A 57,507-nucleotide genomic window follows, 5' to 3' on the forward strand; every position below is an offset into this window, starting at 1 on the left:
GGTTGCCTCCGAGAGCAGCACGATCGAGGCCTGTGTCGAGATGATGAGATCGGTGATCAGCTGAATGCCATTGGAGATTTTGCTGCCGCTGTGCCACGTGTTCAATGCGAGCACCCGGATCTCTCGTGCCGCGGGTGCAGCAGCGGCAACGGACATCGCCGCACCGGCCGCGACCGCTCCGCCCGCCCCTGCCGACCCCACGTCATCATCGCTTCGCGTCATCAACCCATCATGACCTCCATCGAAATGCCAACGATTGCGCGCAGTACTGCTGCAGCACATCCGGGCTCAGGTGAGGGCCTACCGGCGGTCAGGCCCGTCTCCGACGCGCCGGAGGGATGGTCGGGCTGTTCGGCGGCTCGCTAGAACCCGCGAAGCGGCATCTCTGGACGGCCGCGAACGCATGGCCGTACCGGCTGACCCGGCGGTCCTGGGCGGGGTCCGGCAGACCAGCACGCCTCCTGCGGCCTCGGCGCAATGCGCGTACTCTTATGTACCTATCAGTGAGGTGTGCCACCGGTTCGCCGGGAGATGGAGATGCTAAGCGCCACCGAGCAGTTCAGCAGGGAGCGCGCCCCGTGCGGGAAACTGAGGGGCGGGGCTCGCCACCGCGAAGACGACGAGGCGGGCTTGGTCATTGACGATCTGCGTTACGACTGTGGCTGCCGCCGGATTCGGCGCGAATTCCACGACGGCAGCATTCGGATCAGAATCGTCCGCCATGACGGCAAGGTCCTGATGGACGAGCACAGCGCCGACTTCGAGGCCTGACGGACGACACCCGGGTGGTGCCACCATGACCGCTTCTCACGACGTCGTGATCGTTGGCGGGGGCGGCGCGGGCCTGCGTTCGGCCATCGCCATCGCGGAACACAACCCGCGGTTGAGTATCGCGATCGTTTCCAAGGTTTATCCGATGCGCAGCCACACCGTCTCCGCTGAGGGTGGCGCCGCCGGAGTCGCCGGTCCCGGCGACAGCTTGCAGGAGCATGCATACGACACGGTCTCCGGCAGCGATTGGCTCTGTGACCAAGACGCTGTCGAGGCCTTCGTCGAGGAAGCACCGCGGGAGCTGCTCCAGCTAGAACATTGGGGCTGCCCATGGAGCCGCCGGCCGGACGGGCACATCGCGGTGCGGGCGTTCGGCGGTATGACGAACAATCGCACCTGGTTCGCAGCCGACAAGACCGGTTTTCACTTGCTGCACACCCTGTTCCAGACCGCACTGTCCTATCAGGACATCGTCAGGTACGACGAGTGGTTCGCCACAACATTGCTCGTCGACGACGGCAAGGTATGCGGCATCGTAGCCATAGAACTAGCCACCGGACGCGTCGAAACCATTCTCGCCAGCGCTGTCATCGTGTGCACTGGTGGCTGCGGCCGGGTGTATCCGTTCACCACCAACGCCAATATCAACACCGGCGACGGTATGGCGTTGGCCTACCGGGCAGGCGCGCCGCTCAAGGACATGGAGTTCGTCCAGTACCACCCGACCGGCCTTCCGTTCACGGGCATCTTGATCACCGAGGCAACGCGCGCGGAAGGCGGCTGGCTGCTCAACAAGGACGGTTACCGCTACTTACAGGATTACGACCTCGGGACGCCCTCATCGGTTCCGGTCATGCGAAGCATGGAACTCGGGCCACGCGACCGGCTGTCGCAGGCCTTCGTGCATGAACTCGACAAGGGCCGAACCATCCGCACACCGTACGGACACGTCGTCCACCTCGACATACGCCACCTGGGTGCGGATCTCATCGACACGAAACTTCCGTTCGTGCGCGAGCTGTGCTCGAAGTACCAGAACATCGACCCGGTCCGGGAGCTGATCCCGGTACGCCCCGTCGTCCACTACATGATGGGCGGCATCCATACCGACATCCATGGCGCGACACCCCTGGCGGGCTTGTACGCCGTCGGAGAGGTCGCGTGCGTCAGTATCAACGGCGCCAACCGGCTCGGGTCGAACTCCCTCCCCGAGTTGCTGGTCTTCGGTGCGCGAGCCGGTCGTGCCGCTGCCGAGTACGCGAGCTCGGCCACGACCGTCCCGACGTCGGCGGTCTTGGCGCGCGGCCGCGCCGAACAGGACCGGCTGGAACGGGACCTCACGCGACACACCGAGGGATCCGAACGCATCGCGCAGGTCCGCACCGAGATGCAGAAGACGATGGAGACCAGTGCCGGGATCTACCGGGACGGCGACTCCCTCGCCGAGGCGGGCGACAAGTTGCACGAGCTTCGCGATCGGTTCGGCAGCGCGTGCCTCGATGACCACAGCCGGGCGTTCAACACCGAACTGGTGGCGGTGCTGGAGCTGTCGTGCATGCTCGATGTGGCGGAATGCATCATCGCCTGCGCGCTGGCGCGAGAGGAATCCCGGGGCGCGCACCAACGGACCGATTTTCCCGCCAGGAACGACCAGCGATTCCTGGCACATTCGGTGATCCATCGGCAGCCGGACGGCTCGGGGCTGGTCTCGTACCTCCCGGTAACGATTACTCGCTGGCCTCCCGGCGAACGCGTATATGGGAGGTGATGACGATGGTGGACCGGATAACCCTGCAGGTTGCGCGCTACCGACCGGATCAAGAGGACGAACCAGTACTGCAGTCCTACGAGGTCCCGCTGCGCAAGGAATGGACGGTGCTCGACGGCCTCAACTACATCAAGGACTACCTCGACGGAACGGTGTCCTACCGGTGGTCCTGCCGGATGGGCATCTGTGGTAGCTGCGGCATGACCGTCAACGGCGAGCCACAACTGAGCTGCGCCACTTTCCTGACCGACTACGCGCCGGGGCCGGTGCGAATCGAGCCATTGCGCAACTTCCCGGTGATCCGGGATCTCGTCATAGAGATCAGCGACTTCATGCACAAGCTGACCGAGGTCAAGCCATGGCTGATCAGGGAGGAACACCGGCCACTCGAAGACGGCGAGTACCTGCAAACACCGTCCGAAATGGACGACTACACGAAGTACAGCATGTGTATCAACTGCATGCTCTGTTACTCGGCCTGTCCCGTCTACGCGCTCGAGCCCGAGTTCCTCGGTCCGGCGGCGATCGCGCTGGCCCAACGCTACAACCTCGACTCGCGCGATGAGGGAGCCGGAGATCGGCGGGACGTTCTCGCGTCCGCCGAGGGAGTATGGTCCTGCACCCTTGTCGGCGAGTGCACCACCGCCTGCCCCAAGGGGGTCGACCCGGCCGGCGCAATCCAACGCTACAAGCTGACCGCGGCCACGCAATCGCTGCGAGATTTCCTCATGCCTTGGCGGGCACGATGACCACGACACCCCGGTTGTACCGAAAACCGATCTCCACGTTCTGGTGGGCGCAACGCCGCTCATACCTGATCTTCGTCCTGCGCGAACTCAGCAGCGTGTTCGTCGCCTGGTTCGTGGTATATCTCCTGCTTCTGGTCAACGCGGTCAGTTCCGGAAGCGAGGAGTACCAGCGGTTTCTGAGCTGGAGCGCCGGCCCGTGGGTGCTCGCACTGAACATGATCGCCCTGCTGTTTGTGCTTCTGCACACGGTCACCTGGTTCAACCTCGCGCCCAAGGCGATGGTGGTGCGTGTGCGGAACCGGCGCGTCGCACCGGTCGTGATCCTTGGGCTGCACTACCTGCTGTGGGGTCTGCTGACGACGATCGTGCTGTTGGTGGTGCTGCGATGAAAAGCAGGAGGTCCCTGGAACCGTTGGCGTGGCTGCTGTTCGGCGTCGGCGGGATGGTGGCCGCGCTGCTCATACCGGTGCTGCTGTTCCTGTTCGGCCTCGCCTTCCCGCTGGGCTGGCTTCCCGCGCCGGACCACGCATACCTGCTCTCGGTGTTGCGTCATCCTGTCACCCGGCTGGTCCTTTTCGGGCTCTGTGTGCTGGCTCTATTCCATTGGGCACACCGCTTCCGGTACACGCTGTACCACGGCTTGCGGCTCGAGCAGTTCAGCGCGTTGATCATCCTGGTCTGCTACGGCGGCGCCGTCATCGGCTCGGGAACCGCCGCTTACTTCCTGCTGCGCGTCTAACACGCGGGATATTCGGGAAGGAGACAGCTAAGTGGTTGCGCATCAAACGCACCCGCCACGTCATTGACTGCCCGTCAGCCGTGCATCAACGAATTCGTCAGTCACAGGCTGGTCCCACCGCGGGCAGCGCAACGCTGCCCGACCCACCGCACCGGCCGAATCCGTGCAGACCAGCAACGAATGACAGCCGATGCAACCTCGCCGAACGAGCACGTTTGCACACGCCGCATCAACACACGCGACGAACAGTCCGCCAAACAGGATCTGACCTGCGACCACTCGACCCAGGGAACTGGATTTCGCCCGCGGGTGCCCACCTGATCCTCTCCCGTCCAGGTCAGAGGATTTTCAACGTCCGGCTCGTATTGCCCGATCTGCCTTGTTTCCGCCCTTGATGAACCCAGGCCGACGTCGACTTCGGAGAACTAGTTGCATTGCAACTAGTGTCTATGACACTATTGATTCGGTGGTCGACCGGGCACCGATCGCGAGGATCGAAGAGATGGAACGATCATGGGAATCAAGACCGCGTTGATCATCGGTGGCGGCATTGCCGGACCCGTGACGGCACTGGCACTGCGGAAAGTCGGCATCGCAGCGACGGTGTTCGAGACGTACGACAGCGCAGCCCGCGACGTAGGCGGCGCGCTGACTGTCGCCCCGAATGGACTGGCCGCACTGAAAACGGTCGGCGCCGACGAACTGGTGCGGGCCGCCGGACACCCGCTGCACAGCATGGTCATGGAGACAGGACGAGGCCGCAAGCTCATGCGCGTCGACGCCCTACCAAGCCTGCCGCCGAGCTGCGTGATGCTGCGCGCGGACTTGTTCGGTGTGCTGCACGACCACGCCTTGGCGAACGGGATCGCGATCGAGCACGGAAAACGACTGGTCGACGTCACGGAGACCGCGCACGGGGTCGTCGCGACATTCGCCGATGGCACCAGCGCCGAGGGCGACATCCTCATCGGCGCCGACGGCATCCACTCGACTGTCCGCACCCTGATCGACCCCGAGGCTCCCGGCCCCGAATACACCGGACTGATGAGCTTCGGCTTCGGTGACTTCACACCCGACGGCAGGCGCTGCGACGGTGGCGTCGGCGATATCGACGCCATGCACTTCGCATTCGGCAAACGAGCGTTCTACGGCTACTGGCGGCAACCCGACGGCAGCGACATGTTCTTCAGCAACCTCCCACAGCAGGAGGCGATGACGATGGCCGAGGCCAAGGCCGTCTCCGCCGAGAAGTGGCTGGCCGAGCTGCGCGCCGCACACGTCGGCGACACCCCGGGCCAGCAGCTGTTCCAGCGAACCAGCGTTGAGAAGATGATCGTCGCGGGCCCGATGGAACGGATGCCGCACCTACCACATTGGTTCCGCGATCGGATGGTGCTCGTCGGCGACTCGGCGCACGCCCCCTCCTCCAGCTCCGGTCAGGGCGCGTCGCTGGCCATCGAGTCCGCGGTCGAGCTTGCCCGCTGCCTGCGCGACATCACCGACCCGACCGCCGCGTTCGCCGCCTACGAGCGGCTGCGCCGCCCCCGCGTGGAGGACATCTCGAACAATGCCGCCAAGACCAATAGCGGCAAGACCTCCGGCCCCATCGCCAAGGCCCTCTTCGGCCTCACCATGCCGCTGGCCACCCGCACATTCCTGAAGCCGGAGAAGATGTTCGGCCCGGTTCACCGGTTCGTCATCGACTGGAACCAGAAGGTCGCGACCTGACGAGTCCCACTTGCACGACCAAGGCCCGGCCCCGCGTGGGCCGGGTATTTCGAGTGACCATGGCGGGAACTCGGCAGGCGGATCCGGGCCGCGGGTCGCCCACAATCGGCACTCCGATACGCCGGGCCTGAGCCAGTGACGCAGTGGAGTCGACGCTCCGCGCGACGGTCTGCGGAATGGCGGGCGGCTCCGCGGTCCTGGGTAGGTCCGCAGGCAGTCGGTAGTGGGCGACTGTTGCAGTGCCCCGTACATAGGGGTCCGCCTGCGCGCTACCGAACGGCGACCAGGCCAGGCGGGTTCGGCCGATCTTGTCGCAGTAGTGCGGCACCATGGCTGCCTGGCTCCGCATCAGTGACGACATTAAGCCGTGCGGCGGACTCATCGCTCCCGCACCGAAGATCTCTCGGTTCCGAACCCAGATCAAGCATTCCGGCTGAATATAAAGCAGAAGTACGGAGCAATGTCAGAATTTTCCGCAGCAGTATAGGTATATCGGTGACGAATACTCATAATTGGAAATCGGTCAACTGGCGATGCACCTCACATTGGCATCAACTGCGGCGCTGTCGCTCAAACCTCGATACGCACGTTCAGGAGCTTTTTGCCTGTGAAAATCGGAATCCCCCGCGAAATCAAGAACCCGGAGTACCGCGTAGCGATAACCCCGGCCCGGGCCTACCAACTGATCTCCCCCGGGCATGAGGTATTCGTCGAATTCGGCACCTGCCGCGGGTCATCGTGCGATGGCGCGGACTACCTGCGGTCGGGGGCGACGATGGCCGCGCAGATTTCTGCCCGGTACCCAAGGAGGCTCGAGCCTGACATGGATAGCCAGATGTCTCCGCATCCGGAGGAAGCGGACGTGCACCTTGCAGTGCAACTCGGTCATGTGCGCCTCGATTTCACCGCGTGCGTCACTGCGGCTTTGTTGTTCATACAAGATTGCCGTGACCGCTGCTATCCGAAACATCTCGCTGTGATACCTGATGACAGCCGTCGGTACCCACGCTTGCCCAATGAACGCCTGTACCTGGAGCCTTGAAGGACACTCATGGGCCGAACAACTCACACCGACCCGACGGATGTCGACGGCACGGAAAAGATGGATCTGGCACAGTCTGCGTGATTGACCCGGCTCGGAATGCGAACGGGTGCTTGATGATCGATCGTGTTGTCGGTGTTCTGATCTTGGGCCGATGGCGGTTCTGTTTCCGCATCTTAACGGGCTGCGGATCGATGGTGGGGACTCGGTAGGGCTGCGGGTGCGACTGGACGTGAGCACCCGAGACGAGCCGGCAGCCTGCCCAGGCTGCGGAGTTTTGTCTCGTCGAGTTCACAGTCGCTGGCCGCCGCATCCCAACTCGCCAAGTCATGAACCCGCGACGACGTTCCGTTCAGGTTGTCGATTCGAGGGGTGCTCGCGCGTCGGATAGCTAAATGGTCCAAACGGTGGGCCGTGCCAACAAATCGGAGGAATGCCATGACCATGACCCGAACGGACGACTGTGCGGCCATCAACCAAGTCTTGGCCGACCAGTACAAAGCATGGGCAGCCGGTGACGCGGACACTTTTGTCGCGGACTACACCGAGCACGCCACCGTGATCATGCCCGGGGCCTACCGGCGGAACAGGGAGGAAGTCCGGCAGAGCATGGCTGCAAGTTTCGCTACCTACCTCCAGAACTCGACCGTGACCGACGAGATCCAAGACATCCGGTTCCTCGGTCAGGACTACGCAATCGTCGTCAGCAAGGCCGGCATCCTGTTCGCCGGCGAAACCGAAGTGCCTGCCGACCGGCTCGTCAATGCGACCTGGGTCCTCCAGAGGTGTGACGACAGGTGGTTGGTCGCCGCCTACCACAACAGCCCTGTCGACCCGAGCTAGCGAACCCCCGAGGCTGGGCCACCAAGCACATCAGCTGGGTGGCCCAGCTGTCGAGACTCGAGTCCAGGCTGTCGCTGGATCGCGAGGGCCTGTTCACCGGTGAGTCACCGTAGGGCAACGTCTTTCGTCCATGCACACTGACCGGAAATAGCGACTCCTGAATCCAACCGCTCACCCTTGCGACTCACCCACACGCCCTTCCGCGGAAGATCGCCTTGCCCCGCATCGTCGAACGGGCGACTCGACACCTCACCGGCCGCGTTGCACACCACGCAGCCGAAACCCGCCAGCCGCCGGCACCAAATATCGAGATCGACCCGCCGATACGACGACACGTACCCCTCTGCTGGCAAATTCCTCGCGCGTGTCCTCGAGCCTTCGTTTCCTGGAATCAGAAGGTGAACTGGCTGCCGTAGGCAGTGGTCTGCACCGTCCCCACCGCGGTACTCACCGTGGCGGTGATGAAGGGGACGGCCGATACCGGTGAGGCACACTGGCCGACGTTCAACGCGGCGTTGTTGAAAATGAAGTGGTACGGGAACACCGTCTTGTCGTCCAGGTCGGCCGTCACTGTCGTGACGGTGGTGATCTGGCCCGGTGCCAAGGTGGCTTCCAGGATCTCGGTCAAGCCCAGGGCGCCGCCGACGGTCGGTCCGAGGCTCGCGGAGGACGGGCTGGTCGAGGCACTCGGGGAAGTGGTGGCGGCGCTCTCGGAGGTGGAGGCGGCACTCCGGGAGATGGGGGCGGCACTCCGGGAGATCGGTGCGGCACTCCGGGAGATCGGTGCGGCACTCCGGGAGATCGGTGCGGCACTCCGGGAGATCGGTGCGGCACTCCGGGAGATCGGTGCGGCACTCCGGGAGATCGGTGCGGCACTCCGGGAGATGGTGGGGGCACTCGGCGTTGTGGGCCCCGGCGCGAGCGTCACACTCGGCAGGGTGGCGGCAACGTTCGACTGGCCGAAGTCGGGGGAAATACTCGCCAACAGCCCTTGATTGGGATCGATTCCGATGGAGAAGCCGTTGTCCAGACTGATCGCGCAGCCGAGGAGGAACCCCGCGACGGCCTGGCCGGACGTTATTCCATTGCCCTCCACGGTCAGCGAGTAGTCGCCTGATAGCTGCGCGGCATGCGCGAACGTCATGAGAAAGCTCGGCATCCGGTCGCCCGGTGGGTCCACTTTGACGTTGTCCACCGATGTCGTCAGATGAATCCCGGCACCGGAGACGTCCGCACCGGGCGGTTGGGCTTGGCTCGGCTCGGCGCCCTGCCACAGAACCACAGCCAGAACAGCCGCGACCACAGCGGTCGCGATAACGACGAATCGAGGTCGCATATTTGATCCCGTTTCGAATCGGATGTACATCAGCGGTGGCGAAATTGTCCGAATAGACCCACATGGCTAATACACGGCAAGCATAGTGGGATACCAGCCCGACGCATCGAGGTTGCAGGGTGTGTCGCGCATCGACTGGGCACGGCCACAGATTTGCCGGGCGCACACAGGATTCGAAAATTCGCCCCGTCCCGGCCGCGTCGTCGGCTTAATACTGCAACTGCACTCAGGTGAGTGGGTGCACTCGCCGCCGGTAGTGCGACAGCCGGGCTTGGTGTTGTCGGCGTCGTCGCCAGCGTGACCAGGCCCAGATGTGGTCGGCGGCATGCAGCGGAGTGAGCACGAACGCGATGAGTAAGCGGCGGATCTCCGGTAGCGTGAGAGCGATCATGCCTTCTTCGCTTCTGGCGAGTCCCCCTTTGCGGCAAGGGTTTTTGTGGCGGCAAGCCAGGCCAGGGCGAGCATCGACAGGGTGATGTGGGCATACCAGGCGCGCCATTTGCGGACCTGATAATGGTCGAGCCCGGCCTCGCCTTTGGCCTGCTGAAACGCTTCTTCCACATGCCAGCGCGACCCGGCGGTCCAGGCCAGATCGACCAGCCGCGACGAGGCCGGGCCGTAGCAGATGTAGTAGGCGATCTCGGTGGGGTCACTGATCGAGCGCCGTGCCAGCAGCCAGTGCCCGCGCCCGGTCTTCCAGGTGCCCTCGATCTGGCGGCGTGCCCAGTCGTATTCGCGGGGTCCGTGTGCGCCGGCACCGACCGACAACCGTTGCCAGGTGCGGTCGCCGAACTCCGCGACCAGCTCGTCGGCACGAGCGATGCGGTCGGCGCGGGTGGCCAGCTGGTGATCGCAGCGGGTGGCCATCACATAGAACACGTCGTGGTCCCCACACCAAGCCCGCAGGTAGCCGGCCTGACCGTAGGCCTCATCAGCGGTGAACCACACGAACGGCACCTTCGCGGCCAGCGCACGCTCGAGCATGGCGATCATCTGCCGGGGCTTGGTGGCGAACTCGATTTCGTCGGGAATCCCGGCGTCACGGCACCACTGCCGATCACCGATCCACGACTGCGGGACGTAGAGCTCCCGGTCGATCAGGGCGTGCCCGTGTTTGGACGCATACGCCAGGAATACCCCGATCTGACAGTTCTCCGTACGTCCGGCCGTGCCCGAGTACTGCCGTTGCACGCCAGCGTATTTGGTTCCCTTCTTCAGGAAACCGGTCTCATCACCGGCCAGCACGGCGGCCGGGTCACCGAGGTGTTCGACCACATAATCGCGCACATCGTCACGCACCCCGTCGACGTCCCAGTCGGCAGCGCGCAGCAGCCGCTGCATCCCGTCCGGAGCGCTCTCACAAGCGCGTTCGGCCAACGTCCACCCGTTCTTGCGTTCCAGGCCCGCGACCAGCCCCGACACATACTCACCCGCCCGCCCCCGCGGTTCAGCGCGGGTGAACCGTTCCCCGATCCTCGCCATCAACGAATCCAGTTCGGCCACAGCATGATCCAACACCACGCAACAGGTCTACCAGGAACGAACTACACGAGTGCAGTTGCAGTACTAACAGGTTCTGCTGGTTGGCGTTGAGTGTCGTTGCAGTGCAGGATGTTTCGCTGTGGCAGCACCATGGATCGTAGACGACCAGTTGTGGGCAGTAATCGAACCGCTACTACCGACGAAGGCGCCGGGAACACCGGGACCCGCCCAGATGGACAACCGGCTGGTGCTGCAAGGAATCCTGTTCGTGCTGATCACCGGGATCGGGTGGGAAGACCTACCCCAAGAACTGGGCTTCGGGTCAGGGATGACCTGCTGGCGGCGGTTGCGGGACTGGCAGGCCGCCGGGGTGTTCGAGCAGATGCATCAAGCGATCCTGGCCCGCTGCCACAGCGCGGGGTTGATCGACTTCGACCGGGTCATCGTCGACGGCTCGCACCTGCGGGCCAAAAAGGGGGCGCTGCAACCGGACCGGGCATCGTCGTCGAGGGAGAAGCGCTCGGACGATCTCGCGGTGGGCTGAGCACCAAAGTCCATCTGGCCGTCGACGGCCGCGGCCTACCGATGCGGGTACTGCTCACACCGGGCCAAGCCGGAGACAACCCGCAGATGCTGGCGCTGCTCGACGGCATCAGCGTGGCCAGGGTCGGGCCGGGTCGGCCGCGCGTCCGTCCCGACGCGGTGATCGCCGACAGGGCGTATTCGCATCCGTCGACCCGGCGCGCTACGCGAGCGCCGGGTCCGGTTCATCAGTCCCGAACGTCACGATCAGATCGGTGGTCGCAAAGCCAAGGGATCACGCGGCGGCCGACCGCCCTCGTTCGATGCCGAAACCTACAAGCAGCGCAATGTCGTCGAGCGATGCTTCAACAGACTCAAACAATTCCGCGACCTGGCCACCCGCTACACCAAACGCGCCGCCTACTACCAGGCCGAACTCACCATCGCCGCCATCATCCTAGGTAGTTTCATTCGACTTACCTGACGGTGCTCGCCGAAATCGACTTCGACGCAATCTTGGTGATCGACCAACCGCTCAGCGCGTGCCGAAGCGTAGACGCGAGTAGAAGCTTGCCGGTGGGCATGCTCCCGAGACTGGAGAAGGATCGCGGCGGAATCAGAGAGTTTCCGGTCCGGTGGGGAGGACCACTGTCGGGCTATGTCGGTCGCGCGGGAAGGCCGCGGCGTTCGTGTGTCGGCGGCGGACGGATTCGTCGGTCGTAGGCCGAGCTGGACAAGATCGTCACCCTGCTGCTTGTCGACGCGGAACGCAGCCTCCGGCGGCGGATACCTGACGGCGGCCATTGACGTGGCAAGCCATGCCATCACCTGCCCCGACAACTGCCCGCGCCGGAAGTCCTCCTCGCCGGGATCGGACACCAGCCGGTGCTCCACCATCCACCGCGGCATCCGTTCCTCGAGCTCGTTGGCATCGGGATACAGGCACGCCAACGGGAACATGATCACCGGCTCGGGCCGGCAACGGTAGAAGGCCGACGCGCGAAGACGAAGAGTAGGATGATGCGCTGTGGCGACCAGAGGTTGGGATCGCGTCGGTGGGCTACCCGCAGCCACCGCGAACTTCGTTGGTCGTGACCGTGAGCTGGAGACGATCAGCACCCTGCTGTTGAGTTCGGCCCGGTTGATCACGTTGACCGGGCCGGGAGGGATCGGTAAAACCCGGTTGGCGGCCGAGGCCGTGCGGCGTTACCACAAAGCCAGAAGCGTACCGGTGTATTGGGCGCGGTTGGCCCGGCTGGTCAAAGGCTGCGACCGTGCCGCTGTCGAGGAAGAAGTCGCCAAGGCGGTGCTGGATGTCGACTTCTCCGGTCGGTCGGTGTTCGACGCGTTGGTCGAGACGTTCGCCGTCGCCGATGCGGCGGGGCGGGACCGGCAGATCGTGTTGGTGCTGGACAACTGCGAGCACGTCGTCGTCGGTGCCGGTGAGTTGATCGCCGAACTGCTGGAGGCGGTGCCGGGGCTGAGCGTCGTGGCGACCAGCCGCGAGGCGATCGGCTGGATCGACGAGCGACTGGTCGAGGTGCCCCCGCTGACCCGCGAGCAGGCGTTGGCATTGTTCCGGCAACGGGCCGAACAGGCTGGCCACCCGATCGCCGAGCGCGAGCAGATCACCACGGTCGAGTCGATCTGTCGCCACGTGCACAACCATCCGCTCTACATCCAGCTGGCCGCTGCCCGAATGCGTCTGCAACCACTGGCGAGCATCCTCGACGAGTTGAGCGGCCGGGCCGCCGACGGACGGATGCGCTGGTCGCCCGGACCACGGTTCGGAGTTGACCCCCGTCACCGGGCGGTCGGCGACGTCATCGCCTGGTCGTACGAGCTGTGCACCGACACCGAACGTCTGTTGCTGGACCGCATGTCGGTGTTCGCCGCGGGCTATGACCCCAACCCGCAAGACAACATCGGTGACAGAGTCCTCGACGTCGGGGCCGACCTGGAAGCCATCCAGGCTGTCTGCGCCGACGACCCCGGCACCGATGCGGTCGTGAGGGTGATGATCGATGAGGTCGAGGGGTTGCTGGAGCGTCTGGTCGACCAGTCGCTGGTGTCGGTACACATGACGGCGACGACCGTGCGATATTCGCTATTGGAAAGTATCCGAGTATTCGCCCAGCAGCGACTAATCGAACGCTCCACCGGCGAGATGAACGACGAACCAGCCCGGCTGGCTGCGCGCCACCGCCGTTACTATCGCGACAAAGTCTTGTACGCGGCGTCCCACTGGTTCGGTCCCACAGAGAGGGACCTGCTGGATTGGGCCCGCGCCGAATGGGACAACCTGCTGACCGCGATCGAGTCCAGTCTCGCCACACCGGGCGAATCCGTACTCGGCCTGGAGATCTGCGTCGGGCTGATGGTCCTGCGCGTCCCGTTCTTCGCGGGCTCGCTGCGAGAGACCCGCCGCTGGACCGAACGCACCCTGGCGGCCACTCGTGTCCTGCGCCCGCAGCCGGTCGAACTCCAAACAGACGCTGTGGCCCAGCTCGTGCTGATCTTGCTGTGTCAGGGCCAGCTCGAAGACGCCGAACGAATGCTCGAAGACTGCATCCTCCTCTGTCTGCCCGAGGCCAGGGCCGACTGGCGACAAAACCCCGAAACCGATATCGGCCTGCCCGCCGCTGTCGAATTCGCGTGGGGCGCTGAACTGTTGCTGGCCCGCAGTGATCGGCGAGCCATCACAGTCTTGACTCGCGCCGCCGACAAAGCCCACCGTCTGGGCAGCGAAGGCCCCGCCTCGATGTGCGAAATGTTCGCCGCGCTGGCCGCTAGTATGCTCGGATCACCGCAACAAGCCCGCGAGATCCCCCGACGCAACCTCGATAACGCCACCGCATCGGGGGCGTGGTGGACGAAATCCTGGGCCGAACTGGCCTGGGCGATTACGCTCACCCAACACGGCAACCCCACCGAGGCGCTCGCCGTCGGACGCGCCGCGCTGGCACAGCAACTCCCAACGGGCGACCAATGGGGTGCGTTGTGGGCGGTGGAAATCCGAATATGGTCGCTTGCCCAGATCATCACCGACACGATCGCCGCCGCAAACCCCGACCGAGCCACCCTCACCGCCCTGGCCACCGAAGCCGCTCAACTTGCCGGAGGGACCAAAACACTCCGCGCCCGAATCGGCGTCGGCATCGAGAACATGGGTCCCTTCGGCGCTGAAACCGCCAAGGCGATCGGCATCGTGCGCCGCGTGCTCGGGGACAACACCTTCACCGTCGCCGAAACCCGAGGCTCTCGGCTGCGCCCCGAACTGACCGAGGTCCAACAGCTCGCTCTGGGCACACTGCACATCGAACAACCCGCCCGCAACGACACCCGATCGCCTTGGAACGAACTATCCACCGCGGAACGGCAGGTCGCGATCCTGGCAGCGGCCGGATGGACCAACACCGCCATCGCCGCACGCCGAGGAAACTCCTCCAGAACCATCGACGCCCAGGTCAGTGCCATCTTCCAGAAACTGGTCATCACCTCACGCGCCGACATCATCGGATTCGTCCCCAAAAACCACATCGACCACGTCCAAACCGAAGCCACCCGACGACCGCACCTGCACCGCCACCAACCCCACCGATAACCGGGAGTATCTCGTTAACGGTGTTTCCGGCGTTGTTCCTCAGTAAGTTTGGGCGTCGGGCCAGCGGTCGGCGAAGGTGATCGCGAACGCGTTGACCGCAGGTTTCCAGCGCATCGTCCATCGTGCCCGACCGGCGCCGGTCGAGTCGAGTGAACGGGTGACCAGCTACAGGCATTTCAGGGCGGCCTGCTCGCTGGGGAAATGTCCTCGGGCCTTGATGACTCGTTACCCGACTTCGTGGACGACGGCCTCGACGCGCACTTGCAGGACCGCCTGCAGGACCATCCGCGACATCGACATGTTCGACATGTGCCCCGCCAGTGTGATCACCGCGTGCGCCGCGGCGCGGCGGCATTCCTGGATCAGATCGACGAACGCTGGTGGCAGCATTCCGGTCTCCGGTGGCGGTTCATGGAACACGGTACCCAGCTCGTAGCCGAGCGAGCGGGCAGCAGCCCGTAACGTGTCTTCACCCGACTCGCCGTCGCGATCACCGATCAAGTCATCACGCAAGTACCCGTAGGCAAGAGGTAATAGTGCAGTCATCATAGAAGCCAATTCCGCATCGACCGACCACCGCAGACAACCACCTGCGCCAGCCGGATGGATATGTTCGCCGCAGCCCGCTCGCAAAGCCAAGCCCGGCACTCGTAGCCACTCGTATCCAGTTGATGACCGCGACCCCACCGAGCGTCGTTGCCCGACTCGGCTCCACGTCGTTGTGCACCGCAGGGGTCGCCATCGTCGCTGACGGGCATCAACCGCGCGGTGGAACGCACCCAACCGACACCTGTGCCCGCCGACACCTCTTACCCTCGTCGCATAGGTAGCCAACCCACATCGGCAAGGTACGCAACTACCTACCTAGATGGGTCGGGCGGGTCACCATCGCGTGACTTAGTGAGCGTCCGGGAACTGTCGTCAGCTGTCGGTGGTGGTGAGTTATCGGTGGATTCGGCCATGCCGGGTTCGGTGGTGCCGGGTCGGCGATGTGGTTGCGGGTGAACGGTGTTCGGTCCGGCGTGGTGTAGTTCGGACATGAAGAACTCCTGGTAGATCACCGGTTGTCGAGACCATGTTCTGCCAGGAGTTCGTGTGTCAGTATTGCCGAGTCTGTGTTCGTCCTGCCCAGCCCATGGCCAGTCGCCGTTGCGGTGTCCGGCGTATCCGTCCTCGTGCAGTGACAAGCAGTGGGACCCACTCGGCACGAAGACACGGGTGGTGTGCGAGCGCGAGGACGAGTCACCGCTCGGGCCGGGCGGGGGTCAGGCGGACCGTGGTTGATCCACGCGTCGACGTTCGGCAGCGCTCCGGCGTCAATCGGCTCAACCTGGGCACCGACCCGACACCGGGGTAACCGCCCCAGACCGGCGGCACCTCGAGATCAGCGTCCCTGCCAGCACCGATGCCGTCGGCCATCGCCATTCGGGACCTTAGTCCCTCGCGGCGCGTCTCGTACTCCGGCCAGACTCGAAACCGGACGGCTACACCCGACCGAGCAGAGGCCTTGATAATGCCCAATGACAGTATGGTCATCGATCGCGTTGGTCTGGATCGCCTGGTGGATGTGCTGCGTGAGCACGGATACCGGGTCATCGGTCCGCAAGTGCGCGACGGGGCGATCGTGCTCGGCGAACTGGAGTCGGGCGCGCGGCTTCCCGCGGGGTGGGGCGTGGAGACCGCGCCCGGACGGTATCGGTTACATCGCCGAACCGACGAGGCGGTGTTCGCGCATTCGGCTGGCCCCGGGTCCTGGAAGCAGTTCTTGCATCCGCCGCGCCGCAAAGTTCTCGATATCGGACCAGACCTGCAGACCGAACCCGTCGAGGATGTTCCGGCGCGCTCCGCGTTTCTCGGCGTCCGCGGCTGCGATTTGGCCTCGATCGCGATCCTGGGGCGGGTACTCGGTGGCGGGGCGCATCCCGACTCCTCGTTCACCGCCCGCCGGAAAGATCTCTTCGTCGTCGCCGTGAACTGCACCGAGCCGGGCGGGGTGTGCTTCTGCGCGTCGATGGGCACCGGCCCCGGAGTGTCGGCCGGATACGATCTCGCTCTCACCGAGCGCGTCGACGCCGAGGGGCACCGATTCCTCGTCGACGTGGGTAGCGAAGACGGCGCCGAGATCCTCGCCGAACTCACGGCGCGTTCGGCCGACGCAGCGGAGGTTATGCAGGCCCGTGCGGCGGTGTCCGCGGCATCCGACAGGATGGGCCGGGCGATGCCCGAGGTCGACATTCGCGCACTGCTTCGCGACTCCCGTGAGTCCCCACACTGGCAGGACGTCGCCAGCCGCTGCCTCACCTGCGGAAACTGCACCATGGTGTGCCCCACCTGTTTCTGCACCACTACCGAGGACGTCACCGACCTCACCGGCGATCATGCCGAGCGCTGGGAGCACTGGTCGTCGTGCTTCGAACTGGACTTCTCCAACCTGCATGGCGGCAGCGTGCGACAATCCGGCGAAAGCCGCTACCGGCAATGGATCAGTCACAAACTCAGCACCTGGTATGACCAATTCGGCAGCTCGGGATGCGTCGGCTGCGGACGGTGCATCGCCTGGTGCCCAGCCGAGATAGACCTGACGGCTGAGGTGACCCGGCTCGCCGAGCTCGCCGAGGAATCCGATCATGCCCACCAGTGATGAGTTGTCCGCCTTCGCGCGCTTGGACAGACTGAGCCGCAGAGACCTGAGCACGCTAGCCCAGGCCGGGCGTTATGTGTCGTTCCCCGCCGGGCATCGCATCATCGTGGAAGGTCAAGTGGCACAGCGGTGCTGGCTGATCCGTGACGGGCAGATACTGCTGGACGCGCAGGTGCCGGGGCAAGGTGAGGTCGTCGTCCAGACCCTCGGCAGCGGAGACTTGCTCGGTTGGTCGTGGCTGGTGCCGCCATACCGGTGGCATTTCGGGGCCGTGACCACTGAACCGGTGGACGCGGTCGAATTCGATGCCGAGACGCTGGCCGAGTTCGCTGCCGCAGATCCGCGTTTCGGCCATGCGCTGACTCTGACGCTGTTCGAGGCGCTCCTTGACAGACTGCAAGCCACCCGGGCCAGGCTGCTCGACCTCTACCGGAACCCCGCCGAAACGTGCACCGCCGGTCCACCCCGCATCGCGGTGGGGCGAGGTGGCCGATGAGCGTCGGCACGCAGGTCCGCACGGCACCGTCCGGGGACACCATGCTGCCCTATCGAGTCGTCGGCCGCACCCCGCAAACTCCCGACACCGTGACACTGCACCTGGAACCGGTACGAGATGCGGCGCAACGGTTTCGGGCCGGGCAGTTCATGATGCTCTACAGCTTCGGGGTGGGTGAGGTCGCGATCTCGATCAGCGGGAACCCTGCGGCCGGCGACGATCGCTTGGAGCACACGATCCGGGTGGTCGGCGCGGTCAGCGGCGCACTGCACGACACCGATATCGGCGGCGTGATCGGTGTGCGTGGACCGTTCGGCACCGGATGGGATCTGGCGTCGGCGGTCGGAGGAGACCTCGTCATCGTCGGCGGAGGCATCGGGCTGGCACCGCTGCGGCCGGTTGTGCTCGCCGCGATCGCGGCACGCGGCGACTACCGGCGGATCGTGGTGATCAGTGGAGCCCGCACCCCGGCGGACATTTTGTTCCGCCGTGAGCAAGATCTGTGGACGACGACCGGTTCCATCGAACTACATCAGACCGTCGACCACCCCGCGCCGAACTGGGGAGGCCGAGTCGGCTTCGTCACCGAGCCACTGGCCCACCTGACATTCGAACCCGGCCGCGCCACAGCGTTCCTGTGCGGTCCGGAACCGATGATGCGCTTTTGCGCGCAGACCCTGCTGCGCAAGGGGATTCCCGCCACCGATATCCAAGTGTCGCTGGAGCGCAATATGCAGTGCGGTGTCGCGCGATGTGGGCACTGCCAGCTCGGCACGCTGCTGCTGTGTCGCGACGGCCCCATCGTCGACTACGCAGTGGCCGAACCACTACTGGCGGTGCGAGAACTATGACGAAGCCACCGACGCTCGCCGTCTGGAAGTTCACTTCCTGTGACGGTTGCCAGCTCACTCTGCTCGACTGCGAGGACGAGCTACTCACCCTCGCGGGCCGCCTCCGCATCACTCACTTCGTGGAAGCTTCCAGCGTCATGGAGCCGGGACCGTACGATGTTTCACTGGTCGAAGGCTCGATCACCACGCAGGAAGAGCTGCACCGGATCACCGAGATCCGCGAGCAATCCAGGATTCTGGTAGCGATCGGGGCATGTGCAACGCACGGCGGCATCCAGGCGCTGCGCAATTTCGCCGACGTCACCGAATTCACGTCTGTGGTCTACGCCAGCCCGGAGCACATCGCCACACTCGCCACCTCCACCCCGATTTCGGCGCACGTACCCGTGGACTTCGAGCTGCGTGGCTGTCCGATCGACCGCCGCCAACTGCTCGACACCCTGTGTGCGTTCCTGGCCGGCCGGTCGCCGGACATACCGAACACCAGCGTCTGTACCGAGTGCAAACGCCGCGGTACAACCTGTGTGACCGTCGCCGAGGGAATCCCCTGCCTGGGGCCGGTCACACAGGCTGGATGTGGCGCCTTGTGCCCGGCATACCATCGTGGCTGCTTCGGTTGTTTCGGCCCGATGGCCAATCCCAACATCCACGCGCTGCTTCCTATCCTGCGCGTCAACGGCATGGACACCGGTGACATCGACCGCGTTTTCGCCACATACGCCGCGGCCGCGCCAGGCTTCGCGAACAGGGGCGGCGATGAGTCATCGTAGGGAGCTGAAGGTCGGCTCGCTAGCTCGCGTCGAAGGCGAGGGCGCGCTGCGCGTGGTCGTCACGGATGGGCACGTCGAAAGCGCGGAACTGAGCATCTACGAGCCACCGCGATTCTTCGAGGCATTCCTTCGCGGCCGCGCCTACACCGAACCGCCCGATATCACCTCGAGAGTCTGCGGGATCTGTCCGGTGGCCTACCAGACCAGCGCGTGCAACGCACTGGAACAACTCTGTGGTGCGGAGTTGGACCGGCCACTGGCCGACCTGCGGCGTCTGTTGTACTGCGGCGAATGGATTTCCAGCCACTCCTTGCATATTTATCTGCTGCACATTCCGGACTTCCTCGGCTACCCGGACGCGATCGCGCTCGCCGCCGACCATCGCGCCCTGGTCGAGCAGGGGTTGGCGATGAAGAAAGCGGGCAATGCGCTGCTCGAACTCCTCGGCGGCCGGGCCATCCATCCCGTCAATATCCGGCTCGGCGGCTTCTACTCGGTCCCAGAACCCGCCGATTTTGCTCCCGTGACCGAACTACTATGCCGTGCACGAGATTACGCGGTGGATACCGCGCGCTGGGCGGCGAAACTCGAATTTCCCGAGCAGGAACTCGAGTATGAACTGCTTGCCGCGACCGAACCGGGCCGCTACGCCATCGACAACGGGGATGTGCACACCAGCACCGGGCTTCGGTTCGCTGCGGCCGATCTTCCCGCTCACGTGCGGGAACACCAGGTAGCGCACTCCACCGCCTTGCACGCCATGCTCGACGGCGAGCGATACCTCACCGGACCACTGGCGCGGTACACGCTGAACTACCACCAGCTGTCGCCGATCGCCCGACAGGTCGCGGTCGAGATCGGACTCGGCGCCGAATGCCGTAACCCGTTCCGCAGCATCCTGGTGCGCGCGGTCGAAGTCGTCTACGCCATCGAAGAGGCGCTCACGCTCATCGCCGAATACGAACGCCCCTCCCGTACCGCGGTTCCGGTCGAGCCCCGCGCCGGAACCGGCCACGGCGTGAGCGAAGCGCCACGCGGTTTGCTCTACCACCATTACGACATCGACGATCAGGGAATCGTGCGCTCGGCCACGATCATCCCACCGACATCCCAGAACCAGGCGGCTATGGAGGACGATCTGCGGCGCGCCGTCTCGGAAAATCTCGACCTCGACGACGCCGCGCTGGCCGCCGTCTGTGAACGCACGATCCGTAACTACGATCCCTGCATCTCCTGCTCGGCGCACTTCCTGGACATCGACGTGGTGCGCCGATGACCGGGCCCTGGGCCGTCGTCATCGGCGTCGGCAACGAGTACCGCAGCGATGACGGAGTCGGTTCGGCTGTCGCTTCCCGAATCGAAAAACTCGACATCCCAGGAGTTTTCGTAACCATCTCCGACGGCGAGCCCACGAGTCTCCTGGATATGTGGGCAGATGTGGAGCTTGCCGTGCTGATCGACGCTGTACGCTGCGAATCTTCGGTTCCCGGCCGGGTCCGCCGCACCGACATCGACCTCCTCCGGCACGCCGGCACCGCCGCTTCTTCCCACACTCTCGGCATCCATGACGCGCTGCCACTGGGCCGCGCCCTCGGCCGACTCCCAGGCAGGATCGTCGTCATCGCCGTAGACGTGGCGTGTCTCGAGCTGGGTGTCGGATTGTCCGAGCCAGTCGCAGACGCCGTTCCGCGCGCGGTCGATGCCGTCGTGCGGGAATTGCGACGAGCCGAGCCCGCGACCCGGCCTCGGAGGTGAAGGCCAGGGTCAGGCCATGAACTGCGGGACAAAGGTACGCGGTACGCGTGACACCCGCGAGCAGATCCGACCGCAACTACCTGCTGGCAATCCTCGAATTGCTGGATTCCGGTCAGCAGATGTGCCAGCGTCGCCTATCGACTGCCGGGAGGACGGCCCGAATCGGAGTCGGTCACCCAGAAAGGCATCTCGATCACAGGGCGAAGGTCCCACGGCAAGTGTCGGTTCGGCTCTGTGCGCCTACTTTCGCTCGCCGTAACGTCGTAATTCTCGGGTTCCACGGTGCGCAACGCAGAGGAGCCAACTATGCGTGCACGAGTTGTCTACGAGTCGATGTTCGGCAACACCGCGGCGGTCGCGGAAGCCATCGCACAAGGGCTGCTCGAGCATGCCGAGGTGGAAATGCTGAACGTGGTGGCTGCGGCCGAAGTGCCTGCCCTGGCGGTGCACCTGCTCGTGGTCGGCGGACCCACCCACGCCTTCGGGCTCAGCCGCCCGCAGACGCGCCGCGACGCCGCCAAGCTCACCGACGCGCCGATCGCGATCGACATCGGCATACGGGAATGGCTCGAGGCCGCGCCGCTGGTGTCACCCGGCCACCGCGCCTTGGCGTTCGGGACCAAAGTCGCCACACCTCCCTGGTTGCCGGGCTCGGCCGCACGCGGTATCGCAAAACGGCTGTGGCGCTTGGGCTATACCCTCGCCGACCAGCCAGTAGATTTCCTCGTCGAAGACACGACCGGCCCGCTCGCGCCGGGCGAGCTGGACCGCGCCCGTGTTTGGGCGGGTCGGATCGCCCATACCGAACTCGATCGCATCATGCACCATGCTTGACGGGCGAGCGTGAATCCATGCTCTGAAGCAACTGCACATCATCATTGCAAGTGGCCGACGCGGAAACCGCAGCCTCCGTGTGAGCCCGCCTTCGAGTGCTCGTCGCTTCCAGCCGTGCGCTGATTTTTGCGCGTCCGCGCGAAACCTGAGCCTCGCGTGGCTCGGGCAGGACCGAGTATCCCCGGCGCACCGTTGCCCACGTCTACCAGCCTGAACGAGCCGATCCGTCCCGTCCAGGGGCAAAAGTCCGCAAAAGCCGCCGGGCGTAGGGGCCACCCAGCGACAAGATCCGGGACCAACGACTCCTCCTCCATCGGCGTGGCAGACATACGGTCAGCGATATGAATCAGCTACCCACCGGAGAAACCATCGAGACGGCCGTCCTGCTCGCTGGCCGGGCGCCGTCGCTGCACAACAGCCAGCCCTGGCACTGGACATTCGACGGCCACACGCTACAGCTGTTCGCCGTACCCGAACGCAGACTCCCGGCCACCGACCCTTCCGGCCGCCAGATGCTGATCAGCTGTGGTATCACGCTGGGCCATTTCCGTGCGGCCATGTCCGCGGCCGGTTGGCGTATTCACGTCGCCCGTTTCCCGAACCCGAACCGTCGCGATCACTTGGCCGCCATCACGTTCCATCCGGCACACTTCGTGACAGATGCCGACCGCACCCGTGCCGACGCCATCCGGCGCCGGCACACCGACCGGCTGCCGTTCGCGGAACCCACCGGATGGTCCGATTTCGAACCCATATTGCGGAGCACCTTCGATCAGGCCGACGCCACCCTCGACGTGCTGCACGACGACAGCCGCCCCGCCCTGGCCCGCGCCTCGGAGATGACCGCATCCCTGCGCCGCTACGACGCCGGCTACCACGCCGAACTACAGTGGTGGACCGGCCACGTCATCGGCAATGCCGGCGTCCCCCGCGAAGCGCTCATCTCCTCGGAGGAACGTCAACGAGTCAACGTAGGCCGCCAGTTCCCCACAGCCACCGGGGCACCACGTCGCGGTGAGACGACCGCCGACCATTCGGTGATACTCGTGCTCTCCACCCACGGCGACACCCCCGACGAACTGGTGCGCTGTGGCGAGGTGCTGTCCACGGTACTGCTGGAATGCACCCTCGCGGGATACGCGACGTGCCCCCTGACCCACATGTCCGAAGTACCACAGAGCCGCGCACTTGTCCGCACGCTGATCGATGGCTCCGGCTTGCCGCAAGTGCTGGTCCGTGTCGGCTCGGCGCCCGAATCCGCGCAGAACGCCCCGGAGACGCCGCGCCGCCCGCTCGCCGAGATACTCGATATGCCCACTTCCACCGACCAGGTGGACTGAGGCCACACCGACACAGGGACATTCGCCCCTCGCTTGCGGGTAGCAGTGCCCTCGCGTCAGATCAACCGCTCGAGCAGGCTGTTTGCTATGTCACCCCGTCTGTTTCCCCGCAGTGCACCAGACCCGGATGCCTTGCCGCTGGCGGTTCCCGCTGTGGTGATGGCCTCGATCATGCTGATCGGGATGCTCGTGGCATTTGTCGTGCTGCTGCCCGATTGGGCCCACGACTACGGCGCGGACTTGTTATACATCGCCGTCCTGATCTACTTCGGTCTTGCGGTCCGGCTGTTGTGGTGGGGCGTGGCGATCCTGCGTGGCCGTGAGATGGATCCCGAAGTGTATGACGCCACAAAAGAAGGCCACGGCGGCACTCGCCACGAGTGGCACTCCTCGACCTGGAACGTCCCCTGGTGTTCGCTTCCGAGGATGGCCGCCGGGTATCGGTGCGGCAAACCACCTGATCCGGCTGCGGCGCCCACATCGATGCTGTCCGCGCCGCCGTCCCACCGGACCAGTGGTGCCTGGACACGACAACCACCCGCGGACTGCCCTGCCCGGCAACGAACCCGCCGCTGCTGGCTCAGCTGAGATGGCGAGCTACGCGGCATACCACGATCGCCCTTTACGTCGCGTAATGGGTGCGAGCTATCTCAGCGCTCGCGTACCACGGTGAGAGGGCATTGCACCGAATGCAACAACGCGGCGCTGGTCGAACCGACAAGCATGCCGGCGAAGCCGCCGCGTCCATGGCTGCCGACCACAACCAGCTGTGCGTTCTCGGATTCCTTCAGCAACGAACGAGCCGGCTGGTCGCATACAAGAACTCGGCGAACGGAGACATCTGGATACCGTTCCACCCAGCCGGCCAGGCTCTCGGCGAGCAGTGCGTCTTCTGCGTCCTCGATGCCGCCCCAATCGAACGCGGGCAGCTGCGGGCCGCTCGTGTCTCTCCAGGAGTGCAGGGCGATAAGACCCACCTTGCGCCGTGATGCCTCCTCGAAGGCCAGTTCGATGCCCGCCACGCTGTTCTGGGTTCCGTCGACACCGACCAGGACCGGTTTGCATGCCGATATCGCGTCGGTGGCCGAGGTGGTGTGCACCACGGTGACCGGACAGTGCGCGTGCCGGGTCACCGCGAGGGCCACCGAGCCGAGTACCTCGCGACGTACTGCACCGAGCCCACGGCTGCCGACAACCAACATCCTGGCCCGCTTCGACCGCTCGATCAGCCAAGGAATAACCGGCTGACCAAGCATCGAAGTGGATATGGCGAGCACGTCGTCCGGCGCCGCCGCCCGCGCCGCCCAGGTTGCTTCGGTGAGTACCCGCTCGGCTTCGGTGCGCATCCGACGCACATCGTCGGGTGGTGCCGCGGTCGGGCCGAATCCGAACGGGACCGTGTACGACATCACGATCTCCAGGTGGCAGCGATGAACTGCGGCGTCTACCGCCGCCCATGCTGCGGCGTGATAGGAAATGGCCGAGCCGTCTACGGCGACCACGATGGGAGCATCGATCGCAGAGTGTGACGGATCGGTGCCCTCCATCATGGTCGGTCCTGTTCGTGAATGTCGACGCCAGCCGGTGAGCGCACCTCTCCGGTCGGGGCATCACCACCGAGCACCGCAAGCCTACGTCGATATTCGGTCTCGTCGAGTTCACCGGTCGCGAACCGCTCAGCCAAAATGCCTGCGGGCGAGCGATTTCCGGTGGGCCGGAGCGAATATCGAGAAGGGCTGCTCGATGCGCGCAGCACCACGACGATCGCGGCGATCACGGCGAACCACAGCGGGATGACGATGAGCAGCATCACGACGAACATCCAGCCGTTCATTGCTCCCTCGTGCCAATACATGATCTTCTCCTTTCGACGGCGACAGCGGCGTTCCGCGCGAGAACGCCTTGCGCGGCCGCATGAGTGCCGAAGTACACCGACTTATCGCCGGCCCGCCACTGCCATGGCCGGGTGCTGTGCACCGACGGCGCACGCACCGCGAGTGAGAGCGGCAAACAAGGTGTTGGGATCAGGGTGTCGGGTCGGCATCTCGAGTTCTCCGCATCGGTGGGGATGTGCATGTCACGCTCGCAAACCAAGGCAGGCCACAGAAAGGGCCGAAAGGCCCGGTAATCGCGCCGACCGACCATGTTCGGACGGCCGATGCCGCATCGGGTTCCAGATGGCCGAAATACCCTTCGCCCGGTGCCGTTCGACACTATGGATCGCGGTGCGTTCGAACCCATGCTGAGGACGGTGCGCCGATGACTCCGATATCGGAGGTTGACGAAGCCTCGAGCCCGTTATCGAGGTGGAGAGCGTGGACCCGTCGATCCGCCCGGACGGGGGCCCTCACGATAGTCGGCTACCGCACCGAATCCATTGGAAGGCAAGGCAAATCATGTGCGGTTCCAAGATCAATCCGCCGATCGTCGTCGGTGTCGACGGTTCCCGTGCCGCCGCTGGTGCGGTGCGCTGGGCCGCTGCCGAGGCAGCCGCACATCACACCCCCTTGCACTTGGTTTCGGCGATCGGGCAGCCGATCGACTATGGACCGGGTCTCGGCTTCGCGCCGATCATCGATGATGCTTTCCGCGAGGCCAGCGCCGAAACTCTCACTACCGCTGAGAAGTCCGCGGCCGAGGCCGCCACGCTCGTCGATGATGCTGTTATCTCCACCTTCGTCGTCGAAGCGCCGCCGATTCCGGTACTGGTGAACCGTTCGAAGGAGGCACGGCTGCTTGTGGTCGGCACAACGGGCAAAGGTGCTTTCCGGCGTGGGCTGCTCGGTTCGGTGAGCACCGCACTGGCTCGGCACGCGCAATGCCCGGTGGTGGCTGTCCCCGCGACCGACAACCGCATGCCCGATCGGCTCTCCGGTGGTGTGGTAGTCGGCGTCGACGGATCACCATGCAGCATGGCCGCCATCGCGATCGCCTTCGACGAGGCATCCCACCGCGGGGTCGAACTGGTGGCCGTGCACACCTGGTCGGAGTTCAACCGGTACCTGTCTCGCACCGAACTCCAGGAACAGGCGGCAGGAGTGCTAGCCGAGAGCCTGGCCGGATTCGCCGAACAGTATCCCGATGTCATAGTGCGGCGCGTGGTTGTCGAAGATCACCCCGCCAGACGGCTGCTCGCCGAGTCCGAGCACGCGCAACTGATCGTCGTCGGCAGCCACGGCCGCGGCGGATTCCCCGGCATGACCCTCGGTTCGGTCGGCCAAGCCGTACTGCACGGCGCCGACATCCCGATCATCATCGCCCGCCAGGAAGACTGAACCCCTGCCGGACAGCACCGATGTCTCCGGTCACCCGCCACGGGTGACCATCGGCCCGCCGCAACAGGCGGAAGGCCCATATTCCGTAGCACCCGACCGGACGAGACTCGACACCATGACCGCAAGCCACAGTTCTTCCGTAACCTCCGTACCGGATCATCGGACGATGCTGGCGGCGATCCGCCTCGCCGGCCGAGCACCCTCAGTGCACAACACCCAGCCTTGGCGCTGGGTGTTCGATGGCACCCGACTGCATTTGTACGCCGATATAGATCGGTGCCTGACCTCGGCCGACCCGAACGCGCGGCAGTTGGTGATCAGTTGCGGTGCCGCACTCCATCACGCTCGCACCGCGTTCGCCGCACACGGCTGGCACACCGATACCGTGCGTATGCCCGACCCGGCTCAGCCCTGGCACCTGGCTGCCATCGACTTCCGCCCGTGGCCCGACCCGCCCGCCGGAATCGCCGAGCGAGCACGCGCCATCGACCATCGATACACCGACCGGCTGCCGATGCTCGAGCCGGACGGTTTCGCGCGGATTCTGCCTGAACTGCGGATGCTGACCTCACCGCACGACATCGAACTCGACGTGCTCGACGATGACGCCAGACAACGGGTGGCCGCTGCTTCGGACCACTCGTCAGCCACTCGCCAGTACGACATGATGTATCAAACCGAACTGCAGTGGTGGGCCGGTCATCACGACATGCCGGAGGGTGTTCCGCCGAACGCCCTGCCCTCAGATGCCGAATCCGCCCACGTCGACGTCGCACGCACGTTCCCCTCGGTGCCGCACTCGACCCGCCGAGCCGCGCTGGATGACCGCTCCAGACTGGTGGTACTGAGCTCGGCAAGCGAATCTAAACCGGCGTGGCTCCACACCGGTGAGGCGCTGTCGGCTGTGCTGTTGGCCTGCACCGCAGCCGGACTGGCAACCTGCGCGCTCACCCACATCACCGAACTCCCGACCGGCCGCACGACGATCGCGGGCTTCCTCCCTCACCCCGCACTACCTCAAGTCGTGATCCGCGTGGGCACTTCCCCCGACGACACCGAACCCCCGCCAACCCCTCGCCGCCCAGTCGCCGATGTCTACACCGAGCCCCGAACGTAGCGAATCAGCCTGCTGGACAACGAAAGACGCCTTGCCGACCGACAGCCGGCATCGCCCTCGACCACTGCGGGTGTCGTGACGCGCGGTGGTGCGGCGGCGCGACTAGCGCTGGCCCGGGCCGCTGGAATCTGGTCTTGGCCCAATACCAAAGACTTCGGGCACGCACCGAAGGGCTCGACGGGGGCGGACGAACATGGGAGGTACCACTGGTTTCGCAGGCGGTCGCGGCACCTTGTATGGGCAACGCGCATGCGACAAAGGTCGTTGCCCTCGCTGCCGAAGTGCCCTGTGCCCCCACCGTGATTCGGCGGAACGTATCGAGTATGAAAACAACGACGGCATGCGCGATCGGGATCGCGACATATGCGGCGGGACTCGCGGTCGGCTCCCAGGTGATCGCGCGCCGATGGCGCCTCACCTGGGGCGCAACCAGCGACGAGGTGACACGAACCATGCCAGGTGACGAATTGCTTGCCGAACCGGATATCGTCGCCACCCGGGCGATCGCCATTGCCGCGGGACCGGAACAGGTCTGGCCGTGGCTGGTCCAACTCGGACCCGGTCGTGGCGGTGCGTATACCTATGACTGGATCGAGAACCTGCTGGGCCTCGATATGCACAGCGCGAACACCATTCTCCCCGAGTTCCAGAGCCTCTCCGTCGGTGACGCTTTCACACTCGGCGCCAAGGGGCCGCATATGCGTGTGGCGATCCTCGACCCCGAACGGACGCTGGTGTTCGCCTCCGAAGACGGCCGCTGGGTGTGGGCGTTCGGGCTCTACCCTGCGGCGAATGGCGTTCGGCTGGTCAGCCGCAACCGCATCGCGACCCCCGATGCCACCGTGTCCACTCGGCTGTTCAACTGGCTGATCATGGAACCGGGCAGCTGGGTCATGGAACGGAAGATGCTGCTCGGCATCAAGGAGCGGGCCGAAGGCCGTCGCTGGAGAAATTCTCGGCGATCTCCCGGTGATAGACCGGCGGTTTGTCCTCGGTGAGCAGGTTCGTGATCATCGCGACCCCGATGCTTATGCCTGCCTTTCGTTCTGGACGAGTCCGATGCCGGTGACGATGCTCGGTTCGATCTCGATCACCGTGTCCGTGACAGAGTCGCCCCTCGGTCGCAGCCGTTGCTCGAACTCGGCGATCCGCTCGGGATCGGTGACATCGCGGGCGAGTCCGGTGACCACCACCGACCACCCGAGTCGCCGGATCGGGTCGAAGTCGTCCGCCTTGCAGCGACGACCATGCGATGCGAGCCGGACCGCCGAACCGAGCCGAGAGGTGAGCCGAGTGCGGACGATGATTATCCGGTCGTCGACGACAACATGGTTGACCGGACATATGGCCGCTCGGGACCGAATTCCCTTATCCCGAGGCCCCGAGGTACATCACACTCCGGCGATATCACGCCGGTCGAAAACCGGCAGTGCGGCCAGCAGGACCACCGCGCCTGTCGCGACCAGATATCCATATGCCGCCGGTAATCCGGCTCCCATCGGCCCGCCGTCGATCGCCTGATGAAACGGCGACGCCGGCCCCCACGGCTGCATGGCATCGACCAGCTTGCTCGCCACGTAAAGCACGTACGCGCCGACGGCGAGCACCGACGCGACTGCGAGCGCGACGATCCGGTTGCCGGTCGCCGCACCGATGGCCAGCGCGATCCAGCCGAACTCGACACCGAGCAGCACCATCGCCAGCGCACCCGTCAATGCTGCCCCGATTCCGACGCCGAGACCGAAGACCGCCGAGCACACCACGAGCGCACCGAAAAGCACGATCCCGAGTGCACCCGCCGTGGTGGCAAGTAGCGCGGCCTGCTCCAGTGCGAGACGTATCGGCGACAGCTTGGTCACCAGTAGCACTTCGAGTGTGCCGCGCTCCTCTTCGCCTGCGATCGCTCGGGCGCCGCGGCTTATCGCGAACACCAGAAACAGGATCGGCAGCAGCATGCTGAACAGCTCTGCATTCAGGAATCCGGTGCCAGTGACGAATGCGTCCATGTTGAACAGCTTGCGCAGCGGCTCCGGGTAGCTGTCCAAGAATTCGCGCAGCCCCGCCATATCCGAGATCGACGGCCACAACGCGCTTTCCAGCAGTACGAGCGCGACGATGCCGAGGCTCCAACCGATCAGTCCACGCCGCTGATCGCGCAGACTCTTCAGATAGACGTTGCGCAACACGGCCCGTCACTCCTGTCCGTAGTAGGTGAGGAAGACCTCTTCGAGATCAGGTTCGTGGCTGACGATGTCGACCACGTCGTAGGGTGCGACCGCCTTCACCAAATCGGCGGTCGAACCCTCCAGTTCGACATGCACCGCGACGGCGTTGCGTTCGGCCCGCCGGACGCCCGCGATCCCACGCAATACGTCCGAGTCCGGTGGCTCGCCTGCGAAGGTGAGGTCGATGCGATGGAACGCCTGCTTGGTCAGCTCGGCCACCGACCGCACGGTGATCAGCTGTCCTTCGCGCAGCATCCCCACCGTGTCGGCAACGGCCTGCACCTCCGACAACACGTGTGAGGAAAGGAACACCGTCCGCCCTGCGGCGCGTGCCTGGCGCACCATGCCCAGGAATTCGCGCTGCACCAGCGGATCGAGCCCGGTTGTCGGCTCATCGAGCACTAGCAGGTCCGGCTCGAACATGAATGCCTGCACGATGCCGACCTTCTGCCGGTTGCCGTGTGACATCGCACCGATGCGCTGTGAGGGATCCAGATCCAGCCGCTCGATCATGGCGTCACGAACAGCGGGATCGACGCCGCCGCGCAGCGCGGCCAGGTAGCGCAGATACTGCTCGGCGGTCAGATCTGGATAGGCGACGAATTGTCCAGGCAGATAACCGATATGACGCTGCGCGACCTCACGCTCGCGCACCGTGTCAGCGCCGCGCACCCGGGCAGTTCCCCGGGTCGGCCGCATGAGACCGACCAGGATTCGGATGGTGGTCGTCTTGCCCGCGCCGTTTGGCCCGAGATAGCCGAAAACGACTCCGGCAGGGACTTTCAGTGTCACATCGACGAGCGCGGGCTGTCGCCCGTAATACTTGGTGAGTCCGTCGAACTCGATCATCGGTGAGCCTCCCGCGGTCGGCGCATCAGTGCTGCGGCGCCGCGTCATGAGCACGAGCGAGCAGCCGTTCGGTCGCGCGCTGGATCCCCTCGGCGATCATGTCGATGTCAGGAGTGGTGTCGTAGTCACCGGTGATGCCGAACACCAACTGGTCGCGGTAGCTGAGGATGGCGATGCCGGTGCGCAAACGCACCGCGATCGGGGCATAGGGGAGGATCTCCAACACTTCCCTGCCGTGCAGATACAACGGTTGTTTCGGACCCGGCACATTCGTGGCCAGGCCGGCGATGCTGTGCTGCGGTAGCCGCAAGACGAGCCGAACAGTCCAGGCGAGCGGCGCGAACGGCAGCCGAGAAGCCAAGGCAAACACCGAATTCGCCGCCGAGGCCGAGCCGCTGGCCTTGTGCTCGGCCATTCGCGTGTGCACGGCGCTCAGTTGTTGGACCGGATCTTCCAATTCGATCGGCAGCAATGGCAGCACAGCTGAAACCCTGTTATCGAGAATATCTTTCGCGTCCTTGGCGCGCACCGACACTGGTGCGAGGATGCGCAGCATATCGGCCGTCGGCTGCTCGCCGCGTTGCAGCAGTACCGCACGGAACGCGGCAGCGACCGCGGCGAGCGCGACATCGTTCACAGTCACCCCGAATGCGGCTCCGATCTCCTTGACCTCCGGCAGGGACGTGCGTGCCACCGCATACCGGCGCTGTCGTCCGATCGGTCCGATGAGCGAGGAGCCCGCTGCCGGTAGCACCGCTTCCAGCACTATCGGGACCGCACCGCGCACTGTCTCCAACACCGCGCGTGGCACATCGATCGGTAACCGCAGTCCCTTGACCAGCAAGCCGCGCCAGTCGCGCGACCTGTTGTCCACAGACTGTGGAAGGGGCGCGACTTGCTGTCGCGGCGAATCACACAGCCGCTCGAACAAGGTGATCCCCGAAATACCGTCGACCATGCTGTGGTGCACTTTCACGATCAACGCCCAGCGATCGCCTGCGAGATGTTCGACGACGATGCACTGCCACAGCGGGTGATCGCGATCGAGACGTTCCTCCATCTCTGTCGCGATCAGCTCGTGCAGCGTGGCCTCGTCACCGGGATCGGGTAAGGCGGTCCACCGAAGATGATGTGCCAGATCGAAATGCGGATCATCGACCCACACAGGCGCGGTGAGATCCCATCGAGCCCTACGCACTTTCTGTCGCAACCGGGCATCCACGTTCAAGTGTTCGGTAAGCGCTGCGGCGAACTCCGCCCGCGAGGGTGGGACGCCCGCCAGCACCGCCACCGCGCCGATTCCGGCGCTGACGTGCCGATCGGTGTCCTCCAGTTCGATAAATCCCGAATCCAACGGGCCAAGTCCGGTCATCACAGGTGTCCATCTCGAATGCCGTGGAAGGCCGCTGCCGGATCGGCCACGGCCCCTGCCACCACCTCATCGTCGCGCCTCGACGGGGCACCGAGGGAGATGCGAAGGGACTCAGGTTCAGGGACGTTGGCCCTCGTTGCGCTCGATTCGACGAATCGCCACCGAGTGTATGAGTCGTCGCCTGGTCACGAGCACGAAAAGGATCGGTGCTGTCCGGTTCTCGCTTGGTGGCAGATAGGGCATTGTGTGGCTACTGCGCACGGCCGTCCGGGGTCACGGGCGGTCCAGGTGCAACGTGGGCTCACCGGGATGTTCTGTGGTTGGGCACGGCCACTGCATCGAACCGGTCCGATCCAGACGTGCGTGCGAAATACCACCGAACAACGGCGCACCTGTAATCGAGCATGCACCGAGAGCCTGCCTGATCCGGACCATTGGTCTCCCTGCGGGTCGGACAAGCACCGACGCGCGCCCCGAGATCGAAAGTATCCGGCGCCTGCCCAGGCATAACGTCGCTATGTGCGGCACCCTGCCCGGTTCAGAGCCCATCGCAGTTCATTTCCTCGGAGCATTCGCGTTCATTCCACTGGCTCCACCAACACCCGGAATAGGGCATCAAGTAGTCCGCGGCGCGCCCTCCCTGGCGCTACGAGTGACCAAGGTCCCTTGGCTGCCGTTTATTCGGAAACCACCAGATCCGCCCCGGACGCGAGCGGCATTGGCCATAAACCCGGCACCGGTGCGCAGCCATGGCAGGCACGCGGGCGGTGCCCGTCGTAGTGGTGACCGTCGATCGGATCAGGTGCGAAGTGCCTGTCGCGTCATTCGGTCGCAAGGAAGTCCACACAGGCATGTATCGACACCAGCTGCGGATAGTCGTCTTCCTCGATCCGGACGCCAGTGGCTCGGGTGAGTTTTTCGACGAACGTCAAGAAATCGAGGGAGTCGAGTTCCAACGCGGCTCGCAGCGGCTCGTCTTGTGTCAACGCCGCCAGGTCCTCGTCGGAGGCGAAACCGCGCAGCGCGGACCGGACGACGGAGTCCGCGTCGCTACGGGACAGATTGCCGGGCATGGTCGTTCACAACCTTCCTTTCACAGCTGCTCAGGATGCTGGAGGAGTTCGGCGATCGTATTCAGGAAGCGCGCGCCGACCGCGCCATCGCTGGCTCGGTGGTCGGCCGCCAGGGTGGTGGTGATCTGCGGCCGCACACCCAGCAATCCGTTTACCGCGCACGGACGTTCGGCCACCGCACCGAAGCCGACGATCGCCACCTGCGGCGGCGGGATAACACCGAGCACGGATTCCACGCCCAGCTCACCGAGGTTGGTCACGGTGATGGTGGCAGCAACGGTTTCCGAGGAGCGCAGCCGACCCGACCGGGCGCGGTCGACCACCTCGCGCAGCCGTGCCATCAGCTCGCGCGGCGATGCCGCCTCGGCGTGCGCGATGGTCGGTGCGATGACTCCGCCACGGCGCAATGAGACGATCACCCCGAGGTCGACGGTGTCGGCAGGATGGAAGGCGTCCTCGACCCAGTGTCCGTTTACCGCGGGCACTCTGCGGGCCGCCACAGCGACGGCGCGCAACAACAAGGCCGCCATGACGATTCGGTCCGGCACTGACGCCGCCCTGTTTACCTCGCGCAGCCAGCCGCTCGCGGCACCGACATCGATGGTGGTGGTCAGATAATAGTGTGGGATGGTCTGTTTGGATCGGGTCATCATCGCCGCGATCGACCGACGCATCGCTGCCCGGTCACGCGACGACGCTGCCTGGCGCGACTCGCCGGTTGTCGGGTGGTCTTGCGGTGGAGGCTTTCGGTCTTCGAGCGCTTCCGCAGCGGTTCCCTCAGCATCGGGGCGCGCCCGCACTGCACGAACATCTGCCGCGCGCACAGCTCCGCTCGGACCGGTGCCGCTGACGGCTGACACGTCGACACCGAGCTCCCGTGCCAACCGCCGCGCATACCCGGAAGCCCGCACGGCGCCGGTCGCGGCCTCCGGATTCGCTATCTCGGGTTCCGCTGCGGCGGAGCGGATCTCATCGGCACGTGCAGTGACGGCACTGTCCACATCGACACGGAGGATCCGCCCGCCCGGTCCGGAACCGACTACCACGGCCAGATCGATGCCCGCTTCCTGCGCCAGTCGCCGTACCAGCGGTGTCGCACGAATATCGGCCCCCGGAGGCCCCGGCCCAGCAGTGCGCGCAGTCCCGGTCATCGTCGACTTGTCCGCCGAACGTCGCGACCGCTTGGTCTTGGATCGAGACCGCGACGCAGAATGATCGGCCGGCGGCGGCTTCCGCCCCGGCAGACCGCTCTCGACCGAGACCGAGACCGGCTCCACCGAATCAAGCTCCGCCGACGACGGTTTCGCAGGGCCGGACACCGCAGTTGAGGTTTGCGCCGGATTGGACCCGGCTGGTGCCACGCTCGGGGGCATTCGGCAACCGTTCGGCTCGATCGTGGCCAGCACAGTGCCGACCGGGACCGTTACTCCCGACGCAACCAGGATCTCGCCGATGGTGCCCTCATCGAAGCATTCGACTTCTACTGCCGCCTTGGCGGTGTCGACCTCGGCGACGATGTCACCCTTATGCACGACGTCCCCTGGCTGAACCCGCCAGGACAGCAGTGTTCCCTCTTCCATGTCCGCGCCCAGCGACGGCATCCGAAATTCAGCCATTCAGCTCACCGCCCGGCGCCCCGCCGCGACGATATCGGCGACCTGCGGCAGCGCCGCTTCTTCCAAATGCTTGGCGTAGGGAATCGGCACCTCCACTGCGCAGACCCGCTGTATCGGGCCGTCGAGCTCGTAATAGCCGTACTCGGCCGCACGTGCGGCTATTTCGGCCGCGATACCCACGCTGCGCCAGCCCTCGTCGACGACGACGAGACGATGGGTGCGTGTCACCGATTCCAACAGGGTTTTCTCGTCCAGCGGACGCAGCGTACGCAGGTCGATGACCTCGGCGTCGATGCCGTCGGTGACCAACGCCTGCGCCGCCGCCTGCGCCAACCGCAAGGCACCGCCGTAAGCGACAAGCGTGACATCGGCGCCCGCGCGGCAAATCTTTGCGCTATCGATATCGGTCGCACCCAGATCACGGGGCAGCTCCGACTCCGCGTTGTACAACGCCGCGGGCTCGAAGATCAGCACGGGATCCGGATCCTGCAGTGCGGGCCACAGCATGCCGCGGGCATCCTCGACTGTCGCCGCGGATAGCACGCGCAGGCCGGGGATGTGCGCGTAGAACGCCTCCAAGCTGTGCGAATGCTGGGCGGCGAGTTGACGGCCCGGGCCAGTGGCCATCCGGATCACCAGCGGAACCGAAAGCTGCCCACCGGACATGTGCCGCAGCGTCGCCGCGTTATTGAGGATCTGATCCAGCGCGAGCAGGCTGAAATTGATGGTCATGATCTCGACAATGGGTCGCATCCCGCCCAGTGCGGCGCCGATGCCTGCGCCGACGAAGGCCGACTCGCTCAGCGGCGTATCTCGGATCCGGCGCGGCCCGAATTCGTCGAGCAATCCTCGGCTCACACCGAAACATCCGCCGTAGGCGCCGACGTCCTCGCCCATGAGGAACACCCGATCGTCTCGAATCAGCGCTTCTCGCAATGCTTCCCGCATCGCATCCCGATAGGTGGTCATGAGCGCTCCGTGTAGACGTATCTGGTGAGGTCGCTCACAGGTTCGAAAGGTGCCGCCTCGGCCGCCGCGATGGCCACGTCGAGTTCGCTGTCGGCGGCGGCTTGGAGCGAGACCAACGCGTCCTCGGCCAGTTCGCCGGACGCGTGCAGCTGGGCGAACAGCTTCGGGATCGGGTCGCGTTCCTGCCATCGAGCGATCTCGGCCTTGTCCCGATATCGGTCCGCGTCGTACATCGAATGCGCGCGGAAGCGGTAGGTCTGCAGCTCGAGGAAGCACGGGCCGCCGCCGGCGCGAATGGACTCCACAGCTCGCCGCGCCCCGTCGGCGACGGCGAGCGCGTCCATGCCGTCGACCGGCCATGCGGGCATGCCGTATGAAGTCGCGCGCAACGCAAGATCGGTGGCCGCGTGCTCGCGGGCCAGCGCGGTGCCCATCGCGTAGCGGTTGTTCTCGCAGGCGAACAGGACTGGAAGTCGCCACAGCGCAGCCAGATTCAGGCATTCGTGGAATTCGCCCTCGGCCACCGCGCCGTCGCCGAACAGGCATACCGTCACCACCGGACGTTCCTGCATCGCGTCGGCCAGTGCAAGACCGACCGCGATCGGGAGCCCGCCGCCGACGATCGCGTTGCCGCCGTAGAAACGGCGCCCGGCATCGAACAGGTGCATCGACCCGCCGTGCCCGTGGCTGCAACCCGTTGCTCTGCCGTACATTTCGGCCAGCAGCGCTGACATCGAAAGGCCGCGGGCCAGTGCATGTCCGTGCTCCCGGTAGGTCGAGACCACCGCGTCCTCGGGCCCGATCGCGCTGAGCACACCGGCCGCCACCGCCTCCTCGCCGATGTACAGATGTAGGAAGCCGCGGATCGATCCGGCACTGTAGAGCCGCACGCATCGCTCCTCGAAGCGGCGGATCCGGACCATCTGCCGCAGCAGCTCGATGCGTTCGTCCTTGTCCAGCGTCGACCCGTTCACACCGCACCTTCAAGTGTCGAGGTATCGCCTTCGGGCAGGCCGAGCTCGCGGGCCTTCAGCAGTCGGCGCATCACCTTGCCGCTGCGGGTGTGCGGCAGACTCTCGGTGAACTCGATTTGTTTGGGAGCCACTGCGCCGAGGGCCTTGCGGCCGAATGCGGTCAGCTCGGCACGCAGTTCCTCCGACGCCTGGTAGCCGGGACGCAGTAGCACGAATGCCTTCACCAGCTCCCCCGCGACCGGATCGGGTGTGCCGATGACACCGGCCTCGGCGATGGCGGGGTGCTCCATCAGCGCGCTCTCGACCTCGAAGGGCCCGACCAGGTGACCGGCGGACTTGATGACATCGTCGGCACGGCCGACGAACCAGTAGTAGCCGTCCGCGTCGCGACGGGCGAGATCACCGCTGAGGTACCAACCGCCCGCGAAACACTTTTCGTAGCGTTCGGGTTCACCCCAGTATTCTCGGAACATCGACGGCCAGCCCGGGCGCAGCGCCAGCTCGCCGACCTCTCCTGGGTCGGCCGGCGTGACGGAATCGGCGACGACCGCCGCGCGGCCGTCCTGGCAGCGCTTGAGCGTGGTCGCCTCGACGCCGGGCAGTGGTCGCCCCATGGACCCCGGACGCACCTGCGCAGCAGCGAGATTCGCGATCATGATCGCGCCGGTTTCGGTCTGCCACCAGTTGTCGTGCACCGGGTGGCCGAGCACCCGCTCACCCCACAGCACCACTTCGGGGTTCAACGGCTCCCCCACGCTGGTGATGAACCGCAGCGGCGACAGGTCGGTGCCCTCTGGCAGCCGGTCCCCGTAACGCATCAGCATGCGCAGCGCGGTCGGCGCGGTGTACCACACCGATACCCGTTGTGCAGTCAGGACGTCATACCAGCGACGGGCGTCGAATTCCGCTTCGTCACTGATCACGGTCGCCCCCAGGCACAGCGGGGCGATAACGCCGTAGGACATACCTGTCACCCAGCCGGGATCGGCGGTACACCAGAAGATATCGCCGGCACGCAGATCCAGAGCGTAACGGGCAGTCACCCGGTGCGCGAGCACGGCACCGTGAACATGCAAGGCACCCTTGGGTTTCCCGGTGGTGCCGCTGGTGAAATGCAGCAGCGCCGGGTCGTCGGGACCAGTGCGGGCGATCCGGAACTCCGGGCTGGCGACGGCCATCGCTGCGGCCAGGTCGTCGACGTACATTTCACCGGTCTCGGTCAGCCCGTCGGTGATCAGCACAGTGCGCAGCGCGGGCACTTCGGCGCGAATGGGGGCGACCTTCTTGCGGTACAGTGCCGTCGAAGTGACCAGAGCCGCCGCCTCGCTGATCGCCAGACGCTGCCGCACCGGTTCCGGGCCGAAGGCCGAGAACAACGGCGAGACGACGCAGCCGACCTTCAACGCGCCCAATATCGCGATGTACAGCTCGGGGGTTCGCCCGAGCAGGACACAGATCCGCTCGCCGCGCCCTATCCCCAACCCCTGCAGGACGTTCGCGAACCGATTCGTTGCCGCGGCCAGCTCCGCATAGGTCAGCACCACCTCACCGCCCGCGGCAGACAACCAGCGCAGCGCGGGCGTCTGCGCGGCTGGACCTTCGGCGTGCCGATCCACGGCCTCATAGGCGATGTTCAGCCCGCCACCGGGCAGCCCGGCGAGTTCAGATCGCGCCTGCTCCCAGGAGAATTCGCGACACGCTCGGTCATAGTCGACGAGATTGGCCAGCGCCCGCTCGGACTGCGTCTTCTCGATCGGCGTCCAGCCGAACGTTCCGCTCGTCGATGCGCCGACCGGGACCATATTCGTCATACCCTCATCGTCTGCGCCGCGACCGCCGCGCGGCAGAGTCCCCGGGCCCACACCTGTCGCCGAATTCGACACGGAACGTCCATCACCTAGAGGACTTCCGGCCCTGTCCGAGCACCGCCCGATAAAGTCCGCTCGATCGCGGAGCCACCGCAGCCGAAACCGGGACCATCGGCTCACGCAGGGGCAACCTTCGGCCCTTGGATGGTGGCCGCGCGGGACACAGGCTGAGCGATAAGAACCCAGCATCGCACCCAGTCAGCACCCAGGAGGCCAACCATGTCGCGCCACGACGATCCCCTCGCACCCGCCGTGCAGACTGCCCACGACTGGCTCCGCGCTGTCGCCGACAGTCTCGATACCGACGACCGAGCCTTCGCCTACCGGGCGCTGCGCGCCTGGCTGCACACTGTGCGCGACCGCATCAGCGTCAGCAGTTCGGCCCATCTGACCGCGCAATTGCCCGAGATCCTGCGCGGGGCCTACTACGAGGGCTGGGTGCCCGGACACGTACCGGTCCGGCACGGCATCACCGAATTTCTCAGGCAGTTCGCCAGGGAGTCGGGCATCGACGAGGACGAAGTCGGCCCGGTCGCGGGCGCGGTCACGGCGGCATTGTCGGAGCTGTTTTCCCCTGGACAGTTGGACCGGATCTTCGCGGTCCTGCCGATGCAACTGTACGGCGTGCTGTGCGGTGCGCGAATGGCCATCGACGAATCGCTGATCGAATGGCAAGCGGTCGCCGAGGAACAGGCGGTCCATCCGGTCGCCAGTCTCGAAGACCGCATCCAGGCGCTCGGCGACGCCGTCGCCGTGCTGGCACGCGGCCTCGAACGGCTGCCCGCCGACGAACCCGACAGCGACCGATCGACCCAGGCGGCCCAGCAAGCACACCGCATTCTGCTCGCCGAAGGTCTGGTCGGCGCCGAGACGCCGGACCGCTGACATGCTGCGTGCAACGATCCCACTGGGCCGGGTCGCGGGCATCCGAGTCGGCGCGCACTGGTCTACGCTGGTCACCCTCGGACTGTTCACCTATCTTCTCGGCCGATCACTGGCCGATACGCACGGGAACTCGGTGGCGGTCTGGCTGGTCGCCGCGGCGGGCGCGGTCGGTCTGCTCGCCACGCTGCTGGGTCATGAACTGGCACACTCGATCGTCGCGCGCCGCCGCGGCACCCGGGTCGAACGCGTCGTACTGTGGCTACTCGGCGGCGTCTCCGAACTCGGTGAAGAACCGAAAGATCCGCGCTCGGACCTGCGCATCGCATTGGCCGGACCGGTCACCAGCCTCGGGATCGGCATCATCGTGCTGGTCGTCGCGAACCTCGTCGGCAGCCTGGTGAGCGGACCGGTGCCGGATATGCTCGGCTGGCTCGGCGCGATGAATATCCTGCTGGCCGTATTCAACCTGCTGCCCGGCGCACCACTGGACGGCGGCCGCGTACTGCGCGCACTGATCTGGCGACACACCGGCGACCAACTGCGCGCCACCACCATGGCCGCGCAGAGTGGCAGGATCCTCGGACTCGGTCTGCTCATCCTGGGCGCCGCCGAGATGCTACTGGTCGGCAATGGCGGTGGACTCTGGCTGATGCTGCTCGGCTGGTTCCTCTACTCGGCCGCCAATGTCGAGCTCGCCGCTGCCGGGCTGCGACATCGGCTGGGCGACACCCGGATCCGTGACGTAATGACCGAACACCCACTGTCGATTCCTGCGGCCTGGTCCATCGAGGACCTGTTGCACTCGCAGATCGTGCATACCGATCACCGGGTATTTCCGGTCACCGACCCGGCAGATCGACCGATCGCTGTGCTCGCTTGGTCTGATCTCACGGCATTGCCCGCCGCGGCGCGCGCCACCACCGCGGTGCGCACAGTCGCCCGCCCCCTGCCACCGACAGCCCGAGTGTCCGGCGACGAACTGCTCAGCGCCGTGGCGGCCAAGGTGGTCCTACGACCCGACTTCGATGTCATCACCGCGATCGACCCACACGGCCGACTCATCGGAGTGGTCACCGCGACGGATCTCACGCTCGCCGTCCAGCGCAGCGCGCTCGGTCTTCCAGCCCGTCGATCCGAACGGTTTCGACCACCGAATACCGCACCCTGACAAGATAATTCGGCCCTTTGCGGGTGATAGGAGGCTTTCCATGAGCCCTACGCAAGTCGAGCAGGAAACGCCGCGACCGATCTTCCGGGATCGGCACGAAGCGGGCCGGGTGCTCGCCAGTTTACTCGGACACTATCGCGGCGATCCGGATGCCCTGGTGCTCGGACTGCCGCGTGGCGGTATCCCGGTCGCCTGGGAGGTCGCCGCGGCGCTGAACGCACCGATGGACGCACTGGTCGTGCGCAAACTCGGCGCCCCCGGTCATCCCGAGTTCGCGATCGGCGCACTCTCCACCGGCGGCCGCATCGTGCTCAACGACGATACGGTGCGCGCACTGCGGCTGACCGCTGATCAGGTGCGCCGCATCGCCCGCGACGAGGCCCAGGAGATGATCCGGCGCGAGGCCGCCTATCGCGCCGACCGCGGCCCGATCGAGGTGGCCGGACGGACGGTGATCCTGGTGGACGACGGATTGGCCACCGGCGCGAGCATGTTCGCGGCCATCGAGGCGATCCGAGCAGGCGAGCCGAAGCGGATCGTCGTCGCGGTCCCCGCCGCGCCGGAGTCGACCTGCCGGGAGCTCGGTGCCTCAGTCGACGAAATGGTGTGCGCGACAATGCCTTCGCCGTTCCGCGCGGTCGGCGAATGGTTCTGGGACTTCACCCAGGTCACCGACGAGCAGGTGCGTACTCTGCTCGGCGTCTCGACCACCGGAGTCGCCGTCCCGCCCATCGACACCGCGGCGACCATCCGGGCCGCGGCCATCGACGCGCCCGACGGCGTCCCACCTATCCAGGTGCTCGAGGAAATCATCGGCGACGCCCGGTTCGTGCTGATCGGCGAGAGTTCGCACGGCACACACGAGTTCTACCGGGCCCGCGCGGTGATCACGCGCTGGCTGATCGAGGAGAAAGGCTTCACCGCGGTCGCCGCCGAGGCGGACTGGCCCGATGCCATTCGGGTGAACCAGTACGTGCACGGGCGCGGCAACGACACCAGCGCCGAACAGGCGCTGCGCGGATTCGAACGATTTCCGAACTGGATGTGGCGCAACACCGAGGTCCGCGAATTCGTCATCTGGCTGCGCGCACACAACGCCGAACAACAACGCGACAACCGAATTCAGACCGGCTTCTATGGTCTGGACCTCTACAGCCTGCACCGCTCGATGCACGAGGTCGTGGACTACCTCGACCGCGTCGATCCGAAGGCCGCGCAGCGCGCCAAGATTCGCTACGCTTGCTTCGACCACGTCGCGGGCGATGACGGCGAGGCCTACGGCTTCGCCGCCGCCTTCGGTGCGGGCAAATCCTGTGAAGCCCAAGTGATCCGGCAACTGCTCGAACTGCAGCGCCTGGCCATCGCCCGCGGCGAGCAGGAACCCTATGCCGCCGACGAACAGTTCGACGCGCTGCGCAATGCCTGGTCAGTGCGCGACGCTGAGGCCTACTACCGAGCCATGTTCGGCGACCGAGCGTCCTCGTGGAATCTGCGTGACCGGCACATGGCCGACACCCTCGACGCACTCGCCACCCATCTGGACCGCTCCGGCGGCTCCGGCGCCAGAATCGTGGTGTGGGCGCACAACTCCCACGTCGGCGATGCCCGCGCCACCGAACTGGGCAGCGAAGGCGAACTCAACCTCGGCCAACTGATCCGCGAACGCCACGGCGACGCCTGCCGCATCATCGGCTTCAGCACCTGCTCGGGCACGGTCACCGCCGCGCAAGATTGGGGTGGGCCCACCATCCGCGAAACCGTCCGCCCCGCACTGCCATCCAGCGTTGAAGAGCTGTTACACGACACCGGCAACCCGGAATTCCTACTCCGCATGGATATTCCGGGCGAGGTCACCGACCTGCTGCGTCAACCGCGCCTACAGCGCGCCATCGGCGTGGTCTACCGCCCCGGCACCGAACGCCAGAGCCACTACTTCCACACCAGACCCGCCGACCAATACGACGCCCTCATCCACATCGACCACACCACCGCGCTGGAGCCGCTGGAACCAAGCGGCGAATGGATCGCGGGCACGATCCCCGAGACGTACCCGTCTGGTTTGTGACCAACGACCGATGCAGCATGTTCGCGATGACCGTGCCAAGTCGACGGCGAGCAACAGATCTGCGGCTCGCCGTCGCCGGTGTGCTGCTGACCATGCTGGGCGCCCTGGCCACCGGGTCCGCCGCGCTCGTGCGCGTAGACCGCGAACTGTTTCTGCGCGTCAACGCACTCCCCGACGCGCTGTACCGGCCGCTCTGGCTGCTACAGCTGACGGGCGTGCTGGGCGCACCGCTACCCGACGACGGGTCCATCGGCCCTGATCCGGGAGCCGTACGCCCCTGGTCGCGCCCTGGGCTCGGTTGCGACACTGCAGTTCCACCGACGAAAGACCGATGACGATGACGGCTGAGGCGACACGGATCGAGGCGGTGCCGGTCGGCGTGACACCGACCTCGGCGTCGCAGGCCACGACCGCAGCCGACATCCCACCCCGGGCCCGAGTCGTCGAGCGGCATGCGGGCGATGCCATCCGAGTCGTGCTCGGCCTGGTGGCACTGACCATTTCAGCGCTGGCGGCCCGCCATACCGAGGTACCGCAACTCGAGGTCGACCTGTTCCGGGTGATCAACGACCTGCCCTCGTGGGTGGCGCCGGTCTTGTGGGTCATCATGCAGCTGGGCACCATCGGCGCGGTCGGCGTCGCGGCAGGCGCGGCGCTGGTGGCGCGGCGGTTCCGGATGGCCCGCGACATCGCCGCGGCGGGCGTGCTCTCCTATCTGCTCGCCATCGAGGTGAAAACGCTGATCGGTCGCGCGCGACCGAATGTCCTGCTCAACGAGCTGAACCTGCGCACACACCAGGGCGGACTCGGCTTCGTCTCCGGGCACGCTGCGGTCGCGGCAGCTATGGCGGCCGCGGCGAGCCCGTGGCTGCCCCGGCCCTGGCGACGCGCCGTTTGGGCGCTTGCCGGAGCGGTCGCCCTGTCGCGGGTCTTCGTCGGGGCGCATTTCGTGCTGGACGTTTTCGGCGGCGCGGCGCTGGGTTGGACGGTTGCCGCCGCGCTGCACCTACTCTGGGGCGCTCCCGTGCACCGAGCCGAGGCGCCTGCGGTGCTGCGGGCTCTTACCGCCGCCGGACTGCGCCCGGTGCGGGTCATCCCCGCGGTCCTCGACGCGCGCGGGTCCCGGCCGTTCTACGTCACCACCGAGACCTGTGAGCTGTTCGTGAAGGTAATCGGCTATCACGAACGCAATGCCGATGTGCTGTTCAAACTGTTCCGGCACCTCATATTCCGGGAGGTCGAGGACGAATCGCCGTTCGCGACCCCGAAACAGAAGGCCGAACATGAAGCGTTCCTGACTCTGCTGGCCCGACGCGCGGGCGTGCGCACGCCGACGATCACCTCGGTCGGCGTCGCCGCGAGCGGTGACGCGTGGATCGCCGAAGAACGCGTTCCGAGCCGCAATCTCGCCCGCACGGTGTCCGGCCCGATCTCCGACGAATCCCTGTGCGATATCTGGTGCCAGATCGCGCTGTTGCGCGCAGCCCGCATCGCCCACCGCGATCTGCGCCTGGCCAATATCCTCATCGACGAACAGGACGCACCGTGGATCGTCGATTTCGGCTTCGGCGAATCCGGCGCCTCCGACCATCTGCTAGACGCCGACGTCGCCGAACTGCTCGTCTCGATGAGCTTCAAGGTCGGTCCGGAACGTGCGGTCGCGACGGCGCATATGGTGCTCGGCACCGACGCGTTGACCAGCGCGGCGCCCCTGCTCCAGCCACTGGCGCTGGCCGTGGCCACCCGCCGCACGACCCGGCATCAGCCTCACCTGCTGCACGAACTGCGTGCCACCATCGCGGATACGACCGGTGTGGCGGCCGTCGTACCGGAGGTGCTGGTGCGGTTCCGTTGGCGCACCCTCGGCTGGATCGCCGCGACGATCTTCGCGACCTACGTGCTACTACCGCGGGTCGGTCAACTCGGCACCACCATCGCCACCCTGGACGACGCGCAATGGCAATGGCTGGGCGGCGCCTTGGCGATGTCGGTGGTGACCTATGCGGCGGCGGCGCTGGTACTGATGGGAGCGAGTCCCCGCCCGCTCGCATTCGGCCGCACAATGAATGTGCAACTGGCGACCTCGTTCGCCAACCAGCTGGTGCCCTACGGCATCGGCGGTACCGCGGTCAACGAACGCTATCTGGAACGTTCCGGGATGACCAGGGCCACCGCCGTCGCCGCCGTCGCACTGACAGTCGCCTCGGGTGCGATCCTGCATGTCATCGAGCTCGCCGGAGCGGGAGTGTGGCTCGGCCGGACCCGACTGCTGCTGAGTTCCGCACTGCCCAGCGGCTGGGTACTGCTCATCGGCTTCGTGGCCGTGATGACCGTGCTCGGCGGCGCAGTCGCGCTGCTGCTGCGTCGCCCTGACCAGCTCGCCCAGGTGCGGAGCGCGGCCGGTTCGATGACCGATGTGCTGCGCAGGCCACGACGTGCCGCGATGGTGCTCGGCGGCCAGATCTGCGTAAATGTCGCTTACGTTGCGGCCCTGGGTTTTTCAGTACAAGCATTCGGCGGACACCCGTCCGCGGCCCTGGTCGCCGCCGTCTTCCTCGGCGGGGCGGCGTTGGGCGCGGCCAGCCCGACCCCGGCGGGCCTCGGTGTGGTCGAGGCCGCCCTGGTGGCCGGTCTCATGGTGGGCGGTGTGCCCAGCGCGTCGGCGGTCGCCGGTGTCCTCGCCTACCGGTTGGCGACCTTCTGGATCCCTGGCGCTATCGGGTTCGTCTCCCTCAAATCCCTGCAACGTCAACGGATGCTGTGAGGTGAGGCGCCGGCCCGTTGTACAGCGGCCGGAGCAACGCGACTCAGCTCGTCAGGGACGGCGCTATGCGGGGTGTCGGATGACGCAGGTACGCAACGGTCCGACATGCCTTTGGCTGCGTTCACCGCGGCGTCGGCACCGGACCTCGTGCAGATACGAGAGCAATTCCGCGAGCTGTCGCGGCTATGGGATGCGATTCGGCACGAGTACTGGGCGGAGGTCGCTCCGCCCCTGAAACATTCACGAGGACGGCTGCGCCAGCCGACGACGACAAGCAGGTGAGGCCGGTGCCAACTGATCCGGAGTCGGCGCGGAATCGACAACTCGGCGCACGAGCCGGACGTGCGGGGTATCGGCTGGTATGCGCTCCTGGGTACCGTGCGACTGGAAGCTGCTCGACGCCGAAGACGGTACATGCCTCGAGGCGGGCCACCGCATCCGTACCTACCCACCGCGACCGACCGAGTCCTCGACGCGGTAACTCGCTGAGGCCCAGAGGTTTTCGACTACCGGAGGACCTCGGTCATCTGGTCATGGGACCTTCGGCTCTTTCCGGTCAGCCCAGGCGAGGGTGAATCTGGGGGTGCCTGCAGAATGTGCTGTCACTATCAAAGAAGAAGGGGGACTGTCGCCGTGCGTACACCGTGTCCGAGTAAGTACCCGACGTTTCCCGATGTCGTTGTCTCTGTTCAGGGCCGAATCGCGGATCTCGAGATCGAACGGATAGGTAGTGCGGTCGGCCGGGTGTTGGCGCGGCGCGGGACCACCAGCGGGGCGCGGGTCCGAGTGACCGGTGCAAACTGCGATGACGGCCCGATGCTTGTGCAGGTGAATCTGCGCGTACTCGGCACGCCGACCCGCATCCAGACGATGGTCCCCGGCAAGGGTGTCGTACTGCCCGCGGTCGACCGGCTGGACAAGCAGATCTCCCGACTATCGGGACCGTGGCAGCCGTGGACTCTGCCCGATCCGACCCGATCCGCGCTGGCCGCACCGGGGGAAGGGGCAGTAGCGCGTCGCAAACCGTACTCACTGGCAACAGCGGATGTCCGTGTGGCGGTGGCGTCAATGGACGCAATGGATTACGACGTGCACCTGTTCACCGACGCCGAGACCGGCGAGGATGCGATCGTTTATCGGGCCGCTCCCTCAGGGCTGCGGCTGGCTCGACAGCGGCATCAGCATTTACCGCGATTGCCCTACCCTCCGCGGGCGCTGCCACTGACGGTGCCCCCAAGTCCGCCGCCGGCCCTGCCAGAGGGCGAAGCGGTGAAACGGTTGTGCGAGCACGGCCTGCCGTTCCTGTTCTTCACCGACTTGGCCGACGGTCGCGGCCATCTGCTGTATCGCCGCTATGACGGCGATCTCGGCCTGATCTCACCCAACCCGGCAAATCGGGCGGCATAACGAACGTAGCGGCATCGACCCCGCCCACGTCTCCATCCCCGCAGCCAACCCGAATGCTCGCGACGTCGGAGAAGGCAGGGCCGGAGCCCGGCAGAGCCTGCATGCTTGGTTCCTTATTTCGTTCAGTCGTCCCGGCTCATGCTTTCGCCGACACCCACTCGAACACCGGCGCGAACATCCGACACGGTCCGCACCACGGAGCTCACAAATTGTGGTCGGTGTAGAACTCGGTGAACGCGGCGTAGGCGCGTGCGCCATAGACAGTGGCGGGGCCGCCGTTCATCAGGAAGGTGACGCCGATGGTCTCGGCCGCCTGCTCGGGGGTCGCCCCGTGTAGAACCGCGGCGTGCGCGTGCGCGGCGATGCAGCCGTCGCATTCCTTGCTCACCGCGATGGCAAGGGCGATCAGCTCTTTGGTTCTGGTATCCAACACACCGGCGGCGAACGCCGCATCGTGCAATTGCTTGTAACCGGCGTACACCTGTGGGATCGCGCGCCGCAGCTCGCGGGTCGGCGTACGCAGCTCGTCCCGGACCGTCGCACCGTAATTGCTCATCTCGCTCCTTACCAATTGTCCTTTGGGTCCACGGTGCACGTAGTCGGCCAGGCCGCGATGCGGTCTTTGGTCCTGTCCGTGGGCGGCTTTGGTCGCACACCTGGAGCAGTTGCGTCGCTGGCACAATGAATTTCGGCACTGGTGATCAAGCCGACCTGAACCGCCGACTGACATTGCGCCGCTCGACTGCTGGTCGGCTTCATCACCGAGGCCGATCTGTCGCGGCAATTGCCGGAAGACACAGTCGGCGAATTCGTCGAAGCGATCTGCGCACCGAACCTGCCGAGTGCCACCCAGGCATGAATCGGACTTCCCGCCCTCGGCTGGTGCCACCAGTTCGATGGACCGCATCGCAAGGCGGCGACCGGCGTGCCATCTCGGTTCGATCCTGAGGTGGCGGGTGGCGCCGCCGTAGCGTCCTTCGGCCCACGGATCGGGGACCATCGCCAGCAGTTGGATCCGTCGGGAACTCGTACCGTTCGGGTATCCGGCTCAGCGCAGATCGAAGGGCTTCGCCATGAACACGCAGCAGCGCGATAATTCACACCAGCTGGCCTCGGCACCGGTTGTCGTCGGCGTAGACGGGTCCGACGGAAGCGACCTCGCCGTCCGCTGGGCCGCCGAGCTCTCCGCGCAGCGCGGCCGCCGACTGCTCATCGTGCACGGCCTTGATCTCGTCGCGACCCAATCGCTGCTCGGCGGCTACCACGTGATACCCACCTCCGTGGTCGAGACGGTCCGCGCGCGCGGCACGAAAAACGTCGCCGCCGCACGCAGACTCGCCCACGAAATCGCACCCGGAGTGGACATCGCCACCGAGCTGTCCGACGCGAGCCCTTCCCGGCTGCTGATACATCTGTCGAAGACCGCATACCTTGTGGTGCTCGGCGCCACCGGCAACGCGGGAACCATCGCCCACCTGGGCTCCACCCTGCTCGCGGTCACCAGCCACGGACACGGCAGCGTCGTCGTGGTCCGCCCGACCGATACCGAAGGCCAGATCCGCGACGATGGACCCGTCGTCGTCGGTATCGATGGCAGCCCCGTCGGCGAGGCGGCCATCGCGGCCGCGTTCGCCGAAGCATGCGACCGCAGGACCGATCTGATCGCCTTGCATTCCTGGAGCGAATGGCATTTCGGTGAATTCGCCGGACCGGCCGACTACCCTATGGCCGAGCCCGTCTTGGAAACCGCCGAGAACGCGGTGCTCGCTGAACGACTCGCCGGATGGACAGAGAAGTATCCCGACGTCCCGGTCACCCGCAAGGTGTACCGGGCCGGGCCGATGGATCGGCTGACGGAGTGGTCGAAATCCGCGCAACTGGTCGTGGTCGGCAGTCGCGGCCGGGGCGGCTTCACCGGCCTGCTACTCGGCTCCACCTCCAATTTCCTCGTGCAGCACGGCCATTGCCCCGTCATGGTCACCCGAACCACGTAATGACAAGAAAATCCCGCACCGGATCGAGTATGGACCGCGCCCAGCGCTCAACTGTGCTGTTCGGTCCTTCGGTTGGGGACCTTCGGCCCATCCCGATCCGCCCGTTCAGAGATGCTTTGCTCGAGAAACAATTTCGATCTCGGAGGCTGGGAGTCCACGGCATGATCACCTCGACCGAAACCATCACAGTCCGCCCACTCGGCCCAGCCGATACCGCCACCGTCGCGGATCTGCACGCTGGGATGCCCGATAAGGACAGCCTCTTCCGAAATGTCGTGCCGCGTCCGACCGAGCTACCCAACGTCGCTCACGCCCTCGCCATCCGCGATCCGGCACACTGTGTGCTCGGCGCTTTCACCGACGACCGGATCGTCGGCCTCGGTAACTTCGTCGTGCTCGGCACGACCAAGACGGCCGAGCTCGCCATGACCATCGCTCCCGATCAGAACGACCGGACGGGCGCTTTCGGCCCCGACCTCCTTCACCGCCTGGCGCAGCTCGCGCGTGAGCGCGGCATCGAACGATTCATCGCCGAGTTGATTCCGGCGAATTCCAGGCTGATGCGGTTGGTCGTCGCCGCGGACTTCACCGTGACGGCCTACCGCCAGAACGGTATCGCGCTAGTCGGCATACAACTCTGACGGCACAAAGCTGTTCGCCGCTGGTTTCGCCGCACCGCGTAGTGACACTCGAAATATGCTGGCAAACCCTACACCGCCGATATCCGCGCCGAAAACTACTGTGCCACCAAAGATCTCGGATCATCACTCGAATCGAAGCGCCCACAGAACACCATCGACTACCGAAAACAACCACATCCTCGATGCCGGTCGCCAGCACGGCCCGCAGTGTGAGCCGATCGTGTCAGCGGGCCGACGCGAGCCCCCGGATAGCCGCCGACATGTCGGCCCTACGCTGAATGAATGTTGCGCGGCGACACAGCGGAATGACCAGAGTGTTCCTGGTGGACGACCACCACATCGTGCGTCGCGGTGTTGCCGACCTGATCAGCGCCGAGCCCGACCTCGAAGTCATTGGCAAGGCGGGCACCGTATCCCACGCGATGGCGCGCATCCCAGCCCTGCGCCCCCGACGTCGTGGTCCTCGACGTGCGACTGCCCGATGGCAACGGCATCGAACTATGCCGCGAACTGCTGTACCAGCATCCCGAGCTACGCTGCCTGATCCTCACCTCGTCTACCGACGAACAGGCCATGCTCAACGCCATCCTGGGGGGCCAGCGGCTACGTGGTCAAAGACATCGACACCCTTGAGCTGATCGATGCCATCCGCGAAGTCGGCGCGGGCAAATCCCTGCTCGACAACCGGGCCGCCGCCGCGCTCATGGCGAAACTGCGCGACGAAGCCACGGCCAAGACTGGGCCGCTGGCCACGCTCACCGACCAGGAACGAACGCTGCTCGAACTGCTCGGTGAGGGGCTGACCAACCGGCAGATCGCAGGCCGCATGTTCCTGGCCGAGAAGACAGTGAAGAACTATGCCTCCCGGCTGTTGACCGAGCTCGGCGTCGAACGACGCACCCAGTCCGCCGTGCTGGCCACGAAGCTCAATCCACCACACCAGGAGGAATGAGCAGGCGCACCCGCAACGGTCCCGCGCAGCATCTCGACACCCTGGAATCGTGCACTGCCGTCTGAGGACCATCGCCCCGCCGGGCACCGCCTTTGGACCCTTGGGCCCTTGCCGCGAACACCTCAGGCTGAGCAGTACGCCCCCCTGATTCGCCTGGGGCCTGCCCGAGGAGGACACCATGCCCCGTCGTCTCGACGATGCCTTCGCGCCCGCCATATACATGGCTGAGGAGTGGTTGCGCGTCATCGCCGACAGTCTCGACACCGACGACCGCGCCTTCTCCTACCGCGCGCCGCGCGCCTGGATACCTACCGCGCGGGACCGCATCAGCGTCACTGGCTCAGCTGGCCGCCCAACTGCCCGAGATACTGCGCCGGGCCTACTACCTCGAACGCCCTGCCGCCCTCGAAAATCGACCACACGCGATCGGCCAAGCGGTAGCCCTGCTGGCCGCCGGGCCCGAGCCAGTCCCGGAGGACGAATCAGGTTATGCACGAACGACTTCCACCGCCGAGCGAATACACCGCATTCTGCTCGCGGCAGGCGTGAACAGCGCCGATACGAATGGTCGGACCAACTGACATGCTGCGCGGAATACCGACCAGTCCGACAAAGGAGAAGTCATGCATGCAATGGTCTTTCACGGCCCAGGAAACACCTCATGGGAGGAAATACCCGACCCGACGATTCAGCAGGGAACCGATGTCATCGTCCGCGTCGATGCTGTCACGATCTGCGGAACCGATCTGCACATCCTGAAAGGCGATGTGCCCGAAGTGAGCGCTGGACGTGTACTCGGTCACGAGGCCGTCGGCACCGTGACCGACGTCGGCAGCGCGGTGCGGACCCTTCAGGCCGGTGACCGCGTCCTGATCTCCTGCATCTCCGCATGCGGCAGCTGCCGATTCTGCCGCGAAGGCAGGTACGGCCAATGCCTCGATGGCGGCGGTTGGATTCTCGGCCACCTGATCGATGGCACACAAGCCGAGTTGGTGCGTGTTCCCTTCGCCGATACTTCGACCTACCGTATTCCGGCCGGACTCACCGACGAGCAGATGCTCATGCTGGCCGACATCCTGCCGACCAGCTATGAGGTCGGGGTCCGCAACGGCCGCGTCGAACCCGGTGATGTCGTGGTGATCATCGGCGCCGGTCCAATCGGATTGGCCGCGGTCTTGACCGCCCGGCTCTACAGTCCCGGTCGCATCGTCGTGGTCGATGTCGCGGACAACCGCCTCGAAGCCGCACACAAGCTGGGCGCCGATATCGTGATCAACAGCCGCACAACCGATGTCCGCGACGCCGTCGCCGCGATCACCGACGGCCTGGGCGCCGATGTGGCGATGGAGGCCGTCGGTGTTCCCGAAACCTTCGAACTCGCGGTAGCCCTGGTGCGCCCGGGAGGCCGCGTCGCGAACATCGGCGTACACGGCGCGCCCGCCACTTTGCATTTGGAAAACGTGTGGATCCGGGATCTGACCATCACCACCGGACTCGTGGACACCTCAACCACACCCACCCTCATCCGGCTCGTGCAGACCGGACAGCTCGACCCGGCAGCGCTGGTCACCCACCGCTTCGGCATGCACGAATTCCCCGCCGCCTACGACGTATTCGCGCGGGCACAGGAAACTGACGCACTCAAGGTCGTGGTTTCGAGAACCTGAGTCGACCAGCCATCCCCGGGTAGCACTGGGGCTATTCATCCCGAATGAGCGAGATCCGTGATAGCCCACAGACCAACACGGAAAGGCAGCAAGACATGTCCACTGATCAGCCGGCCCCCCCGATCATCGTCGGCGTCGACGACTCTACCGCCGCCACTGTCGCAGTGTGGTGGGCAGCCGTCGAGGCCGCCCGGCACGCGCCCCATCGCGCCTCATCGACACAATCGGCGTACCGACCGACGATGGCAGCTGATTGCGTCGGCAGCCATGGACGCGGTGGCTTCGCAGAGATAACGCTCGGCTCGGTCGGCCAAGCTGTCCTGCAAGCCGCGGACATCCCGGTCATCATCGCCCGACCGCGCTGATTCGTATGAACACGCCAGTTTCGCCATCAGTGGACAGTTCCACTGCGGTCGGCGCCGAACAGGCCGAAGGAGCGTCCGGACTGCGGCTCGATCCGACGGAGCGGATAGAGCTCCTACTTCGCGATCTGCGCAGTTCTCGATCCGGGCTGACCGGTCGGGAGGCGCAGCGGCGGCTGATCCACGTCGGTCCCAACGCGCTGCGCCGACGAGGCGTACGGACCTGGCCGCGTGAGCTACTGGCGCAGTTCACCCATCCGCTGGCACTGCTGCTATGGGCAGCCGCGGGCCTGGCCTGGCTGGTCGGCATCGAACCAGTAGCCATCGCCGTGATCGTTGTCATCCTGATCAACGCGGCATTCGCGTTTATACAGGAGCGGCATGCCGAGCGAGCGGTGGAGTTACTCGCGGCGTATCTACCGGCGCGAGCGACGGTAGTGCGCGACAGGGAGATCACCCAGATCGATGCCGTCGATGTGGTGCCCGGCGATGTGCTGGTGATCCAGGAAGGCGATCGAATCTCGGCCGACGCCCGCCTGCTCGAGGGCGGAATCGAGGTCGATCTGTCCGAACTGACGGGGGAATCGCTGCCGGTGTTCCGCTCGGCCGATGCCCCGGACACCGGTGTGCCGCTGGCCCAGGCACAGGACATCGCCTTCAGCGGGACGGCATGCACCGGCGGCGACGCGCAGGCGGTCGTTTTCGCCACCGGCATGCGTACCGAGCTCGGCCGCATCGCGGCGCTGTCGGAACGGGTCGGCCATGACGAGAGCCCGCTAGAACATCAAGTGCGCCGGGTCGCCTGGCTGATCGCCTTGGTCTCGCTGCTGCTCGGGGCGGCGTTTGTACCGCTCGCCACCATAGGCGCCGGGCTGTCGCTGCTCAACGCGGTGGTCTTCGCGGTCGGGCTCCTGGTGGGCAATGTACCGGAGGGCCTGCTGCCGACGATCACCTTGGCATTGGCGATCGGCGTCCGCGACCTGGCACGACGCGGTGCGGTCGTGAAGCGGCTCAGCGCAGTGGAGACACTCGGGTCGACCGATGTGATCTGCACCGACAAGACCGGCACCCTCACCGAGAACCGGATGCGGGTCACCGTGATCCATACGTCGACCGGTGCGCACGACCTCCAACCGCGCCCAGCCGACCCGACGCTCATTCGGCTGGCTGCCGCGATGATCGCCTGCAACAACGCCCGCTTCGATCAGACCGGACGGGCGCTGGGTGATCCGACCGAGACCGCCATACTCGTCGCCGGTGCGGCACTGGGTGCGCATACGGACCCTGACGACCGGCAGCGCCTGCGGCAGAGGCAGTTTCACTTCGACCCAGCGTGGAAGCGCATGTCGACGATCGACAGCTCGAGTGACGGCATCTGGGTGCACACGAAGGGCGCACCCGAAACAGTGCTCCCGCTGTGCACTTCCGAACTCGATGGCGACGGCCGACCGCAACCGTTGCACCCCGCCCGGCGCGCAACGCTGGTGGACCTGGTGGATACGCAAGCGCGGCAAGGACTTCGGGTGCTCGCGGTCGCCGAACGCAGACTGCCGGCCGATACCGTGCCCGCGGTGCGCGAATACGCCGAACAGCAGCTGGTATTGCTCGGACTTGTCGCGATGACGGACCCGCCTCGCGCCGAGGTCGCCGATGCCGTCGCAGCGTGCCACAGCGCGGGCATCCGCATCATCGTCATCACCGGCGACCACGGCCTGACCGCAGCGACCGTCGCCGCCCAGGTAGGGATCACCCGCGGCGAACCGGTCGTGGTGACCGGCGAAGAGCTCGACCGGATGAGCGAAACCGACCTGGACACCCTGCTCTCCGCGACGCCCGACCTGATCTTCGCTCGATCCTCACCCGAGGCGAAACTCCGTGTCGCGGACGCACTTCGCGATGCCGGCCATGTGGTGGCGATGACCGGTGACGGCGTCAACGACGCGCCCGCCCTGCGCCGCGCCGATATCGGCATCGCGATGGGCCGCTCTGGCACGGATGTCGCCCGCGAGGCCGCGACCATGGTCCTCACTGACGACAATTTCGCGACCATCGCCGCGGCGATCGAGGCCGGGCGGCGGGTCTACGACAACATTCGCAAGTTCATCTTCTACATTTTCGCCCACGCAACACCCGAGGTGACCCCGTTCATCGTGTTCGCGCTCTCGGGTGGTGCGATCCCCTTGCCACTGACCGTCTTACAGCTACTGGCGATCGATATCGGCACCGAAACCCTGCCCGCGCTCGCACTGGGTCGCGAACCGGCCGAGCCCGGTCTCATGCGACGACCACCTCGGCGACGCACCGAAGCGATCATCCGGATTCCGATGGTGTTGCGCGCGTGGCTGTTCCTCGGCACGATAGCGGCGGCACTGGGCATGGCGGGTTTCTTCTATGTTCTGCTGGGCGCGGGATGGCATCCGGGCGATCCCACCGGCCCCGGTACGCCACTGCACCACGCCTACCTCCAGGCCACCACGATGACCTTCTTCGGCCTCGTCGCCGGTCAGATCGGCACCGCGTTCGCGGCCCGCACCGAACGGGCCTCGCTGCGCTCGATCGGCGTGCTGTCCAACCCTCTCCTGTTGTGGGGTATCGCGTTCGAACTCGCGCTCGCGGCCGTGATCGTCTATTTCCCGCCGGTTCAGCACCTACTCGACACGGCAGCGCTCACCCCGGACATGCTCGCCTTCGCCGCACCCTTCCCGGTGATCATCTGGGGTGCGGACGAAATTCGGCGCTGGCTGTTGCGTCGCAGTGACATCGCACTGCAGTAGACGTCTTTCGCACCCCTTGATCGGGGCCAACGCCTGGAATGAGACCAGTCCGCGAATTCGTACCGCACCCGTATTCGCCCAATCGAACATTTGGGTAATCGTGGCAGTGCGGGCTGAGGAGTTCGACGGTCTTCTAGCGTCGCCGCAGATCGATCTGTGTGGTTAGTGCATGTATCCTCCGGACACCAGTGCTAACCACACAAGGGGTGGCTAACACTGTGGCGATTTGCTGTCGATGGTCGTATCGAATCTCAACGTTGAGCGCCGTATAGCGCGCGATCTTGTCCTCGGGTGCGCCCGCGTTGAGGACCGCTGACATGTCGCCCAGCGAGTCGATCAGCTTGTTGACCTGGGCGGCCGTCAGTACAACGGTCAGTGGGATGATACGGCCGCGGCAGCGTCGTTTGCCGAGCTCGCTCCAGCTGACTGCGGGAGCGGTTACTGGTGCCCGCCTTGGCGCGCCGGATCAGGTGTGCCTCGGTGAAGGCCTCGACCGACACGATTTTCGGGTGTGCCGGTCGACGTGAGCGGACGATGCGACCAGCGCGCGACCGACGAAACCGCACCACATGCCCCGCGGCCACATCATCGGGGTCCAACAGTTCCTCGACCTTGGACCATCGGCCGAAGACTCCATAGCCGGTGTAGCGGGATTCTGCAGGATCGCCGAGACGGTAGGAGCCTGCCGGCCATCGCCCGCGCGATGCCGATTCTGCTCGGGCCGAGGCGCCTCGGGAACGGGATCGACGGTTTCTCGTACTTCAAGGGGGGCCACCTCGAAGTACGACTGCACGCATAGTTCTCTTTCGCCGTTGTCGCAGGTGGCGGCGGTCCACTGTCCAGACATGGGATGCGATCGACCGATTCGCTTCTCCGACAACGTGTACCGGGCCATTCCCGATGTTTTCGATGATTTCACTGGCCACGTCGCCGGGCTGCATAGTCTGCGCGTCGGGGGTGACACCCATACGTTGCATTGCCTCGGTGGCCATCTTGCCGAGCGCCGTGCACTCGGGCGTCCAGCAGATCAACCGCTTCCCGCGTGGTCGCGGCCTTGACCTGTACCCGCACCGATCGGCCGTCCATATCCACATTCGCCTGGGCGACAATCGACCGCCGGATCCGCATGCCAGGTCAATCGCACCCTGGCCCCCGACACGGCTCCAGCGGCGGACACGTGCTGGCCGAGCGAAATCCGCACGACCGACTCCGTCCCTGACGTAGCTCTGGACATGATCCCTTCGTCCCGCCGACCATGCCACCCGGTCGAACAACCCCGCCAGAGCCGAAAGTCTCCTTGACAGACCCGTTCGACTCCATGGCCGGCTTCATAAAGCCGGGCCGGCCGCTGTCACTGGGAACTCTTCGCCGCTACCCGCCTGCATCACCCGCTACGCTGCCGTCATGCCGTACTACGCGACGGTTCCGGACAGCATGCGGGAACGGCTCGCAGAGCTGGCGGCGCTCCTGCGCGGGTGCCGGGACACCTACCTGCGCATCGACGAGGACCATCATTGGATGGTCCACCCGAGTTCGGCCGCCGCCTCGGATCTTGCCGTATTCGCCGGTACGGTCGGCCGTCGCCGACTGTTCGCCGAGTTCGACGACGGCGGGCGAAGAGCACAGACGATCCGGCTCGATGGCGTCGAGTGGCTGACATCGCTTGCCGCAATGGGGATCTACGACGCTTTATCGTCGGTCTACCAGTACTGCGGTTGGGAATTCGATATCGATTCCGAGTTCGAAACGATGATCGACCGGACCCTCCCGGCTTCCTATGGCCTTCACCGTAGGTGCCGCAGCGTAACGGTGACCATAGACCCGTAAGTACGTGCGCAAAGGCCGTACTCCCCGGACGCCTCGGCCGACCAGACTCACCGATATGACCGCAAGTGATGTCTCGCTATCCGAGGTGCCGGATCACCCGACGATGCTGGCAGCGATGCGGCTCGCCGCGCACGCCCCCTCTGTGCACAACACCCAGCCATGGCGCTGGATATTCGACGGCGTCCGGCTGCATCTCTACAGTGACACCGACCGGCAATTGCCCGCCGCCGACCCGCGCGGACGCCAACTGGTGATCAGCTGCGGCGCCATGTTGCATCACGTGCGCACGGTCTTCGCCGCATACAACTGGCACACCGATGTCGTGCGCCTGCCCGATCCCGAGCAGCCACAGCACCTTGCCGCGATCGGATTCCGTCCGTGGCCCGACCCAC

51 protein-coding genes and 5 pseudogenes (1 of these 56 only partly in view) are annotated in these 57,507 nt (G+C 65.7%); 37 read left to right on the forward strand and 19 right to left on the reverse strand.

Going from position 1 to position 57,507, the window contains the following annotated elements; genetic code table 11:
• Positions 1–222 (reverse strand): annotated as a pseudogene (locus ACLMAL_RS20905) (endonuclease/exonuclease/phosphatase family protein); the annotation flags it as partial.
• 315 nt (positions 223–537) lie between these two features.
• On the opposite strand from ACLMAL_RS20905, the gene ACLMAL_RS20910 reads away from it, so the two are divergent.
• The 8 genes from ACLMAL_RS20910 (at position 538) to ACLMAL_RS20945 (ending at position 7,640) form a co-directional block, all read left to right on the forward strand.
• Complete coding sequence (locus ACLMAL_RS20910) at positions 538–771, forward strand: hypothetical protein (protein ID WP_412000616.1); 234 nt, start codon at positions 538–540, stop codon at positions 769–771.
• Positions 772–796: 25 nt separating this feature from the next.
• Positions 797–2,539 (forward strand): fumarate reductase (quinol) flavoprotein subunit, encoded by a 1,743-nt coding sequence (gene frdA, locus ACLMAL_RS20915; protein ID WP_412000617.1) that lies wholly within the window; start codon positions 797–799, stop codon positions 2,537–2,539.
• 5 nt (positions 2,540–2,544) lie between these two features.
• Positions 2,545–3,288, forward strand: coding sequence for a succinate dehydrogenase iron-sulfur subunit (sdhB, locus tag ACLMAL_RS20920; RefSeq protein ID WP_328401484.1), 744 nt, complete (start codon positions 2,545–2,547; stop codon positions 3,286–3,288).
• The gene (locus ACLMAL_RS20925) at positions 3,285–3,677 is read left to right on the forward strand and encodes a fumarate reductase subunit C (RefSeq protein WP_406230332.1); all 393 of its coding nucleotides are present in this window, start codon (positions 3,285–3,287) and stop codon (positions 3,675–3,677) included. Before sdhB ends, ACLMAL_RS20925 begins: the two co-directional genes overlap by 4 nt.
• Positions 3,674–4,027 carry a fumarate reductase subunit FrdD gene (gene frdD / locus ACLMAL_RS20930; RefSeq protein ID WP_328401489.1) on the forward strand — a complete coding sequence of 118 codons (354 nt, stop codon included), beginning with the start codon at positions 3,674–3,676 and terminating at the stop codon, positions 4,025–4,027. The genes ACLMAL_RS20925 and frdD overlap by 4 nt, the downstream gene beginning before the upstream one ends.
• Positions 4,028–4,540: 513 nt before the next feature.
• Positions 4,541–5,755, forward strand: a complete 1,215-nt coding sequence (locus tag ACLMAL_RS20935; protein ID WP_412000618.1) for an FAD-dependent monooxygenase — start codon at positions 4,541–4,543, stop codon at positions 5,753–5,755.
• A gap of 607 nt (positions 5,756–6,362) precedes the next feature.
• Positions 6,363–6,797, forward strand: a complete 435-nt coding sequence (locus ACLMAL_RS20940; RefSeq protein WP_412000619.1) for a hypothetical protein — start codon at positions 6,363–6,365, stop codon at positions 6,795–6,797.
• A 438-nt stretch (positions 6,798–7,235) separates the two neighbouring features.
• Positions 7,236–7,640 (forward strand): SgcJ/EcaC family oxidoreductase, encoded by a 405-nt coding sequence (locus ACLMAL_RS20945; protein WP_412000620.1) that lies wholly within the window; start codon positions 7,236–7,238, stop codon positions 7,638–7,640.
• A 391-nt stretch (positions 7,641–8,031) separates the two neighbouring features.
• On the opposite strand, the gene ACLMAL_RS20950 is transcribed toward ACLMAL_RS20945, so the two are convergent.
• The 3 genes from ACLMAL_RS20950 to ACLMAL_RS20960 all read right to left on the reverse strand — a co-directional run bounded on the left by ACLMAL_RS20950 (position 8,032) and on the right by ACLMAL_RS20960 (position 10,497).
• The gene (locus tag ACLMAL_RS20950) at positions 8,032–8,943 is read right to left on the reverse strand and encodes an MspA family porin (RefSeq protein ID WP_412000621.1); all 912 of its coding nucleotides are present in this window, start codon (positions 8,941–8,943) and stop codon (positions 8,032–8,034) included.
• Between the two features lie 259 nt (positions 8,944–9,202).
• The gene (locus ACLMAL_RS20955) at positions 9,203–9,367 is read right to left on the reverse strand and encodes a hypothetical protein (RefSeq protein WP_412000622.1); all 165 of its coding nucleotides are present in this window, start codon (positions 9,365–9,367) and stop codon (positions 9,203–9,205) included.
• Positions 9,364–10,497, reverse strand: a complete 1,134-nt coding sequence (locus ACLMAL_RS20960; RefSeq protein ID WP_412000623.1) for an IS701 family transposase — start codon at positions 10,495–10,497, stop codon at positions 9,364–9,366. The genes ACLMAL_RS20955 and ACLMAL_RS20960 overlap by 4 nt, the downstream gene beginning before the upstream one ends.
• A 100-nt stretch (positions 10,498–10,597) precedes the next feature.
• On the opposite strand from ACLMAL_RS20960, the gene ACLMAL_RS20965 reads away from it, so the two are divergent.
• From ACLMAL_RS20965 to ACLMAL_RS20975, 3 genes and pseudogenes are all read left to right on the forward strand, one after another.
• Positions 10,598–11,002 (forward strand): transposase, encoded by a 405-nt coding sequence (locus tag ACLMAL_RS20965; protein WP_328401502.1) that lies wholly within the window; start codon positions 10,598–10,600, stop codon positions 11,000–11,002.
• Between the two features lie 14 nt (positions 11,003–11,016).
• Positions 11,017–11,464, forward strand: a pseudogene (locus ACLMAL_RS20970) (IS5 family transposase).
• A 543-nt stretch (positions 11,465–12,007) separates the two neighbouring features.
• The gene (locus ACLMAL_RS20975) at positions 12,008–14,584 is read left to right on the forward strand and encodes an AAA family ATPase (RefSeq protein WP_412000624.1); all 2,577 of its coding nucleotides are present in this window, start codon (positions 12,008–12,010) and stop codon (positions 14,582–14,584) included.
• A 39-nt stretch (positions 14,585–14,623) separates the two neighbouring features.
• On the opposite strand, the pseudogene ACLMAL_RS20980 reads toward ACLMAL_RS20975, so the two are convergent.
• Positions 14,624–14,809 (reverse strand): annotated as a pseudogene (locus ACLMAL_RS20980) (IS256 family transposase); the annotation flags it as partial.
• A complete protein-coding gene (locus tag ACLMAL_RS20985) occupies positions 14,810–15,130 on the reverse strand; it encodes a hypothetical protein (RefSeq protein WP_412000625.1) in 321 nt (106 codons plus the stop codon).
• A gap of 967 nt (positions 15,131–16,097) precedes the next feature.
• Here ACLMAL_RS20985 and ACLMAL_RS20990 point away from each other — a divergent pair.
• From ACLMAL_RS20990 to ACLMAL_RS21030, 9 genes are all read left to right on the forward strand, one after another.
• Positions 16,098–17,225, forward strand: a complete 1,128-nt coding sequence (locus tag ACLMAL_RS20990) for a 4Fe-4S dicluster domain-containing protein (RefSeq protein WP_412000626.1) — start codon at positions 16,098–16,100, stop codon at positions 17,223–17,225.
• Positions 17,212–17,721: a Crp/Fnr family transcriptional regulator gene (locus ACLMAL_RS20995; RefSeq protein WP_412000627.1), complete on the forward strand. Its 510-nt coding sequence runs from the start codon at positions 17,212–17,214 to the stop codon at positions 17,719–17,721. The genes ACLMAL_RS20990 and ACLMAL_RS20995 overlap by 14 nt, the downstream gene beginning before the upstream one ends.
• Positions 17,718–18,572, forward strand: coding sequence for an FAD/NAD(P)-binding protein (locus tag ACLMAL_RS21000; RefSeq protein WP_412000628.1), 855 nt, complete (start codon positions 17,718–17,720; stop codon positions 18,570–18,572). The genes ACLMAL_RS20995 and ACLMAL_RS21000 overlap by 4 nt, the downstream gene beginning before the upstream one ends.
• Complete coding sequence (locus tag ACLMAL_RS21005) at positions 18,569–19,342, forward strand: oxidoreductase (protein WP_412000629.1); 774 nt, start codon at positions 18,569–18,571, stop codon at positions 19,340–19,342. Before ACLMAL_RS21000 ends, ACLMAL_RS21005 begins: the two co-directional genes overlap by 4 nt.
• Positions 19,329–20,618 carry a Ni/Fe hydrogenase subunit alpha gene (locus tag ACLMAL_RS21010; protein WP_412000630.1) on the forward strand — a complete coding sequence of 430 codons (1,290 nt, stop codon included), beginning with the start codon at positions 19,329–19,331 and terminating at the stop codon, positions 20,616–20,618. The genes ACLMAL_RS21005 and ACLMAL_RS21010 overlap by 14 nt, the downstream gene beginning before the upstream one ends.
• Positions 20,615–21,097 (forward strand): hydrogenase maturation protease, encoded by a 483-nt coding sequence (locus ACLMAL_RS21015; protein ID WP_328401523.1) that lies wholly within the window; start codon positions 20,615–20,617, stop codon positions 21,095–21,097. The genes ACLMAL_RS21010 and ACLMAL_RS21015 overlap by 4 nt, the downstream gene beginning before the upstream one ends.
• A 306-nt stretch (positions 21,098–21,403) precedes the next feature.
• A complete protein-coding gene (locus ACLMAL_RS21020; protein WP_412000631.1) occupies positions 21,404–21,931 on the forward strand; it encodes a flavodoxin family protein in 528 nt (175 codons plus the stop codon).
• Positions 21,932–22,272: 341 nt separating this feature from the next.
• The gene (locus ACLMAL_RS21025; protein WP_412000632.1) at positions 22,273–23,271 is read left to right on the forward strand and encodes an Acg family FMN-binding oxidoreductase; all 999 of its coding nucleotides are present in this window, start codon (positions 22,273–22,275) and stop codon (positions 23,269–23,271) included.
• Positions 23,272–23,358: 87 nt separating this feature from the next.
• Positions 23,359–23,859, forward strand: coding sequence for a hypothetical protein (locus ACLMAL_RS21030; protein WP_412000633.1), 501 nt, complete (start codon positions 23,359–23,361; stop codon positions 23,857–23,859).
• 62 nt (positions 23,860–23,921) lie between these two features.
• Here the strand turns inward: ACLMAL_RS21030 and ACLMAL_RS21035 are convergent, their stop codons facing one another.
• Positions 23,922–24,821 carry a universal stress protein gene (locus ACLMAL_RS21035; protein WP_412000634.1) on the reverse strand — a complete coding sequence of 300 codons (900 nt, stop codon included), beginning with the start codon at positions 24,819–24,821 and terminating at the stop codon, positions 23,922–23,924.
• Positions 24,818–25,126, reverse strand: coding sequence for an SHOCT domain-containing protein (locus ACLMAL_RS21040; protein WP_412000635.1), 309 nt, complete (start codon positions 25,124–25,126; stop codon positions 24,818–24,820). The genes ACLMAL_RS21035 and ACLMAL_RS21040 overlap by 4 nt, the downstream gene beginning before the upstream one ends.
• Positions 25,127–25,667: 541 nt before the next feature.
• On the opposite strand from ACLMAL_RS21040, the gene ACLMAL_RS21045 reads away from it, so the two are divergent.
• The 3 genes from ACLMAL_RS21045 to ACLMAL_RS21055 all read left to right on the forward strand — a co-directional run bounded on the left by ACLMAL_RS21045 (position 25,668) and on the right by ACLMAL_RS21055 (position 28,661).
• Positions 25,668–26,546 (forward strand): universal stress protein, encoded by an 879-nt coding sequence (locus ACLMAL_RS21045; RefSeq protein ID WP_412000636.1) that lies wholly within the window; start codon positions 25,668–25,670, stop codon positions 26,544–26,546.
• Positions 26,547–26,712: 166 nt separating this feature from the next.
• Positions 26,713–27,663, forward strand: coding sequence for an Acg family FMN-binding oxidoreductase (locus tag ACLMAL_RS21050; RefSeq protein WP_412000637.1), 951 nt, complete (start codon positions 26,713–26,715; stop codon positions 27,661–27,663).
• Positions 27,664–27,986: 323 nt separating this feature from the next.
• A complete protein-coding gene (locus ACLMAL_RS21055) occupies positions 27,987–28,661 on the forward strand; it encodes an SRPBCC family protein (RefSeq protein ID WP_412000638.1) in 675 nt (224 codons plus the stop codon).
• Positions 28,662–28,691: 30 nt separating this feature from the next.
• Here the strand turns inward: ACLMAL_RS21055 and ACLMAL_RS21060 are convergent, their stop codons facing one another.
• From ACLMAL_RS21060 to acsA, 9 genes are all read right to left on the reverse strand, one after another.
• Positions 28,692–29,027 carry a pyridoxamine 5'-phosphate oxidase family protein gene (locus ACLMAL_RS21060; RefSeq protein ID WP_412000742.1) on the reverse strand — a complete coding sequence of 112 codons (336 nt, stop codon included), beginning with the start codon at positions 29,025–29,027 and terminating at the stop codon, positions 28,692–28,694.
• Positions 29,028–29,054: 27 nt separating this feature from the next.
• A complete protein-coding gene (locus tag ACLMAL_RS21065; RefSeq protein ID WP_412000639.1) occupies positions 29,055–29,849 on the reverse strand; it encodes an ABC transporter permease subunit in 795 nt (264 codons plus the stop codon).
• Positions 29,850–29,855: 6 nt separating this feature from the next.
• The gene (locus tag ACLMAL_RS21070) at positions 29,856–30,737 is read right to left on the reverse strand and encodes an ABC transporter ATP-binding protein (protein WP_412000640.1); all 882 of its coding nucleotides are present in this window, start codon (positions 30,735–30,737) and stop codon (positions 29,856–29,858) included.
• 25 nt (positions 30,738–30,762) lie between these two features.
• Entirely contained in the window at positions 30,763–32,109 is a 1,347-nt protein-coding gene (locus ACLMAL_RS21075; RefSeq protein ID WP_412000641.1) for a wax ester/triacylglycerol synthase family O-acyltransferase, read from the reverse strand.
• Between the two features lie 821 nt (positions 32,110–32,930).
• The gene (locus ACLMAL_RS21080) at positions 32,931–33,182 is read right to left on the reverse strand and encodes an acyl carrier protein (RefSeq protein ID WP_406230358.1); all 252 of its coding nucleotides are present in this window, start codon (positions 33,180–33,182) and stop codon (positions 32,931–32,933) included.
• 20 nt (positions 33,183–33,202) lie between these two features.
• Complete coding sequence (locus tag ACLMAL_RS21085) at positions 33,203–34,798, reverse strand: dihydrolipoamide acetyltransferase family protein (RefSeq protein WP_412000642.1); 1,596 nt, start codon at positions 34,796–34,798, stop codon at positions 33,203–33,205.
• Positions 34,799–35,767 (reverse strand): alpha-ketoacid dehydrogenase subunit beta, encoded by a 969-nt coding sequence (locus tag ACLMAL_RS21090; protein WP_412000643.1) that lies wholly within the window; start codon positions 35,765–35,767, stop codon positions 34,799–34,801.
• Positions 35,764–36,741: a pyruvate dehydrogenase (acetyl-transferring) E1 component subunit alpha gene (pdhA, locus tag ACLMAL_RS21095; protein ID WP_412000644.1), complete on the reverse strand. Its 978-nt coding sequence runs from the start codon at positions 36,739–36,741 to the stop codon at positions 35,764–35,766. The genes ACLMAL_RS21090 and pdhA overlap by 4 nt, the downstream gene beginning before the upstream one ends.
• The gene (gene acsA / locus ACLMAL_RS21100) at positions 36,738–38,552 is read right to left on the reverse strand and encodes an acetate--CoA ligase (RefSeq protein ID WP_412000645.1); all 1,815 of its coding nucleotides are present in this window, start codon (positions 38,550–38,552) and stop codon (positions 36,738–36,740) included. Before acsA ends, pdhA begins: the two co-directional genes overlap by 4 nt.
• 276 nt (positions 38,553–38,828) lie before the next feature.
• On the opposite strand from acsA, the gene ACLMAL_RS21105 reads away from it, so the two are divergent.
• The 6 genes from ACLMAL_RS21105 (at position 38,829) to ACLMAL_RS21130 (ending at position 46,898) form a co-directional block, all read left to right on the forward strand.
• Positions 38,829–39,494, forward strand: coding sequence for a DUF2267 domain-containing protein (locus ACLMAL_RS21105; RefSeq protein ID WP_406230362.1), 666 nt, complete (start codon positions 38,829–38,831; stop codon positions 39,492–39,494).
• 1 nt (position 39,495) lies between these two features.
• Positions 39,496–40,662 carry a site-2 protease family protein gene (locus ACLMAL_RS21110; protein ID WP_412000646.1) on the forward strand — a complete coding sequence of 389 codons (1,167 nt, stop codon included), beginning with the start codon at positions 39,496–39,498 and terminating at the stop codon, positions 40,660–40,662.
• A 40-nt stretch (positions 40,663–40,702) separates the two neighbouring features.
• Entirely contained in the window at positions 40,703–42,727 is a 2,025-nt protein-coding gene (locus tag ACLMAL_RS21115) for an erythromycin esterase family protein (RefSeq protein ID WP_412000647.1), read from the forward strand.
• A gap of 26 nt (positions 42,728–42,753) precedes the next feature.
• On the forward strand, positions 42,754–43,062 hold the full coding sequence (locus ACLMAL_RS21120; protein WP_412000648.1) for a hypothetical protein: 309 nt from the start codon (positions 42,754–42,756) through the stop codon (positions 43,060–43,062).
• Positions 43,059–45,491, forward strand: a complete 2,433-nt coding sequence (locus ACLMAL_RS21125) for a lysylphosphatidylglycerol synthase domain-containing protein (protein ID WP_412000649.1) — start codon at positions 43,059–43,061, stop codon at positions 45,489–45,491. The genes ACLMAL_RS21120 and ACLMAL_RS21125 overlap by 4 nt, the downstream gene beginning before the upstream one ends.
• A 633-nt stretch (positions 45,492–46,124) precedes the next feature.
• Entirely contained in the window at positions 46,125–46,898 is a 774-nt protein-coding gene (locus ACLMAL_RS21130) for a sigma 54 modulation/S30EA ribosomal C-terminal domain-containing protein (RefSeq protein ID WP_412000650.1), read from the forward strand.
• A gap of 136 nt (positions 46,899–47,034) precedes the next feature.
• Here ACLMAL_RS21130 and ACLMAL_RS21135 read toward each other — a convergent pair.
• Positions 47,035–47,100: pseudogene (locus ACLMAL_RS21135) on the reverse strand (thioredoxin domain-containing protein); the annotation flags it as partial.
• Positions 47,101–47,454 carry a carboxymuconolactone decarboxylase family protein gene (locus tag ACLMAL_RS21140; protein ID WP_412000651.1) on the reverse strand — a complete coding sequence of 118 codons (354 nt, stop codon included), beginning with the start codon at positions 47,452–47,454 and terminating at the stop codon, positions 47,101–47,103.
• Between the two features lie 517 nt (positions 47,455–47,971).
• Here ACLMAL_RS21140 and ACLMAL_RS21145 point away from each other — a divergent pair.
• From ACLMAL_RS21145 to ACLMAL_RS21180, 8 genes and pseudogenes are all read left to right on the forward strand, one after another.
• Entirely contained in the window at positions 47,972–48,892 is a 921-nt protein-coding gene (locus tag ACLMAL_RS21145) for a universal stress protein (protein ID WP_412000652.1), read from the forward strand.
• Between the two features lie 161 nt (positions 48,893–49,053).
• The gene (locus tag ACLMAL_RS21150) at positions 49,054–49,533 is read left to right on the forward strand and encodes an N-acetyltransferase family protein (protein WP_412000653.1); all 480 of its coding nucleotides are present in this window, start codon (positions 49,054–49,056) and stop codon (positions 49,531–49,533) included.
• A 305-nt stretch (positions 49,534–49,838) separates the two neighbouring features.
• Positions 49,839–50,485, forward strand: a pseudogene (locus tag ACLMAL_RS21155) (response regulator transcription factor).
• A gap of 623 nt (positions 50,486–51,108) precedes the next feature.
• Positions 51,109–52,152, forward strand: a complete 1,044-nt coding sequence (locus ACLMAL_RS21160; RefSeq protein WP_412000654.1) for a zinc-dependent alcohol dehydrogenase family protein — start codon at positions 51,109–51,111, stop codon at positions 52,150–52,152.
• A 95-nt stretch (positions 52,153–52,247) separates the two neighbouring features.
• Complete coding sequence (locus tag ACLMAL_RS21165) at positions 52,248–52,517, forward strand: universal stress protein (protein ID WP_412000655.1); 270 nt, start codon at positions 52,248–52,250, stop codon at positions 52,515–52,517.
• Between the two features lie 29 nt (positions 52,518–52,546).
• On the forward strand, positions 52,547–55,288 hold the full coding sequence (locus ACLMAL_RS21170) for a cation-translocating P-type ATPase (RefSeq protein WP_412000656.1): 2,742 nt from the start codon (positions 52,547–52,549) through the stop codon (positions 55,286–55,288).
• A 1,404-nt stretch (positions 55,289–56,692) separates the two neighbouring features.
• On the forward strand, positions 56,693–57,115 hold the full coding sequence (locus ACLMAL_RS21175; RefSeq protein ID WP_412000657.1) for a hypothetical protein: 423 nt from the start codon (positions 56,693–56,695) through the stop codon (positions 57,113–57,115).
• A 55-nt stretch (positions 57,116–57,170) separates the two neighbouring features.
• Positions 57,171–57,507: the start of an Acg family FMN-binding oxidoreductase gene (locus ACLMAL_RS21180; RefSeq protein ID WP_412000658.1), read on the forward strand. 665 nt of this gene lie beyond the right edge of the window; the window shows 337 of its 1,002 coding nt (coding positions 1–337); it begins with the start codon at positions 57,171–57,173; its stop codon lies beyond the right edge, outside the window.

Source organism: Nocardia sp. CWNU-33, assembly GCF_046764895.1.
Taxonomy (GTDB): Bacteria; Actinomycetota; Actinomycetes; order Mycobacteriales; family Mycobacteriaceae; genus Nocardia.

What these genes read in the sequence shown, in the direction of transcription:
- ACLMAL_RS20910 (WP_412000616.1), top strand. Translation starts at nt 538, where the DNA reads ATGCTAAGCGCCACCGAGCAGTTCAGCAGGGAGCGCGCCCCGTGCGGG.
- frdA (WP_412000617.1), top strand. Translation starts at nt 797, where the DNA reads ATGACCGCTTCTCACGACGTCGTGATCGTTGGCGGGGGCGGCGCGGGC.
- sdhB (WP_328401484.1), top strand. Translation starts at nt 2,545, where the DNA reads ATGGTGGACCGGATAACCCTGCAGGTTGCGCGCTACCGACCGGATCAA.
- ACLMAL_RS20925 (WP_406230332.1), top strand. Translation starts at nt 3,285, where the DNA reads ATGACCACGACACCCCGGTTGTACCGAAAACCGATCTCCACGTTCTGG.
- frdD (WP_328401489.1), top strand. Translation starts at nt 3,674, where the DNA reads ATGAAAAGCAGGAGGTCCCTGGAACCGTTGGCGTGGCTGCTGTTCGGC.
- ACLMAL_RS20935 (WP_412000618.1), top strand. Translation starts at nt 4,541, where the DNA reads ATGGGAATCAAGACCGCGTTGATCATCGGTGGCGGCATTGCCGGACCC.
- ACLMAL_RS20945 (WP_412000620.1), top strand. Translation starts at nt 7,236, where the DNA reads ATGACCATGACCCGAACGGACGACTGTGCGGCCATCAACCAAGTCTTG.
- ACLMAL_RS20955 (WP_412000622.1), bottom strand. Translation starts at nt 9,367, where the DNA reads ATGATCGCTCTCACGCTACCGGAGATCCGCCGCTTACTCATCGCGTTC.
- ACLMAL_RS20985 (WP_412000625.1), bottom strand. Translation starts at nt 15,130, where the DNA reads ATGACTGCACTATTACCTCTTGCCTACGGGTACTTGCGTGATGACTTG.
- ACLMAL_RS20990 (WP_412000626.1), top strand. Translation starts at nt 16,098, where the DNA reads ATGCCCAATGACAGTATGGTCATCGATCGCGTTGGTCTGGATCGCCTG.
- ACLMAL_RS20995 (WP_412000627.1), top strand. Translation starts at nt 17,212, where the DNA reads ATGCCCACCAGTGATGAGTTGTCCGCCTTCGCGCGCTTGGACAGACTG.
- ACLMAL_RS21000 (WP_412000628.1), top strand. Translation starts at nt 17,718, where the DNA reads ATGAGCGTCGGCACGCAGGTCCGCACGGCACCGTCCGGGGACACCATG.
- ACLMAL_RS21005 (WP_412000629.1), top strand. Translation starts at nt 18,569, where the DNA reads ATGACGAAGCCACCGACGCTCGCCGTCTGGAAGTTCACTTCCTGTGAC.
- ACLMAL_RS21010 (WP_412000630.1), top strand. Translation starts at nt 19,329, where the DNA reads ATGAGTCATCGTAGGGAGCTGAAGGTCGGCTCGCTAGCTCGCGTCGAA.
- ACLMAL_RS21015 (WP_328401523.1), top strand. Translation starts at nt 20,615, where the DNA reads ATGACCGGGCCCTGGGCCGTCGTCATCGGCGTCGGCAACGAGTACCGC.
- ACLMAL_RS21020 (WP_412000631.1), top strand. Translation starts at nt 21,404, where the DNA reads ATGCGTGCACGAGTTGTCTACGAGTCGATGTTCGGCAACACCGCGGCG.
- ACLMAL_RS21025 (WP_412000632.1), top strand. Translation starts at nt 22,273, where the DNA reads ATGAATCAGCTACCCACCGGAGAAACCATCGAGACGGCCGTCCTGCTC.
- ACLMAL_RS21030 (WP_412000633.1), top strand. Translation starts at nt 23,359, where the DNA reads ATGTCACCCCGTCTGTTTCCCCGCAGTGCACCAGACCCGGATGCCTTG.
- ACLMAL_RS21035 (WP_412000634.1), bottom strand. Translation starts at nt 24,821, where the DNA reads ATGATGGAGGGCACCGATCCGTCACACTCTGCGATCGATGCTCCCATC.
- ACLMAL_RS21040 (WP_412000635.1), bottom strand. Translation starts at nt 25,126, where the DNA reads ATGTATTGGCACGAGGGAGCAATGAACGGCTGGATGTTCGTCGTGATG.
- ACLMAL_RS21045 (WP_412000636.1), top strand. Translation starts at nt 25,668, where the DNA reads ATGTGCGGTTCCAAGATCAATCCGCCGATCGTCGTCGGTGTCGACGGT.
- ACLMAL_RS21050 (WP_412000637.1), top strand. Translation starts at nt 26,713, where the DNA reads ATGCTGGCGGCGATCCGCCTCGCCGGCCGAGCACCCTCAGTGCACAAC.
- ACLMAL_RS21055 (WP_412000638.1), top strand. Translation starts at nt 27,987, where the DNA reads ATGAAAACAACGACGGCATGCGCGATCGGGATCGCGACATATGCGGCG.
- ACLMAL_RS21070 (WP_412000640.1), bottom strand. Translation starts at nt 30,737, where the DNA reads ATGATCGAGTTCGACGGACTCACCAAGTATTACGGGCGACAGCCCGCG.
- ACLMAL_RS21075 (WP_412000641.1), bottom strand. Translation starts at nt 32,109, where the DNA reads ATGACCGGACTTGGCCCGTTGGATTCGGGATTTATCGAACTGGAGGAC.
- ACLMAL_RS21080 (WP_406230358.1), bottom strand. Translation starts at nt 33,182, where the DNA reads ATGCCCGGCAATCTGTCCCGTAGCGACGCGGACTCCGTCGTCCGGTCC.
- ACLMAL_RS21085 (WP_412000642.1), bottom strand. Translation starts at nt 34,798, where the DNA reads ATGGCTGAATTTCGGATGCCGTCGCTGGGCGCGGACATGGAAGAGGGA.
- ACLMAL_RS21090 (WP_412000643.1), bottom strand. Translation starts at nt 35,767, where the DNA reads ATGACCACCTATCGGGATGCGATGCGGGAAGCATTGCGAGAAGCGCTG.
- acsA (WP_412000645.1), bottom strand. Translation starts at nt 38,552, where the DNA reads ATGACGAATATGGTCCCGGTCGGCGCATCGACGAGCGGAACGTTCGGC.
- ACLMAL_RS21105 (WP_406230362.1), top strand. Translation starts at nt 38,829, where the DNA reads ATGTCGCGCCACGACGATCCCCTCGCACCCGCCGTGCAGACTGCCCAC.
- ACLMAL_RS21110 (WP_412000646.1), top strand. Translation starts at nt 39,496, where the DNA reads ATGCTGCGTGCAACGATCCCACTGGGCCGGGTCGCGGGCATCCGAGTC.
- ACLMAL_RS21115 (WP_412000647.1), top strand. Translation starts at nt 40,703, where the DNA reads ATGAGCCCTACGCAAGTCGAGCAGGAAACGCCGCGACCGATCTTCCGG.
- ACLMAL_RS21120 (WP_412000648.1), top strand. Translation starts at nt 42,754, where the DNA reads ATGACCGTGCCAAGTCGACGGCGAGCAACAGATCTGCGGCTCGCCGTC.
- ACLMAL_RS21125 (WP_412000649.1), top strand. Translation starts at nt 43,059, where the DNA reads ATGACGATGACGGCTGAGGCGACACGGATCGAGGCGGTGCCGGTCGGC.
- ACLMAL_RS21140 (WP_412000651.1), bottom strand. Translation starts at nt 47,454, where the DNA reads ATGAGCAATTACGGTGCGACGGTCCGGGACGAGCTGCGTACGCCGACC.
- ACLMAL_RS21145 (WP_412000652.1), top strand. Translation starts at nt 47,972, where the DNA reads ATGAACACGCAGCAGCGCGATAATTCACACCAGCTGGCCTCGGCACCG.
- ACLMAL_RS21150 (WP_412000653.1), top strand. Translation starts at nt 49,054, where the DNA reads ATGATCACCTCGACCGAAACCATCACAGTCCGCCCACTCGGCCCAGCC.
- ACLMAL_RS21160 (WP_412000654.1), top strand. Translation starts at nt 51,109, where the DNA reads ATGCATGCAATGGTCTTTCACGGCCCAGGAAACACCTCATGGGAGGAA.
- ACLMAL_RS21165 (WP_412000655.1), top strand. Translation starts at nt 52,248, where the DNA reads ATGTCCACTGATCAGCCGGCCCCCCCGATCATCGTCGGCGTCGACGAC.
- ACLMAL_RS21175 (WP_412000657.1), top strand. Translation starts at nt 56,693, where the DNA reads ATGCCGTACTACGCGACGGTTCCGGACAGCATGCGGGAACGGCTCGCA.